Origin of the sequence: Alcanivorax hongdengensis A-11-3, from assembly GCF_000300995.1 — a bacterium.
In the GTDB taxonomy this organism is placed as follows: Bacteria; Pseudomonadota; Gammaproteobacteria; order Pseudomonadales; family Alcanivoracaceae; genus Alcanivorax; species Alcanivorax hongdengensis.
Genome location: NZ_AMRJ01000002.1, coordinates 1 through 56,656 on the forward strand (window position 1 = coordinate 1; position 56,656 = coordinate 56,656).

General features: G+C 61.6%; 57 protein-coding genes (1 of these 57 cut by a window edge). 38 read left to right on the plus strand and 19 right to left on the minus strand.

What is annotated here, in order from left to right:
* The 4 genes from A11A3_RS01630 to A11A3_RS01645 form a co-directional block, all read left to right on the plus strand.
* Positions 1-209, plus strand: a 209-nt coding sequence (locus A11A3_RS01630; protein ID WP_008927517.1) for a PepSY-associated TM helix domain-containing protein, incomplete at its 5' end; no start/stop codon positions are given.
* Positions 210-221: 12 nt separating this feature from the next.
* Positions 222-719 (plus strand): DUF2271 domain-containing protein, encoded by a 498-nt coding sequence (locus tag A11A3_RS01635; RefSeq protein ID WP_008927518.1) that lies wholly within the window; start codon positions 222-224, stop codon positions 717-719.
* An 11-nt stretch (positions 720-730) separates the two neighbouring features.
* Positions 731-1,543, plus strand: coding sequence for a DUF4198 domain-containing protein (locus tag A11A3_RS01640; protein ID WP_008927519.1), 813 nt, complete (start codon positions 731-733; stop codon positions 1,541-1,543).
* A 136-nt stretch (positions 1,544-1,679) separates the two neighbouring features.
* Positions 1,680-3,332, plus strand: coding sequence for a DEAD/DEAH box helicase (locus A11A3_RS01645; RefSeq protein WP_008927520.1), 1,653 nt, complete (start codon positions 1,680-1,682; stop codon positions 3,330-3,332).
* 36 nt (positions 3,333-3,368) lie between these two features.
* On the opposite strand, the gene A11A3_RS01650 is transcribed toward A11A3_RS01645, so the two are convergent.
* On the minus strand, positions 3,369-3,584 hold the full coding sequence (locus tag A11A3_RS01650) for a dodecin (protein ID WP_008927521.1): 216 nt from the start codon (positions 3,582-3,584) through the stop codon (positions 3,369-3,371).
* A 170-nt stretch (positions 3,585-3,754) separates the two neighbouring features.
* Here A11A3_RS01650 and A11A3_RS01655 point away from each other — a divergent pair, with 170 nt between their 5' ends.
* Complete coding sequence (locus A11A3_RS01655; RefSeq protein WP_008927522.1) at positions 3,755-4,270, plus strand: Hsp20/alpha crystallin family protein; 516 nt, start codon at positions 3,755-3,757, stop codon at positions 4,268-4,270.
* Positions 4,271-4,350: 80 nt separating this feature from the next.
* Entirely contained in the window at positions 4,351-5,115 is a 765-nt protein-coding gene (gene bla, locus A11A3_RS01660) for a subclass B1 metallo-beta-lactamase (RefSeq protein ID WP_008927523.1), read from the plus strand.
* Between the two features lie 3 nt (positions 5,116-5,118).
* On the opposite strand, the gene A11A3_RS01665 is transcribed toward bla, so the two are convergent.
* On the minus strand, positions 5,119-5,838 hold the full coding sequence (locus A11A3_RS01665; RefSeq protein WP_008927524.1) for a nitroreductase: 720 nt from the start codon (positions 5,836-5,838) through the stop codon (positions 5,119-5,121).
* A gap of 61 nt (positions 5,839-5,899) precedes the next feature.
* On the opposite strand from A11A3_RS01665, the gene A11A3_RS01670 reads away from it, so the two are divergent.
* The 4 genes from A11A3_RS01670 to A11A3_RS01685 all read left to right on the plus strand — a co-directional run bounded on the left by A11A3_RS01670 (position 5,900) and on the right by A11A3_RS01685 (position 10,858).
* Positions 5,900-6,451 carry a DUF1643 domain-containing protein gene (locus tag A11A3_RS01670; RefSeq protein WP_008927525.1) on the plus strand — a complete coding sequence of 184 codons (552 nt, stop codon included), beginning with the start codon at positions 5,900-5,902 and terminating at the stop codon, positions 6,449-6,451.
* Positions 6,452-6,488: 37 nt separating this feature from the next.
* Positions 6,489-6,944, plus strand: coding sequence for a DUF3429 domain-containing protein (locus tag A11A3_RS01675; RefSeq protein ID WP_008927526.1), 456 nt, complete (start codon positions 6,489-6,491; stop codon positions 6,942-6,944).
* A 102-nt stretch (positions 6,945-7,046) separates the two neighbouring features.
* Entirely contained in the window at positions 7,047-9,398 is a 2,352-nt protein-coding gene (locus A11A3_RS01680) for a fatty acid cis/trans isomerase (RefSeq protein ID WP_008927527.1), read from the plus strand.
* A gap of 119 nt (positions 9,399-9,517) precedes the next feature.
* Positions 9,518-10,858 carry an IS1182 family transposase gene (locus tag A11A3_RS01685; RefSeq protein ID WP_157375228.1) on the plus strand — a complete coding sequence of 447 codons (1,341 nt, stop codon included), beginning with the start codon at positions 9,518-9,520 and terminating at the stop codon, positions 10,856-10,858.
* Between the two features lie 292 nt (positions 10,859-11,150).
* Here A11A3_RS01685 and A11A3_RS01690 read toward each other — a convergent pair whose 3' ends face one another.
* Complete coding sequence (locus A11A3_RS01690; protein ID WP_008927529.1) at positions 11,151-12,941, minus strand: acyl-CoA dehydrogenase; 1,791 nt, start codon at positions 12,939-12,941, stop codon at positions 11,151-11,153.
* A gap of 77 nt (positions 12,942-13,018) precedes the next feature.
* Here A11A3_RS01690 and A11A3_RS01695 point away from each other — a divergent pair, with 77 nt between their 5' ends.
* From A11A3_RS01695 to A11A3_RS01705, 3 genes are all read left to right on the plus strand, one after another.
* Positions 13,019-14,032: a GlxA family transcriptional regulator gene (locus A11A3_RS01695; protein ID WP_237738808.1), complete on the plus strand. Its 1,014-nt coding sequence runs from the start codon at positions 13,019-13,021 to the stop codon at positions 14,030-14,032.
* A gap of 146 nt (positions 14,033-14,178) precedes the next feature.
* On the plus strand, positions 14,179-14,877 hold the full coding sequence (locus A11A3_RS01700; protein WP_008927531.1) for a response regulator transcription factor: 699 nt from the start codon (positions 14,179-14,181) through the stop codon (positions 14,875-14,877).
* 68 nt (positions 14,878-14,945) lie between these two features.
* Positions 14,946-15,806 (plus strand): GAF domain-containing protein, encoded by an 861-nt coding sequence (locus tag A11A3_RS01705; protein ID WP_083851649.1) that lies wholly within the window; start codon positions 14,946-14,948, stop codon positions 15,804-15,806.
* On the opposite strand, the gene A11A3_RS01710 is transcribed toward A11A3_RS01705, so the two are convergent.
* Genes A11A3_RS01710 through A11A3_RS01725 form a run of 4 tightly spaced genes read right to left on the minus strand, consistent with a single transcriptional unit; the run spans position 15,796 to position 19,361 of the window.
* A complete protein-coding gene (locus A11A3_RS01710) occupies positions 15,796-17,061 on the minus strand; it encodes a sensor histidine kinase (protein ID WP_008927533.1) in 1,266 nt (421 codons plus the stop codon). The genes A11A3_RS01705 and A11A3_RS01710 overlap by 11 nt on opposite strands.
* On the minus strand, positions 17,058-18,074 hold the full coding sequence (locus A11A3_RS01715) for an SAM-dependent methyltransferase (RefSeq protein WP_008927534.1): 1,017 nt from the start codon (positions 18,072-18,074) through the stop codon (positions 17,058-17,060). Before A11A3_RS01715 ends, A11A3_RS01710 begins: the two co-directional genes overlap by 4 nt.
* A complete protein-coding gene (locus A11A3_RS01720; protein ID WP_008927535.1) occupies positions 18,071-18,841 on the minus strand; it encodes a DUF1295 domain-containing protein in 771 nt (256 codons plus the stop codon). The genes A11A3_RS01715 and A11A3_RS01720 overlap by 4 nt, the downstream gene beginning before the upstream one ends.
* The gene (locus tag A11A3_RS01725) at positions 18,834-19,361 is read right to left on the minus strand and encodes a DUF2878 domain-containing protein (protein ID WP_008927536.1); all 528 of its coding nucleotides are present in this window, start codon (positions 19,359-19,361) and stop codon (positions 18,834-18,836) included. The genes A11A3_RS01720 and A11A3_RS01725 overlap by 8 nt, the downstream gene beginning before the upstream one ends.
* An 83-nt stretch (positions 19,362-19,444) precedes the next feature.
* Between A11A3_RS01725 and A11A3_RS01730 the strand changes: the two genes are divergently transcribed.
* The 7 genes from A11A3_RS01730 (at position 19,445) to A11A3_RS01760 (ending at position 26,299) form a co-directional block, all read left to right on the plus strand.
* On the plus strand, positions 19,445-20,005 hold the full coding sequence (locus tag A11A3_RS01730) for a nuclear transport factor 2 family protein (protein WP_008927537.1): 561 nt from the start codon (positions 19,445-19,447) through the stop codon (positions 20,003-20,005).
* A complete protein-coding gene (locus A11A3_RS01735; RefSeq protein WP_008927538.1) occupies positions 19,987-20,481 on the plus strand; it encodes a chalcone isomerase family protein in 495 nt (164 codons plus the stop codon). Before A11A3_RS01730 ends, A11A3_RS01735 begins: the two co-directional genes overlap by 19 nt.
* An 89-nt stretch (positions 20,482-20,570) precedes the next feature.
* Positions 20,571-21,362 carry a GGDEF domain-containing protein gene (locus A11A3_RS01740; protein ID WP_008927539.1) on the plus strand — a complete coding sequence of 264 codons (792 nt, stop codon included), beginning with the start codon at positions 20,571-20,573 and terminating at the stop codon, positions 21,360-21,362.
* A gap of 177 nt (positions 21,363-21,539) precedes the next feature.
* The gene (locus A11A3_RS01745) at positions 21,540-22,715 is read left to right on the plus strand and encodes an OmpA family protein (protein ID WP_040296599.1); all 1,176 of its coding nucleotides are present in this window, start codon (positions 21,540-21,542) and stop codon (positions 22,713-22,715) included.
* A 465-nt stretch (positions 22,716-23,180) separates the two neighbouring features.
* Positions 23,181-24,488 (plus strand): acyl-CoA dehydrogenase family protein, encoded by a 1,308-nt coding sequence (locus tag A11A3_RS01750; RefSeq protein WP_008927541.1) that lies wholly within the window; start codon positions 23,181-23,183, stop codon positions 24,486-24,488.
* A gap of 14 nt (positions 24,489-24,502) precedes the next feature.
* Entirely contained in the window at positions 24,503-25,708 is a 1,206-nt protein-coding gene (locus A11A3_RS01755; RefSeq protein ID WP_008927542.1) for an acyl-CoA dehydrogenase family protein, read from the plus strand.
* A 258-nt stretch (positions 25,709-25,966) separates the two neighbouring features.
* Entirely contained in the window at positions 25,967-26,299 is a 333-nt protein-coding gene (locus tag A11A3_RS01760; RefSeq protein WP_008927543.1) for a hypothetical protein, read from the plus strand.
* Here the strand turns inward: A11A3_RS01760 and A11A3_RS01765 are convergent, their stop codons facing one another.
* Entirely contained in the window at positions 26,300-26,611 is a 312-nt protein-coding gene (locus A11A3_RS01765; RefSeq protein ID WP_040296625.1) for an ArsR/SmtB family transcription factor, read from the minus strand.
* A 167-nt stretch (positions 26,612-26,778) separates the two neighbouring features.
* Here A11A3_RS01765 and A11A3_RS01770 point away from each other — a divergent pair, with 167 nt between their 5' ends.
* Complete coding sequence (locus tag A11A3_RS01770; RefSeq protein WP_008927545.1) at positions 26,779-28,032, plus strand: NADH:flavin oxidoreductase/NADH oxidase family protein; 1,254 nt, start codon at positions 26,779-26,781, stop codon at positions 28,030-28,032.
* 83 nt (positions 28,033-28,115) lie between these two features.
* Here A11A3_RS01770 and A11A3_RS01775 read toward each other — a convergent pair whose 3' ends face one another.
* Positions 28,116-30,134 carry an NADPH-dependent 2,4-dienoyl-CoA reductase gene (locus A11A3_RS01775; protein ID WP_008927546.1) on the minus strand — a complete coding sequence of 673 codons (2,019 nt, stop codon included), beginning with the start codon at positions 30,132-30,134 and terminating at the stop codon, positions 28,116-28,118.
* A 151-nt stretch (positions 30,135-30,285) separates the two neighbouring features.
* Here A11A3_RS01775 and A11A3_RS01780 point away from each other — a divergent pair, with 151 nt between their 5' ends.
* The 3 genes from A11A3_RS01780 to A11A3_RS18135 all read left to right on the plus strand — a co-directional run bounded on the left by A11A3_RS01780 (position 30,286) and on the right by A11A3_RS18135 (position 33,088).
* Positions 30,286-30,891: a TetR/AcrR family transcriptional regulator gene (locus tag A11A3_RS01780; RefSeq protein ID WP_008927547.1), complete on the plus strand. Its 606-nt coding sequence runs from the start codon at positions 30,286-30,288 to the stop codon at positions 30,889-30,891.
* An 86-nt stretch (positions 30,892-30,977) separates the two neighbouring features.
* Positions 30,978-31,490 carry a molybdopterin-dependent oxidoreductase gene (locus A11A3_RS18130; protein ID WP_051011727.1) on the plus strand — a complete coding sequence of 171 codons (513 nt, stop codon included), beginning with the start codon at positions 30,978-30,980 and terminating at the stop codon, positions 31,488-31,490.
* Complete coding sequence (locus A11A3_RS18135; RefSeq protein WP_272942970.1) at positions 31,490-33,088, plus strand: molybdopterin-containing oxidoreductase family protein; 1,599 nt, start codon at positions 31,490-31,492, stop codon at positions 33,086-33,088. The genes A11A3_RS18130 and A11A3_RS18135 overlap by 1 nt, the downstream gene beginning before the upstream one ends.
* A 20-nt stretch (positions 33,089-33,108) precedes the next feature.
* Here A11A3_RS18135 and A11A3_RS01790 read toward each other — a convergent pair whose 3' ends face one another.
* Both A11A3_RS01790 and A11A3_RS01795 read right to left on the minus strand, forming a co-directional pair.
* The gene (locus A11A3_RS01790; RefSeq protein ID WP_008927548.1) at positions 33,109-33,855 is read right to left on the minus strand and encodes a DUF4336 domain-containing protein; all 747 of its coding nucleotides are present in this window, start codon (positions 33,853-33,855) and stop codon (positions 33,109-33,111) included.
* Positions 33,856-34,017: 162 nt separating this feature from the next.
* Complete coding sequence (locus tag A11A3_RS01795) at positions 34,018-35,304, minus strand: acetyl-CoA C-acetyltransferase (protein ID WP_008927549.1); 1,287 nt, start codon at positions 35,302-35,304, stop codon at positions 34,018-34,020.
* Between the two features lie 303 nt (positions 35,305-35,607).
* On the opposite strand from A11A3_RS01795, the gene A11A3_RS01800 reads away from it, so the two are divergent.
* Positions 35,608-37,026, plus strand: a complete 1,419-nt coding sequence (locus tag A11A3_RS01800; protein ID WP_040296600.1) for a 3-oxoacyl-ACP reductase — start codon at positions 35,608-35,610, stop codon at positions 37,024-37,026.
* Between the two features lie 320 nt (positions 37,027-37,346).
* Here A11A3_RS01800 and A11A3_RS01805 read toward each other — a convergent pair whose 3' ends face one another.
* Positions 37,347-38,273, minus strand: a complete 927-nt coding sequence (locus A11A3_RS01805) for a sterol desaturase family protein (RefSeq protein ID WP_008927551.1) — start codon at positions 38,271-38,273, stop codon at positions 37,347-37,349.
* 99 nt (positions 38,274-38,372) lie between these two features.
* On the opposite strand from A11A3_RS01805, the gene A11A3_RS01810 reads away from it, so the two are divergent.
* Positions 38,373-39,281, plus strand: a complete 909-nt coding sequence (locus A11A3_RS01810) for a LysR substrate-binding domain-containing protein (RefSeq protein WP_008927552.1) — start codon at positions 38,373-38,375, stop codon at positions 39,279-39,281.
* 58 nt (positions 39,282-39,339) lie between these two features.
* Positions 39,340-39,846 (plus strand): FxsA family protein, encoded by a 507-nt coding sequence (locus A11A3_RS01815; protein ID WP_008927553.1) that lies wholly within the window; start codon positions 39,340-39,342, stop codon positions 39,844-39,846.
* Here the strand turns inward: A11A3_RS01815 and A11A3_RS01820 are convergent.
* Positions 39,843-40,412, minus strand: coding sequence for an RDD family protein (locus tag A11A3_RS01820; protein ID WP_008927554.1), 570 nt, complete (start codon positions 40,410-40,412; stop codon positions 39,843-39,845). The two genes, A11A3_RS01815 and A11A3_RS01820, sit on opposite strands and share 4 nt — an antisense overlap.
* A 126-nt stretch (positions 40,413-40,538) precedes the next feature.
* On the opposite strand from A11A3_RS01820, the gene A11A3_RS01825 reads away from it, so the two are divergent.
* Positions 40,539-41,864 (plus strand): Na+/H+ antiporter family protein, encoded by a 1,326-nt coding sequence (locus A11A3_RS01825; RefSeq protein WP_008927555.1) that lies wholly within the window; start codon positions 40,539-40,541, stop codon positions 41,862-41,864.
* On the opposite strand, the gene A11A3_RS01830 is transcribed toward A11A3_RS01825, so the two are convergent.
* From A11A3_RS01830 to A11A3_RS01855, 6 genes are all read right to left on the minus strand, one after another.
* Positions 41,861-42,205, minus strand: a complete 345-nt coding sequence (locus tag A11A3_RS01830) for a DUF2834 domain-containing protein (protein WP_008927556.1) — start codon at positions 42,203-42,205, stop codon at positions 41,861-41,863. The genes A11A3_RS01825 and A11A3_RS01830 overlap by 4 nt on opposite strands.
* A 137-nt stretch (positions 42,206-42,342) precedes the next feature.
* The gene (gene yecR / locus A11A3_RS01835) at positions 42,343-42,660 is read right to left on the minus strand and encodes a YecR family lipoprotein (RefSeq protein ID WP_008927557.1); all 318 of its coding nucleotides are present in this window, start codon (positions 42,658-42,660) and stop codon (positions 42,343-42,345) included.
* A gap of 94 nt (positions 42,661-42,754) precedes the next feature.
* Entirely contained in the window at positions 42,755-43,213 is a 459-nt protein-coding gene (locus A11A3_RS01840; RefSeq protein WP_008927558.1) for a hypothetical protein, read from the minus strand.
* Between the two features lie 227 nt (positions 43,214-43,440).
* The gene (locus A11A3_RS01845; RefSeq protein WP_008927559.1) at positions 43,441-44,457 is read right to left on the minus strand and encodes an AraC family transcriptional regulator; all 1,017 of its coding nucleotides are present in this window, start codon (positions 44,455-44,457) and stop codon (positions 43,441-43,443) included.
* 117 nt (positions 44,458-44,574) lie between these two features.
* The gene (locus tag A11A3_RS01850; RefSeq protein ID WP_008927560.1) at positions 44,575-45,729 is read right to left on the minus strand and encodes a fatty acid desaturase family protein; all 1,155 of its coding nucleotides are present in this window, start codon (positions 45,727-45,729) and stop codon (positions 44,575-44,577) included.
* Positions 45,730-45,755: 26 nt separating this feature from the next.
* Positions 45,756-46,877, minus strand: a complete 1,122-nt coding sequence (locus A11A3_RS01855; protein ID WP_008927561.1) for a ferredoxin reductase — start codon at positions 46,875-46,877, stop codon at positions 45,756-45,758.
* 188 nt (positions 46,878-47,065) lie between these two features.
* Here A11A3_RS01855 and A11A3_RS01860 point away from each other — a divergent pair, with 188 nt between their 5' ends.
* The 10 genes from A11A3_RS01860 to A11A3_RS01905 all read left to right on the plus strand — a co-directional run.
* Positions 47,066-47,716 (plus strand): TetR family transcriptional regulator, encoded by a 651-nt coding sequence (locus tag A11A3_RS01860; RefSeq protein ID WP_008927562.1) that lies wholly within the window; start codon positions 47,066-47,068, stop codon positions 47,714-47,716.
* 131 nt (positions 47,717-47,847) lie between these two features.
* Positions 47,848-48,720, plus strand: a complete 873-nt coding sequence (locus A11A3_RS01865; RefSeq protein WP_008927563.1) for a MaoC family dehydratase — start codon at positions 47,848-47,850, stop codon at positions 48,718-48,720.
* A gap of 109 nt (positions 48,721-48,829) precedes the next feature.
* Positions 48,830-49,933, plus strand: coding sequence for a tRNA 2-selenouridine(34) synthase MnmH (mnmH, locus tag A11A3_RS01870; protein ID WP_008927564.1), 1,104 nt, complete (start codon positions 48,830-48,832; stop codon positions 49,931-49,933).
* A gap of 95 nt (positions 49,934-50,028) precedes the next feature.
* Positions 50,029-50,895 carry a putative selenate ABC transporter substrate-binding protein gene (locus A11A3_RS01875; RefSeq protein WP_008927565.1) on the plus strand — a complete coding sequence of 289 codons (867 nt, stop codon included), beginning with the start codon at positions 50,029-50,031 and terminating at the stop codon, positions 50,893-50,895.
* A gap of 5 nt (positions 50,896-50,900) precedes the next feature.
* Positions 50,901-51,548: an ATP-binding cassette domain-containing protein gene (locus tag A11A3_RS01880; RefSeq protein WP_008927566.1), complete on the plus strand. Its 648-nt coding sequence runs from the start codon at positions 50,901-50,903 to the stop codon at positions 51,546-51,548.
* An 11-nt stretch (positions 51,549-51,559) separates the two neighbouring features.
* Positions 51,560-53,050 (plus strand): PhnE/PtxC family ABC transporter permease, encoded by a 1,491-nt coding sequence (locus A11A3_RS01885; protein ID WP_237738809.1) that lies wholly within the window; start codon positions 51,560-51,562, stop codon positions 53,048-53,050.
* Positions 53,051-53,082: 32 nt separating this feature from the next.
* Complete coding sequence (locus A11A3_RS01890; protein ID WP_008927568.1) at positions 53,083-53,856, plus strand: PhzF family phenazine biosynthesis protein; 774 nt, start codon at positions 53,083-53,085, stop codon at positions 53,854-53,856.
* Complete coding sequence (gene selD / locus A11A3_RS01895) at positions 53,853-56,045, plus strand: selenide, water dikinase SelD (protein WP_008927569.1); 2,193 nt, start codon at positions 53,853-53,855, stop codon at positions 56,043-56,045. Before A11A3_RS01890 ends, selD begins: the two co-directional genes overlap by 4 nt.
* 58 nt (positions 56,046-56,103) lie before the next feature.
* Complete coding sequence (locus A11A3_RS01900; protein ID WP_008927570.1) at positions 56,104-56,499, plus strand: PA2779 family protein; 396 nt, start codon at positions 56,104-56,106, stop codon at positions 56,497-56,499.
* Positions 56,496-56,656 carry the 5' end (the start) of a PA2778 family cysteine peptidase gene (locus tag A11A3_RS01905; RefSeq protein ID WP_237738810.1) on the plus strand. Its footprint extends 796 nt past the window's final position, so only the first 161 of its 957 coding nucleotides appear in the window; it begins with the start codon at positions 56,496-56,498; its stop codon lies off the right edge, out of view. Before A11A3_RS01900 ends, A11A3_RS01905 begins: the two co-directional genes overlap by 4 nt.

The window sequence follows — 56,656 nt, forward strand, 5'->3', positions numbered from 1 at the left end:
CCCCCTTTTTCAATGACCTGCACAAGGGCCGCCATACCGGCACCGTGTGGGCCTGGTTCATCGATATTTTTGCCGCGGCCTGCCTGCTGTTCGCGCTCACCGGCCTGGGCTTGATGACGCTGCATGCCAAACGCCGCCCGGCCACCTGGCCGGTAACCCTGAGTGGTTTGCTGCTGCCGTGGCTGCTGATTGTTCTGTTCATGCACTGAAGGAAGATTGTTATGCGCCTGATCACACTGATTGTGCTGTTGCTGCTGGCGCCGCTGGCACTGGCCGACCGTTTCCAGCTCGTGCTGGAGGTGCCGCGGATGCACGTGGCCGAATACCACGCTCCCTACCTGGCGTTCTGGGTGGAAAGCCCGGATCACAGCACCATTGTGCCGCTGGGCCTGTGGTATGACGGCCGTGACAAGTGGCTCAAGGACCTGCGCCAGTGGTGGCGCCGCACCGGCCGTAGCCAGCAAGCCCCCTACGACGGCCTGACCGGCGCCACCCGCGCCCCGGGCCTGCATGAGCTGGATTTCAGTGACGTCAAGGCACTGCAGGCCCTGCCCACCGGCCATTATGCCCTGGTGGTGGAAGCCGCTCGGGAAGTGGGTGGCCGCGAGGTGGTACGCATTCCGTTTGACTGGCCACCCCAGTCCATTCAGAAGCACAGCGCCAATGGCAGCCAGGAACTGGGCGCCATGCAACTGACCCTGACACCGGATCAACCCTGAAGGAGATTGCGATGATGATGCCGACCCTGAAAAAGGCCGGGCTACTGGCTCTGCTACTGGCCGTGGCACTGCCCGCCCAGGCCCACAAACGCTGGCTGCTGCCCAGCAATACCGTGCTCTCCCAGCCGCAATGGATCACCGTGGATGCCAGTGTCTCCAACGACATCTTTTTCCCGGAACGTCCCTTCCCCCTGAAGGGTCTCACCGCCACCGGCCCCGATGGCAAACCGGCAGAGGTAGACAACACCCTGGAAGGTCACCGTCGCAGTGTCTTTGATGTCAATCTCACCCAGGCCGGCACCTACCGCCTTGCCATTGCCGGCCAGTTCTTCTTTGCCAGCTACCAGCTGGGCGGCGAGCGCAAGCGGGCCCGTGGCCGCAGCGTCAAAGAGATTCGCGCGGCCATTCCCAAAGGCGCAACCCAGGTCAAGCTGAGCGAGACGGTCAGCCGCATGGAAACCTTCGTGACCGTGGGCGCCCCGAACCGCACCGCCCTCAAACCCACCGGCCAGGGCCTGGAACTGGACCCGATCACCCACCCCAATGACCTCTACACCGGGGAACAGGCCCGCTGGCGCCTGCTGGTGGATGGCAAGCCCGCCGCTGGCGTGCAGGTAGAGGTGGTCCCTGCCGGCACCCGCTACCGGGACCAGCAGAATGACTGGCAGCTGACCAGCGACGCCAATGGCGTGGTCACCATCGACTGGCACGCCGCCGGCCGCTACTTCGTGGAAGCCAGCACCGCTGACGACAACGCCAGCGCTTTCGGGGCCACCGAGCGCCGCCTGCAATACCTGACCACGGTGGAAGTGCTGCCGCTGTAACCCGCCCGGGCCGGCCCCGGCGCCGGCCCGACCGCCACCCCGGCGGCGAAAAAACGTGCAATTATGACAGCACAGGCGTATAGTGCGCGGTCCTCGCCGGTGATCCCGGCACCTGCCCCCGATCATAGGTTCTCAAATGTCAGATTCCCGTACCGGGTTCGCCACCCTTGGCCTGCCCGAGGCCCTGCTTACCGCCATTGCCCGCCAGGGGTTTGAGCAACCCTCCCCGATCCAGGCCCAGGCGATCCCCCTGTTGCTGGAAGGACATGATCTGCTGGGGCAGGCCCAAACGGGAACCGGCAAGACCGCCGCTTTTGCCCTGCCGCTACTGGCGCGTCTGGATGTCTCCCTGCGCCAGCCGCAGATGCTGATTCTGGCGCCCACCCGGGAACTGGCCATCCAGGTGGCCAAGGCCTGCGAGGAGTTCGCCGCCAACATGCCCGGGCTGCAGGTGCTGCCGATTTACGGCGGCGGGGAATATCGCACCCAGCTCAAGGGGCTGCGTGCCGGCGCCCAGGTGATTGTCGGCACCCCCGGTCGGGTCATGGATCATATGGAGCGCGGCGCCCTCAAGCTGGATCAGCTCAAGGCGCTGGTGCTGGACGAAGCCGATGAAATGCTGCGCATGGGCTTCATCGACGACGTCAAATGGGTACTGGAACGCACGCCGGCGGACTGCCAGCTGGCCCTGTTCTCCGCCACCATGCCGCCGGTGATCCGCAAGGTGGCCGACCAGCACCTGAAGAACCCGAAGCAGGTGCAGATCGACAACGGTGGCGCCACCACCTCTACCCAGGTGCGTCAGCGTTTCTGGGCGGTGGCCGGGCTCAACAAGCTGGATGCCCTGTGCCGCATGCTGGAAGCGGAAGACCACGATGCCGTGATCGTCTTCGTGCGCACCAAGCAGGCTACCCTGGAGCTGGCCGAGCAGCTCAATCGCCGCAATCTGCGCGCGGAAGCCCTGAACGGGGACATTCCCCAGCAGCAGCGGGAAAAGACGGTTCAGCGTCTCAAGGACAAGCGTTTCGACCTGCTGGTGGCCACCGATGTGGTCGCCCGGGGTCTGGATGTGCCGCGTATCACCCATGTGATCAATTACGACATGCCCGGTGATCCGGAGGCCTATGTGCACCGCATCGGGCGTACCGGTCGTGCCGGTCGCAACGGCGATGCCATTCTGTTTGTCTCTCGCCGGGAGCAGGGGCTGCTGCGTCAGATCGAGCGCATCACCCGCCAGCGCATCGAGAAAATGGATCTGCCCTCGGTGGATGATCTCAATGCCAAGCGTATTGCCCGCTTCCAGGAACAACTGGCCCAGGCCATGGCCGGTGCTGATTTTGTCGACACCCGTGCCCTGGTGGAAAAGCTGCGCACGGAAATGCAGATCAGCGCCGAAGACATGGCCGCCGCCCTGGCATCACTGCTGTTTGCCCGTGAGCCGCTGATTCTCAAGGAACCGAAGATGGTGCCCCGCGAGGCTCGGCCGCCCCGTGAGCGCGGCCCGCGCCGCGACCGCGATGATCGCGCTCCGCGCGGCAAGCGCCGGGCGGTGGATGCCGCCATGCGTCGCTACCGTATCCAGGTGGGCCATGACCACGGCGTCAAGCCGGGCAATATCGTTGGCGCCATTGCCAACGAAGCGAAACTGCCCAGCCGCCTGATCGGCCCGATCCGGATTCACCAGGATCACAGCGTGGTGGAGCTGCCGGAAGACCTGTCTCCGCGCCAGCTGCACGTGATTCGCACCGCACGGGTCTGCCAGCGCTCCCTGGACCTGGAAGCGATATAAGGCCCGGCAACGCCTCTCCTGGCCGGCGCCCGCCGGTCAGGATCCCTGTATGCGGAACCCTACCTTCAGTGTCACCTGGTAGTGGCCTACCCGGCCATCCTCGATGTGACCACGGGTTTCCGTCACTTCGAACCATTCCATCAGATCCAGACTGTCGCTGGCCGTGGCCAGAGCCTGCTCGATGGCATCCTCGATGCCGGTACGCGATGAACCGACCAGCTCTACCTTCTTGTAGACGTGATGGTCTGACATGAGATGTCCTCCCTTTCGTCCTCAGTCCCCTCAGGTGTGACAGCCCGTCAGACAGAATTCAAGCACCGCGAAAGTGGCAATGATCAAAATTTCATCAAAAAACCGTTGAAAGCCACTGCCAGCAGCCCTAGAAATGGGAATGGGTACTGACGCATCAAGGAGGTACTGCGATGGACTTGCACAAGATTACCCCGTGGAACTGGCTACGCCGGGAAGGTAGCCGCGAACGCCCCCTGCCCCAGCGCAGCCCCGGCCACCCGCTGCTGCGCTGGGACCGGGAGTTCGACAACTGGTTCGAACAGATGCTGGGCGACATGGCCTGGACAACCCCGGCGCCCCGTGCCCAACCGTCGATTCCGTTCCGCCCCAACCTGGATATTCTCGAACGGCCGGAACATTACCTGATCACCGCGGAATTGCCGAGTATGGAAAAGCGCGACCTGAGCGTGACGCTGGATGGCGACAGCCTGACCATCGCCGGTGAAAAACAGGATGTGATGGAAAGCGAGAAAGACGGCTACCACTACAGCGAGCGGCGTTTCGGCCAATTCCAGCGGTTGCTGACGCTACCGGCGGATGCGGATGGCGAGCAGATGAATGCCACCTTCCATAACGGCGTACTGAGCCTGACCATCCCGCGCCACGAGCCGCACAACCAGACCCGCAAGGCAATCGAGATCCACTGACCCGCGGGCATTTGCCAACTGGGTCGCACGGCCGTCCGGGGTCACGGTTATCATGGCGGCTCCGCCATTGAGGAGCCGCCATGAGACTGTTTGCGCTTGTCATCACTCTGCTGATCCCCCTCGCTGTGTTGGCCGTGGAGCCAGTCGGCAAACCAATTCGCCTCAGCAACGACCTGGTGGTGCAACCGCTTACCGAACATGTGTGGCTACATCGCTCCTGGACCGAGTACAACGGTCAGCGGGTTTCTTCCAATGGCGTGATCATTGATGACGGCAAGACGCTGACACTGATCGACACCGCCTGGGGTGAAGCCCCCACGGCAACCCTGCTCAGCTGGATCGAACAGCACTTCGGCAAGGACCCCGACCAGGCCATTCTCACCCACTCCCACGATGACCGCATGGGCGGCTCACGGCTGCTGGCCGAAAAACACATCCGCGCCTATGTGCACCCCAAGACCCTGAGCATCGTCAAAGCCGAGCCGGGCAAGTATTACGACCCGGCCAGCCACTTCCCCCAGGCCCTCGCCTTTCATGACCGCCGGGCCCGACTGGGTGATATCGAACTCTACTATCCGGGCGCCGCCCACAGCCCGGACAATATCGTTATCTGGTACGGCAGGGATCACTTGCTGGTGGGCGGCTGCGCGGTGAAGGGCCGCGAGTCCACCAACATCGGCTATGTGGCCGGCTCCGCCCCGGACCACTGGGCCGCCGCCATGGACAACCTGATACAGGCCTTCCCGCAGGCGGCCATGGTAGTACCCGGCCATGGCCAGCTTGGTGATGAACAACTGCTGTTCCATACCCGGGCACTGGCCACGCAGGCACTTGAAAGACGCTGACCCTCAGCGTGGTGCAATCAGCAGATCAGCCAGCGGCAGTTTTTCCGGCTGAAAACGGTTGATGGTCTTGTCAGCCTCATACCCCAGGGAAATACCACACAGCAGCTTGTAGTGCCCCGGCAACTGAAAATGCTGCTCCAGCGGTGAGCGCCACAGGGCCAGGGCGCCCTGGGCGCAACTGCCCAGGCCTGCATCGGTGGCCGCCAGCATCAGTGATTGCAGAAAAATACCCGCATCCAGGGCGCTGTATACGCCCAGCCCCTCGTGGATAAAAATGAACAGCGCCACCGGCGCATTGAAAAACCGGAAGTTGTCGCTCATCTGTTCATGGCGTGCCTGACGGTCTTCACGGCCGATACCCAAGAGACGGTAAAGCTCACGGCCGGTGGCCACACGCCGGGGCTGCAGGTCCGCCGGGTAGTCCACCACCGGGCGAAAATCCCCATCGGGCACGCCGTCCTTGCGCAACCAGGCCATCACTTTGCTGAGCATGGGGGCCCGCTGTAACGCCACCAGCTTGTCAAACCGGGGCGGCAGTTCCTCTCGCAAACTTTCCAGCACCGGTCCACGGGCGATGGCAATCTGATAGGGCTGGGTATTGGACCAGCTGGGCGCGCCACGGGTGGCCTGTTCAAGCAGCTCGGTCAGCAGCGCCTCACTGACCGGTTTGTCGCTGAAGGCGCGCACGCTGTGGCGCTGTTGCAACACATCGCGAAATTCCATGGTGTCTTCCTGTCCCCGTTGAAACTGGCACAACTATGGCAGATGACTACAATAGCCGGCCATGACAGTCTCCGCCGCCAACCTGCAACGAAGTGCCAATTTTTCCCGCTGCCGCCGCTACCGCTATGCGCTCTGGCGCCGCTGGGGAGAAGGCGACGACTTCATACTGCTAGTGGGGCTCAACCCGTCCACCGCCGATCATCGCCAGGACGATCCCACCATCCGTCGCTGTATGGGCTTTGCCCGCGACTGGGGCTACTCCGGCCTGTGCGTGGCCAACCTGTTTGCCTGGCGAGCCACCTACCCGCGTGATCTGCTGGCCGCCGATGACCCGGTGGGCCCGCACAATGATCGCTGGTTGCGGCGTCTGGGCCGCGAGGCCTCGCTGGTGGTGGCTGCCTGGGGCAATCATGGCCATCACCTGAACCGGGCGCGACGAGTCAGTCGCTGGCTGCCGGACATGCACGCCATTCGCGTCAACCGGTCCGGTGACCCGGCCCACCCGCTCTATTTACCCCGCCACCTGAACGCCCATCCCTGGGACGGTTATACTGAGCATAGTGAGACAGAACCGGACCAGGCCTTGTCCCGGCCTTCACCCCGCCGGGGCTAGACTTTCCAGCAGGAAAACCTGACGGGCAGGCTGCGCTTTGAAATCGACACGACTGGAAAAAAACATCCGCATTGCCCGCTGGTTCGGCATTGCCAGCATCGTGTTCTATTACCTGCTGGCCCTGCTGGCCTGGTTCGATCCACTTCGCGATTGTGCCCTGCAGGGCCTCACCGCCCTGGCGGCCATCACCCTGACTTTTGTCGGTGCCGTCCACTGGGGCCGCGCCCTGGCCGGCTTTGCCGACAGTAACCAGTTCCCGACCCTGCTGTTCGCGGTGATGCCTGCCGTGTTGGGCTGGTTTGCCCTGATCCTGCCCCGCGAGCTGGCTCTGCCCATGGTGGCTGCGGGGCTGGTTTTCGCCTGGGGCACCGAACAGATGGTATTCATCGATATTCTGCCCGACTGGTATCGCCACCTGCGCCATGGTCTGACTGCCACCAGCGTATTCGCCCTGCTGATCGGCTGGGCGGCGGCCATGATGCCCCTGCTCTGATCTTTCGCTTTTTTACAGCGACAGCACACATCCTGATACAGCGTTGATAGAGACCTGCCGCCCGGACCGGTAGACTCTCTGTTTCTACCGGGAGATGACTGCATGCAAAACACCGCGCGATACCCATGGCTGATGGCGGCGTTCGCCCTCTGGTTACTGCCGCTACTGGGCGGCTGTGATGAACAACCGGACAGCCAGGGCAAAAGCCAGGTACTGACCTACCAGCACGACGTGCAGCCTATCTTCGAACACAAGTGCCTGGCCTGCCACGCCTGCTACGACGCGCCCTGCCAGCTGAAACTGGGCAGCGCCGAAGGGCTCGATCGCGGTGCCAGCAAACGCAAGGTCTACGATGGCGGCCGCACCGAATCGGTACCGCCCACCCGGCTTTTCGTTGATGCGCAGACTACCTCCGGCTGGCGTGACATGGGCTTTTACTCGGTGATCGACAGCACCGAAGGCATGCAGAAATCCCTGCTGTTTCGCATGCTGCAACTGGGCCGCCAGCAACAATTCGGCAATAACCAGAAACTGCCCGATGACATCAAACTGGGGCTGAGCCGCCAGAATACCTGCCCGGCCCGGGACGAATTTGACGATTATGCCGATGATCACCCCATGGGTGGCATGCCGCTGGCGGTAACCGGACTCACCGACAGTGAATTCGACACCCTGCAGACATGGCTCAAACAGGGCGCCCATATCGACCCGCAGTCCATTACCCTCAGCGATGCAGAAAAAGCCCAGATAACGCACTGGCAGAAACTGCTCAACACCGGTGACAAGCGTCACCAGCTGGTGGGCCGCTGGCTGTTCGAGCACCTTTACCTGGCGCACCTGTATTTCGATGACGGCAGTGGCCAGCGCCCGGACCATTTCTTCAAACTGGTACGTTCCAGCACGCCCCCCGGGCAGCCGGTAACACCGCTGACTACGGTACGCCCCAATGACCCGCCGCAGGGCAAATTCTGGTACCGCCTGACACCGGTACGCGGCGTTATCGTGCACAAGACGCATATCACCTTTGCCCTCAGCGACAAAAAACTGGCACGGGTGCAGTCGCTGTTTTTCGACGCGGACTGGGACGTGGACAGCCTGCCCGGCTACGACTACGAACAGCGTGCCAACCCCTTCGTGACCTTCTCGGCCATCCCCGCCCGCGCCCGCTACCAGTTCATGCTGGATGATGCGGAGTATTTCGTGCGGACCTTTATCCGCGGCCCGGTATGTCGCGGCCAGGTGGCCACCGATGTGATTCGTGATCAGTTCTGGGCCGTGTTCCAGGACCCACAGCACGATCTCTACATCACCGACAGTGATTACCGCGCACAGGTCAACGGCCTGCTTGGGCTGCCCGGCCAGGATGACGATCTGCTGGCCCTGGGACCGCAATGGCTGAAGTACAGTGGCAAGCGCAACGATTACCTGAAAGCCCGCAAGGACGCCTACGGCAAGGCGGAACCGCAAGGCCCGGGCTGGCAAAGCCTGTGGGACGGCGATGGCCACAATACCAATGCCCTGCTGACCATTTTCCGGCATCACGACAATGCCTCGGTGCGTCGCGGTCTGATCGGCGATCTGCCGCTGACCACCTGGGTGATGGACTATCCGCTGTTCGAACGCACCTATTACAACCTGGTGGTCAACTTCAATGTCTTCGGTTCCGTGTCTCACCAGGCCCAGACCCGCCTCTACTTCGACCTGATCCGCAACGGCGCCGAGCAGAACACCCTGCGCTATCTGCCAGCCAGCCAGCGCCAGCAGGTGCTGGACGGCTGGTACCAGAAAACCGGCAAGCTGAAACTGATGGTCAGCTACGAAGAGGTGGACACCAGCATCCCCACCGCCATCCCCTTCAAGACCACCACGCCCATGAACGAATTCAATGGCGACCTGCTCAGCCGCTATGCGGACATTGATGCCCGGCCGGATCCGATCAACCGCTGTGGCGGTGAGCATTGCGCCCGCGCCGACGGCAGCGCACTGCAAAAGCAAAGCGATAACGCCTTGTCGGCGCTGGCCTCGCGCAAGGCCGGTGACCTGAAGGTGATTGATTTCCTGCCGGAGGTCACCTTCCTGCGGGTGGAAGGAAGCAATGATCAACGGGAAATCTACAGTCTGCTTCGCGACCGGGCCCACACCAACGTGGCCTTCATGATGGGCGAATCCCTGCGCTACCAGCCCGAGCTGGACACGCTGACGGTTTACCCGGGCATCCTCGGCAGCTACCCGAACTTCATGTTCAAGGTGAATGCCTCGCAGCTTGATACATTCGTGCAGGCCATGAATGCGGTGAAAACCGAGAAGGATTTCACCGCCCTGGTGGATCGCTACGGCATTCGTCGCACCCATCCGGAGTTTTGGTTCTACTTCAATGACCTGACCACCTACCAGCTGGATACCACGCCGGTGGAAGCGGGTCTGCTGGATATGAACCGCTACAAAAACCTGTAACCCTCATCCATTACAAGGTGGGGCGGCCAGGATACGACAAACAAAAAAAGGCCCCAGAGGGGCCTCAGGTTGCTGACAAAGCCCTGGCCATTTGGCCGGGGCTTTGTTGTTATTGGGGGATGCTAAAAGAACCCGGTCCGACCCAACACGAGTTGGAGATGGTGACACTGGAAGAGCTGGTGCCTTGCGATCACCTGCTTCGGCGCATTGATGCGGTTGTGGATTTCGCCTTCATCCGCGACGAAGTCCGCCACTTGTACTGCGACGACAACGGCCGCCCGGCGCTGGACCCGGTGGTGTTGTTCAAGGCGTTGTTCATCGGCTATCTGTTCGGCATTCGCAGTGAACGGCAGTTGGTGCGCGAGCTGCAGGTGAACGTGGCGTATCGCTGGTTCCTGGGGTTGCGGCTGACCGACAAGGTGCCAGACGCCTCGACCTTCAGCCAGAACCGACGCCGCCGGTTCCGCGACAGCGACATCGCCCAGCGTCTGTTCGACCGTATCGTGGAGCAGGCCATGGAACGTGGCCTGGTGGGCGGACGCATCCTGTACACCGACAGCACGCACATCAAAGCCAACGCCAACCGGCATCACTATACGGTTGAGGACGTGGAGGTGACGCCGCAAGCCTATCTGGCGGAGCTGGAGGAGGCGATCACCGCAGACCGGGAGGCGCACGGAAAAAAGCCGCTGCCGCCTCGCAAGGAGGCGGCGGAGACGGCGCGCAAGAAGATCAGTAAGACGGACCCGGACAGCGGCTACATGGTGCGCGAAGGCAAGCCAAAGGGGTTCTTCTACCTGGACCACCGTACGGTGGACGCCAAGCACACGATCATCACGGACGTTCACGTGACGCCGGCGAGCGTGCACGACAGCGTGCCGTATCTGGAACGACTGGATCGCCAAAGCGAACGGTTCGGGTTCGAGGTGGAAGCGGTGGGCCTGGACGCAGGGTACTTCACGGCAGCAATCTGCCAGGGTCTGGACAAGCGGGAGCTGTATGGGGTGATCGGTTACCGTCGCCCGAACAAGCCGAAAGGGATGATGGCCAAGCGGTTGTTCGTTTACGACGAGACGGCCGATGTCTACCGCTGTCCGGAGGGACAAGCGCTGCGCTACGCGACCACCAACCGGCAGGGATACCGTCATTACCAATCGGACCCGGCCTGGTGCCGGCGTTGCCCGAGGCTGGCTGAGTGCACGCGCAACGACAAGCAGCAGAAGACGGTGACGCGTCATGTCTGGGACGCGGCGAAGGAACGGGTCAATCGACACCGTCTGGAGCCAAAAGGGCAGCAGGTCTACGAGCGACGCAAGGAGACGGTGGAACGCAGCTTCGCGGACGCCAAACAACTGCATGGGTACCGTTATGCGCGAATGCGGGGACTGGCGGGGATGCGTGAGCAGGCGCTGCTGTCGGCGGCGGCGCAGAATCTGAAAAAGATGGCGCTGGCCGCCTGAGGGACGGTCTCAAGGCATTTTAGCGGTCAGATAAACGCCTCAGGCCGCTTGTTCGCCCCCTAACAATGACGCGTCCTTCTGGTCCGACCCTGACTCCTCGAACCGGTCCAGCCCAAGAATCCACTCTCCTGACCCACGGATCACCGCCCAGAAACGACGAACCCCGCTCAAGGCAGGGTTCGTCAGCAACCTGAGGCCCCAGAGGGGCCTTATCAAGATATCGTCAGAGACACATCCGCATAGCGGACTCCCGAGCCTTTAGACGATAGGTGCCGGAGATCAACTCGGCCTTTCAGAACCAACGCGGTTCCATCTGCGTAAAGGTGTCGTCGCCCTCGCACAGGCGCTCGAAATCCAGCTCCACCCGGGACAGCTCCCAGCGGAAGAAATAGCGCGCCGCCTGCAACTTGCCGGCGGCAAAGTCGGCGTCCTCGGCGGCCTCCAGCTTGAGAGCCGCATTGGCCTGGCGCAACCACATCCAGGCGGCGACCACATGGCCGACCAGCCGCAGGTAGGCGTAGGCATTGGACAACGCCCTGCCCGGTCCTTCGCTCTGCATCTGCCGGCCAACGACGTCTGTGGCCTGCTGCACTTTCGGCAGCATGGCTTGCAGGGCACTGGCAAAGGGCTGACAACGCGGGTCGGTGGTGGCGGCGATGTCAGCGCTGATGCGCTCGGCCAGCAATTGCAGCCCGCGCCCCCCGGCCAGCCACACCTTGCGGCCCAACAGGTCCAGGCCGTGGATACCGGTGGTCCCTTCATGAATCGGGTTGAGGCGGTTATCACGCCAGTACTGCTCCACCGGATACTCCCGCGTGTAGCCGGCGCCACCAAACACCTGAATGGCCAGATCGTTGGCCATGACGCCATATTCCGATGGCCAGGTCTTCAGTACCGGTGTCAGCAAATCCAGCAACAGGTCCGCATCCTGGCGGGCCTGTTGGTCTTCCGCCGTGTCCTTTTCGTCCACCAGCCGGTAGCCGTAAAGGCACATGGCGATGGCCGCCTCGGTGTAGGCCTTCTGGGTCAGCAGCAGGCGACGCACGTCGGCGTGCTCGATGATCGGCACCTGCGGGGTGCTGAAGTCGGTGGTGCCCAGCGGGCGGCCCTGCAGACGGTCGCGGGCATAATCCAGCGCAAAACGGTAACCCCGATACCCCAATACTGCGGCACCAAAGCCCACGCCCACCCGGGCTTCGTTCATCATCTGGAACATGTAGCGCAGGCCCTGATGGGGCTCGCCGATCAGATAGCCGTGGCAGTCGTCATTGTCACCGAATGTCAGGGCAGTGCTGGTGGTACCGCGATAGCCCATCTTGTGAATCAGACCGGCCAGAATCACGTCATTGCGATCCGCCGGGTTGCCCTGCCCATCAAGGCGGTACTTGGGCACCACGAACAGGGATATGCCCTTGACCCCATCGGGGCCGCCGGGAATCTTGGCCAGCACCAGATGGACGATATTCTCGGCCAATTCGTTGTCGCCGCCGGAAATGAAGATCTTGTTGCCCTTCAGGCGATAGCTGCCGTCTTCCTGTGGCAGGGCCCGGGTGCGAATGTCTGCCAGGTTGGAGCCGGCGTGGGGTTCGGTCAGGGCCATGGTGCCGGTAAAGCGCCCGGCCATCATGGCGGGCAGAAACTGCTCGCGCAGGGTCTCGCTGGCAAAATTGCGGATCACGTTGGCCGCCGCGGCGGTCAGAAACGGATAGGACGTGGAGCTACAGTTGGCGGCGGTAAACATCCCCTTGCAGGCTGCGGCGGCAATGGCCGGCAGCTGCATGCCGCCCTCCTCGAAACTGGCCATGGAGGACAAGAAGCCCGCCTCGATGTAAGCGTCGTAGGCCTCTTTCACTTCCGGGCGCATGACAACCTTGCCGTTTTCAAAGCGCGGCTCGTCGCCGTCGGCCAGGCTGTTATGGGAGGCGAACTTTTCCCGCGCCAGCTTTTCCGCCGTATCCAGCGCCGCTTCCACGGTTTCGCGGCTGTGCTCGCGAAAGCGCTCACGGTCAAACAGCGCCCCGGTGTCCAGTACATCAAACAGCTGAAACCGCAGATCGCGGCGGTCGAGAATGGTATCGCTCACAGTTCAGATCCTCTTGCCAACGGTGACAAGCTTGCCAGCCGGGCCTCTTGTCTGGCATTGTCGCCTATGACTTAAACATGGTGAAATACGACACGATGTATCAGGTAGCCGTTCTTGCCTTCGATGGCGTCTTCGCCTCCGCGCTCACCGGCGTGGTGGATCTGCTCAATCTCACCGGGGTCACCTGGAACCGCATCCACGACCAGCCGCTGGATCGCCAGTTCAAGGTTCAGGTGGTGTCGCGGGGCGGGCAGCCGGTGCGTTGTACCAATGGTATTCGCATGGCTGTGGATGCGCCCATGGAACAGATCGACAGCGCCGATCTGGTGGTGGTCCCCACCATTGGCGGCGAGCTGGAAACGGTGCTACGCAATGAGCAAGAGGTGCTACCCTGGCTGCGTTTTCTCTATCAGGGCGGCGCGGACCTGGCCAGCAACTGCACCGGCGCCTTCCTGCTCGCCGAGGCAGGCCTGCTCGACGGGCGCACCGCCACCACACACTGGGGATTCAGCCAGCAATTTCGTCAGCGCTACCCACAGGTGAACCTGACCGAACGGGAGCTGATTACCCGTGACGACAATATCTTCTGTGCCGGCGGTGGCACCGCCTGGCGGGACCTGACCATCCTGCTGGTGGAACGTTTCTGCGGGGCCGATCTGGCCCGTGAACTGGCCCGTGCCTTTGTCATTGATGTGCGCAACGACCTGCAGAGTATCTATGCCGGCCTGCCCACCCGTACCTATCACCAGGATGATCAGGTGCAGGCGATTCAGTCCTGGATTCACGAGCACTACCGCAATAGCACCAGCCTGGCATCACTGGCGGAACGGGTTCATCTGAGCCCCCGTCAGTTGCAGAGACGCTTCACCACCGCCCTGGGAGAACCGCCACTGCAATATCTGCAACGGGTACGTATCGAGGCGGCTCGCAAGATGCTCGAACGCGGCGCCACCAACCTGGCAAAACTGTCCGAACAGGTGGGCTATCAGGATGTGAGCAGCTTTTCGCGGCTGTTCAAGCGCCATACCGGCCTGTCACCCAGCCACTACCGGCAACGCTTTGCCCGCACCGGCACCCTGCAGGACAGCTAACCCGCTCGTCTCGTCCGGCGGAAAAACGTGGCGAGTCGTCCCGGGGCCTGTTAACACTACCGAGATGGCGCTGGTCAGTGTGATGATTTTGACAGGATATTGACGTGACAACCGCCACGCTTGCCTGAACACAGGGAGGATAAACCATGAAAAACCTTTCGGTACTACTGGTGGAAGATCACCGCCAACTGGCCCAGACCGTGGTCGAATACCTGGAACTGGAAGGGGCCATGGTGGACTACGCCGGCGACACCAGTCTGGCCCGGTCTCTGGTGCAGGAACATCACTACGATGTGCTGCTACTGGATATCATGCTGCCCGGTGAAGACGGCTACAGTTTTTGTCAGTACCTGCGCCAGGACCTGGCTGTGGATACGCCGATCATTTTCATGACCGCCCGGGATCAGCTGGATGACAAGCTGGAAGGTTTCGACCGGGGCGGTGACGACTATATCGTCAAACCCTTTGCCCTGCCGGAACTGGCCGCGCGAGTCACCGCCCTGGTTCGCCGCCAACGGCGGGAGGTGGCGGCCAACCATCTGCAGGTCGGTGACCTGGAACTGGACCCGGCCCGCCAGGAAGTACGCCGCGATGGCCAGCTGCTGAAGCTTTCACCCACGGCTTTTCGCATTCTGCGCATTCTCATGCGTGAGTCTCCGAAGGTGGTTAGCCGTGAGCAGCTGGAACAGGAACTGTGGGGAGACCTGGTACCTGATTCCGATGCCCTGCGCAGTCACCTGTACAACCTTCGCAAGGCGGTGGACAAACCCTTCGAGGATGCCTTGCTCAACACCCTGCCCGGCGTTGGTTTCAGCATTCGCGATGCGAGACAGAGCGCACAATAAAACCGTAATACTTGCACTGTGGCGTGCGGCAAACGCAGAATTGGGCCAAAACACAATAACCGCCCGCTATGACTGAACCGCACGCAATATCAAAAAGCCATTACACATCTTTTCAGGAACTGCTTGATGCACACCTTGCCGACCTGCAAATGCGGTTCGGCATGGCCCTGTGGATGGTAGCCCGGCGCCATGGTGATGAATTGATTCTGCTGCGCCTGCGCGATGGTCATTACGGGCTGCAGCGCGGCGAGCGTCTGTGCTGGCAACATACCTACTGCTGCCGGATGATGGAAAACGGCGCGCCCACGGTGGTGGCGGACACCCGGGATGAACCGGCCTATCAAAGCGCTCCGATCAATCAGCAACTGGATATCGGTGCCTATATCGGCTTGCCCCTCACCGACCACAAGCAACGTTTCTTCGGTACCCTGTGCGCCCTCAATCCGAGTCCGGTTGAACCGACCTTGCTGGAACAACACAGCGCCCTGGAGCATCAGGCACGGCTGATCAGTTTTCTGCTCGGTAATGCGCTTTCCGATCTGAAACACCAGCGCATCACTGACTTCATTGAACAACCCCATCGCTGTGAACAGACCGGTCTGCTTAATGAAACCGGCTGGCAGGAAGTGATTCGTCAGGAGCGCCGCCGTTGCCGGGATTTTGGCCTGGCTGCCGTGGTCATGCGCCTGCAGGGCCCTACAGATGGCGACCCCGTCGTGATCGCCGACTCGTTGGCGGCGCTGCTGCGCGAGCAGGACAGCATTTGCCACCACGGAGGCAACGGCTTTTCGGTATTGCTGTGCGAAACCGATGCCGACCAGGCACCGCCCATTGCCAACCGTATTCGCGATGCGCTTAACGCCAAACAATTACTGGTAAGGGTCAGCACCAGCGCCCTGGATCAGGGCGCTCCACCGCTTAACGAATAAAACGCACCCTTACATCCGTGCCCTTGCCGCGCTCACTGGCCACATCGAGTTGCCAGTGGTAGCGCTCGCATAACCGTTGCACGATCGCCAGGCCCAGGCCGTGGCCACCCTCCTTGCTGTTACCGCGCTCGAAGGGCTTGAGCAGGCGCTCCAGTTCATCGGCTTCCATGCCCGAACCCGTGTCGCGAACATGTACTGCGGACTCGGCCAGCACAATGGCCACCTCCCCGGAGCCACTGTAGTTGATGGCATTTCGCAGCAGGTTGGTCAGCACGATGGAAAGCACCGCTTCCGGGGCCTTGACCGTTACCAGGGCGGTCTGGCGCACCTGGATGCGAATCTGCTTGCGATCGGCCAGGGGTTTGAGCCGCTCCATCAGGTTGACTGCCATGTCGTTGACGATCACCGGTTCTTCCTGTTGGTCGCGCTGCTCCGTGCGCGCCAGGGTCAGCAGCGTTTCCAGCACCGCTTCCATGTCATCCACAGTATCGCTCATGCGGCTGATCTGCGGGCGATCGCCCACCTGCCCGGCCAGTAACTCCAGATTGGCACGGAAGACCGCCAGCGGCGTGCGCAGCTCGTGGCTGGCATCGCGGGTGAACTGTCGCTCGCGCTCAACGAAATTGACCAGACGATCCGCGTAGGCTTCCAGGGCGGATACCAGCACCGCCACCTCACTATCGGCCTCCGCATCGATATGCGACAGATCCGGGCGTGCCTGGCGAGGACCATCCACGGAAGTATCGCGCAGGGTATCCGCCAGCTGCACCAGTGGCGACACCAGTTGACGGGATTTGCGCCAGCCCATGAACGAGGTGATGTAAATCACCAGCAACACACCGGTGAGCGGCAGGATACCGAACAGGAAAGCCAGCACCGTGACACGCTGCTCGTCGAAGATCAGGTAAAGCCGTTTGCTGCCGTTGTGCTCGATATAGACGATCGGGTTCTGGCCATTGAGCTTGACCCGCTGATAGCCATCGGGCATTGCCTGCAGGGTGTCAGGCACGTCGTCATGCACCTGGTCGCTTTGCAGCAACCCCAATAGATGCCGGGTGTTGGGCCGGGGTTGCTGCGGGTTTTCCGACTGCAGTTTCCAGTAGTGCTCGGCTTCCTTGATCAGGGCTTCCTTGACCAGCACGTGCTCGATGATATTGGCCGTCGCCCATACCCCGAGCACCGTGGCCAGACTGATCAATAGCAGCTGTAACAGATAAACCCGTGTCAGCCGGTACTGGACACCGCCTCGCTTCATTGCATCTCCCGTGTGAAAAGATAATGGGCCACAAACCATTCCTTTCCATCACGATAATTAAACAATTCCGCGCAGGCCATGAAAAACATGCGCCAACGTTGCAACCAGACCTTGCCCTGCCCCTGGCCGTAGCACTCATTGAGCAGCGGGATCAGCGCATCGCGTTTGTCATCCGCCTCCTCCAGCCAGGCTTCCAGGGTGCGGCCATAGTGGGTGCCGTTCACTTCCCAGCGCTGCTGCTCACGCAGGCTGCCGGCGGCGCACTCGGGCAGCCAGTCCCAGGCGGGCATCATGCCACCGGTAAAGAAGTAGCGGCCCATCCAGTTGTCTTCCCCTTCTGTCTCGAACAGATAGGTCAGAGTCCGGTGGCAGAAGACATGCACGAACAGTTTGCCGTCCGGTCGCAGCCAGCCGGCAATGCGGCGCATCAGCTCCCGGTGATTACGCATGTGTTCGAACATCTCCACCGACACCACCCGGTCAAACTGCTGGTCCGGCTCATAGACGGCGGCATCCGCGGTGACTACCTGCAGGTTGTCCAGGCCCCGCTCCGCGGCCCGTGCCATGATGTACTCACGCTGGGAGTGGGAGTTGGAAATCGCGGTCACCCGACTGCCCGGATAATGCTCGGCCATCCACAGGGTCAGTGAGCCCCAGCCGCAGCCCATCTCCAGAATGTCCTGGCCATCTGCCAGTTCGGCACGCTCACAGGTGAGCGCCAGCATGGCAGCCTCGGCCTCAGCCAGGGTACTGCCCGTGTCGGGCCAGTAGCCACTGGAATACTTCAGGTGCGGGCCCAGTACCTGACGGTAAAAACGGGCATCCACTTCATAGTGCTGCTCGTTGGCCGCATCCTGCTCCACGGCCACAGGCCCGGATTGCAACTGCGATTGAAGATCCGCCGGGTTGTCTCGCTGCTGCTCCTGCTGCAGACGCTGCCCCAGCAGACGGCGGATGCCAAAGCGCACCAGCGCATCGGGTAACAGGCCGGACTCGGCCATCTGAATCATCATGATTTGGGTCTCCAGGGAAAGAACGCAGACGTGGTTTGCTGGTAATGGCGATAATCATCACCACGGGATTTGAGTGCCTGCTTCTCGGTGTAGGGAATGCCGGTGACAAACCACAGGAACAGCCACATCACCACCGGCAACAACCACAACCAGGCACCACCGGCGGCGCCGACGGCAATCAGCGGGTAGCTGAACCAGTGCAGCCACTCGAAAAAGTAGTTGGGATGACGGGAGTAACGCCAGAGCCCCTCACGGCAGGTTTTGCCGGCGCTGTCGCGTCGGGCCTTGAAAGCCGCCAGTTGGCGGTCGGCCAGGGATTCCCCGGCAATGGCCAAGAGCCCCACCAGCAACCCGGCAATCAGCAGAGGCCAGCTGAAGGTAGTGTGATCGGCGAGCACGCGAAACGGCAGGGAAAACAACCAGGCCAGCAACGCCTGGGCCCAGAAAAACAGCAGGAAGACCGGCTGCACCATGGCGCCCAGGGATGCCCGCATAGCCGCATAACGCCCGTCCTCGGCCTGATCAGAAGCCACCCGTTTGAAAATATGGGAGGCCAGTCGCCAGGACCAGATTGTCACCAGCAAGGCACTGATCACGCGCACTGGCAAAGCCCCGTCACCACTGGCCAGGTAAACCAGCGCTGTCACACCGACCGCGGCACTCCAGAACACATCCACCCAGCCGGCATTACCGCTGCGCCATTGATAAAGCCATAGCAGGGTCGCCAGCGCGGTCTGCGCCAGCAGCACCGAAAGCATGTCAGGCATAATGTTCCTCCCGGTGATCCTGACGCCCGGCCACCCAGGCCATGAAAGGGACGGCCAGCGCCCAGGCACCACCATAAACCATAGCAAAGGGCAGCCAGCCCTGGGGAGTGACCGCCGCGCCCAGACGCAGGCCGGCGGTCACCGACACCACCCCGCCGATGGCCCCGATCAGTGCCGCCAGCCAGGGACGCCCCTGCAGCCAGTAAAGGCTATAGTGGAAACTGACCGCAAACCCCAACCACAACGCCCAGATCCAGGGCGGGGCCAGCCACTGGCTGTGCCATTGCTGATAAACCAGCAGAGACGATGCCAGCCAAAGCGGCTCCAGCGCCAGGCAAAGCCCACCGCCGATCAACAGCATGCGCCCGTCACGGCGCCAGTGTCCGCCTGCCAGGCACTGTATCAATACCATCGGCGCCAGCACGCTCCATGCCCAACCGGAACCGCCCAGCACAGCGGCAAACCAGAGCAGCTGGAAGGCCAGGGCATTACCGATGATCAGTAGGGAATCCTTTTTCATTGCGCAAGCTTGCTCCGGCCCTCGTCAAAAGGCTGTGAAACAGCTTCACAACCGGTTCACCAGTGACGGCGGACAGTAGCGCCATGAAACCCATATCCCTGCTCTGGCTGCTAATGTCGTTTTGCCTGCTGGGTGGCTGCAGCAGTGCACCACGCGGCCCCTACGGCTATACCGATCAGTATCTTCAGGCCGACCAGTCAGCCAAGGGCGCGGTACAGCCCGACGATGCCACGGTGCAGGCCTATCTGGCGCTGTTCAGCCCTCTGAACGAGGCCTACATCAAGGCACACATCAAGCAGGTATTTGCCCCTGCCCTGTATTTCAACGACACCCTGAGCACCCTGCGGGACCGGGATGCGCTTGAACAGTATCTGATCAAAACCAGCCAGCAACTGGACGAAATGTCACTGACACCACTGCGCATCCTGCGCGACGGTGACAGCGTCTTCATTATGTGGAAGATGGAGGCACGCTTTACCCTGCTGGGTACCCAGCGTCTGTCGCGCACCATCGGCATCAGCCAGTTGCGCTTCAATGATCAGGGGCAGGTCATTTTTCAGCAGGACTTCTGGGACAGCAGCCAGGGGCTGGATCAACACCTTCCCGTCATAGGACCGATGACACGATGGTTACGCGAGCACTGACACTGTTTTTCACACTGATGCTGATTCCCGCAGCCCATGCCTGGCAGAGCTGCCACAGCGCCGACGTGAAGGCGCTGAAGTTTTTCACCGTCGGCAAGGCGCAGCTGCTGCGCCAGGACTGCCGCAGCCAGGATTTGCTCAACGCGCCGGTCAGGCTGAGTTTCAGCTACTTCCGGGATGTTCCCGGCAGCGCCTTCGCCAAGGCCGCCGAACACTTTATCGAACTGAACACCAGCGATAGCCAGTTCCAGAAGCTCAAGGCGCGCGTGGAGGCCTTCAACAGCCACTATCGGGACATCGGTGACGGCGACACCTACACGCTGACCTATGACACCGATGGTAGCCTGGTGCTGGCACTCAACGGTGAGCCGCTGGCCCGGGAGAAAGGGGATGATTTCGCCCGCGCCTACCTGGCCATCTGGTTTGGTGACGACCCCTATTCCGATTCGCTCAAGGAAAATCTGCTCGGCAGATAACCGCCGCATATTGCACCCACCCGGGCCAGACGGGATACTGTTGGCCAACAACAACAGATCAACAATCGAATCAGGGTGGGGAAGGCCGCATGAGGCTGTTTCAGATCGTCGCGGGCACGGCACATCAGGTGATCAGACGTGACCGCCTGAGCGCGGCGCGCTCAACCGCATTGATGACACTGTCGGCGGTGATTCTCTGTGTCATCCTCACCAGCGTAGCCATTCTGGTTGTCGGCGAGCGGGACTGGCTCTCTGCCCTGACCTTGGCCATCGTCATCCCCCTGCTGGTGCTCCCCGCGCCATTTTACCTGGTCAGCACCCGGCTTCTGGCCCTGGACCGACATAATCGCCTGCTGCAGCAGCAGGCCCGGGAGGATCATCTCACCGGCCTGTTCAACCGCCCTCACCTGCTGGGCATGCTGGAGCGCGAACTGGCCCTCAGCCAGCGCCACGACTACCCGGTTTCCATTCTGTTGCTGGAGATCAACGACTTCGGCCAGTTGCAGGACACCCATGGCCGCCATGCCGGTGAACAGCTGCTGCGCCAGTTTGCCGACTGCATTCGTGAAAAGATCCGTGAGAGTGACCTGTTCGGTCGCTTTGATGGGGCCCAGTTTCTGCTGGTGCTGCCGCATACCAGTTACGACGACTCCCAGCGCATGGGCGAAGGGCTGCGCCAGTTGACCTCGCGCATCAGTCAACACCACGAGAGCGGTGACATTACGGTCAATGCCCGCATCGGCGTGGCCAGTACCGAAAACAGCGGTCGCAATCTCAACCAGTTGCTCAATGAAGCCGATTATGCGCTTTACCAGAATCGCAACGACCACCGCGAAATACCATCACTCTCGACTAATGACAAAGCATTAACCGATAGGTAGTAAATGGTTCCTTCTTACCGTTCTGTTACAAAAAAATGAGAAGGTTCTACCAATAGAATTCCATATTTGTAAATTTTTTTATTAATCTTCCCTAGAGGATTTACAGGAACTTGTCCTCGGGTGAACACTAAGCCCGTGTTTGTTCTGCCAAAAATTGATAACACAAGGAAGGAGTTTATGGACGCCAAACGTTTACTTGCTGCTAGCATTGCTTGCGCGTCAGTGTCTGTTGCGACTGTTGCAACGGCTGATGAAATGCCCGATCGCTATTTCTACTTTGGTGGTCACATCAGCGAGAACTGGCTGGATGTGGGTGGCCACATTGACCAAAATACCAGCGAAAATGAAATTACCCTCCCCGGTGCCCAGCTGGGTTATCGCTTTAGCAAAGACTGGTCCGTGCAAGGCTGGTGGGAACGCAACAACACCTCCGCCGAACTTTTCGGTGACAGAGATGTAGATACCAACATTGCCTCCCTGGCAGTGCGCAAGCACTTCTACGGCAACTCTGCCTTCGAACCGTACGTGGGCATCGGCGCCGGTGAGTACCGCACCGAGTTCTCTCGTGCCGACGGCGGTAACGACTTCAAGGAAACCATTGGTACCCTTGAAGGCGGCTTCCAGACCCTGCTGCATCCGCATTTCCTGCTGGATGTGGGCGCGCGCCCCTATTACAGCTTCCGCACTGAGCGTTGGGATGCAGAAATCTACGCAGGCCTGAATTTCCTGATTGGTGCCAGCACCAAGGAAGAGCCCGCGCCGATGCCGGTAGAGAACGTGGTGACCGACACCGACGGTGACGGCGTGCCGGATGACCAGGATCAGTGCGCCAGCACCGCCGCCGGCGCCCAGGTGGATGCCAACGGCTGTGAGCTGGACGACGACGCCGATGGCGTGGTCAACAGCATGGATGACTGCCCCAACACCCCGGCCGGTGCGCTGGTGGATGATCAGGGCTGTCAGCAGTACCTGAGCAAGGACATCAAGGAAACCCTGTACGTGGAGTTTGGCCTGGACAAGGCCGAGGTTCGTCAGACCTCCTATCCGGAACTGGAAGACCTGGCCAACAAGATGACCCAGTACCCGTCCGCGGATCTGGTTCTGGCCGGCTACACTGACAGCACCGGCTCGGCTGCCTACAACAAGAAGTTGTCCAAGCAGCGTGCCGACGCTGTGAAGAAAGTGCTGGTTGACCAGTTCAACATCAGTGCTGACCGCATCTCCACCGAAGGTCATGGCGAGGAAAGCCCGATTGCTGACAACAGCACCCGGGATGGCCGCGCCCAGAACCGTCGCGTGGAAGCGACCATGAAAGCCACCACCAAGGAAGCCCAGTTCGAAGGTCAGCAGTAACCCTTCCCTGTACTTCCTGAAAAGGGCCGGCTATGCCGGCCCTTTTTTATGCCTGAATTGCTGACTTGTCCTGCCTCCCGCCAAAGTTATCCCTACACGCCAACCGGGCGGACCATTGCCACGCCCCGCGGACGGAATGCCCTGCCCAAATGCCGCCTCTGCCCTATACTGATCCTGACAATTAGCCAAGTGTCATTCAGCTCAAGTCGGAGCTCCTGCAGACCAGGTTCCATGTCGCCATCATCATGGAGTGATCCTTGCGGCACATGCTCAGGAGTTCGTTATACCCCGCCCATGCGGGGTATTTTTTTATCTGCCCACTACTCTCTTGTGATCCGTTTGACTAGGTCTACAGCGCCAGTCGGTTGCCTGCCCGCCGGCCAGAACAGGCAGGCCGGTCAATGAGAGTCCCCCTCACTGCGCCATAATCAAGGTCAATCAGATAAACAACAATGAGGTTTCAGCATGGCAAAAGATGCAGTGGGTTATGCGCTGACTGCGCTCAATCGCCTGGCCAGCTCCGAAGTGCTGGACAAGATGGGCATGCGCAAAACCGTCGAGCGACTGGCCTACACGCTCACTCGCAGCGGTTTCCAGGTACTGACCACCACGGCGCGGGCCTTCAAGTCCAGCAACCCGGGCAGCAAGCCCACCCGACTGACCGCACCGGGCCACACCCGCGACATGTTCGATCTTGGCGTCACCGACGAACAGCAGATGATCCGCGACAGTGTCCAGGCCTTCGCCCGCGAAGTGCTGCTGGCCCAGGGCGAAAGCGCCGATGACGCCCAACGCACCAGTGACGACGTGCTGGCCCAGGCCCAGGAACTGGGGCTCAACTTCTTCGCTGTGCCGGAAGCCCTGGGCGGCGCGGCCAGCGAGCGCTCCACCGTCACCAGCATGCTGGTGGCCGAAGACCTTGCCAACGGTGACATGGGCCAGGCGGTGGCGATTCTCGCGCCGATGAGTGTGGCCAATGCCCTGACCCAGTGGGGCACCGCCCAGCAGCAGGACAAATACCTGACCACCTTCGCCGAGGAAAACCCGCCCAAGGCCACCATTGCCGTGTGCGAACCGCGTCCGCTGTTCGACCCCATGGCCCTGCAGACCACCGCCCGCAAGGACGGCAACCACTATGTGCTCAACGGCGAGAAATCCCTGGTGCCGTTGGCCGCAGAAGCCGAAATTTTCCTGGTGGCGGCACAGACCGACAACGGTCCGGCGGTATTCATCATCGAAGGCGGCACCGAAGGCCTGACCGCCGGCGACGATCCGTCCATGGGTATCCGCGCCAGCGCCCAGCGCCCGCTCAAACTGGATAACGTACGCATCCCGGCAGAAAACCGCCTGGGCAATGACGACTTCGATTACCGCGCCTTTGTGGACCTGGGCACCCTCGGCTGGTGCGCGTTGGCCATCGGCACCTGCCAGGCGGTACTGGATTACGTGGTCAGCTACTGTAACGAGCGAGTTGCCTTTGGTGAGCCGATCAGCCATCGTCAGGCGGTAGCCTTCATGATCGCTGACATGGCCATCGAGCTGGACTCCATGCGCATGCTCACCTACCGCGCCGTGTGCCGGGCGGAGCAGAACAAATCCTTCCAGCGTGAAGCGCACCTGGCCCGGACTCTGGTCAAGGAAAAGGCCATGAAGATCGGCACCGACGGCGTTCAGCTGCTGGGCGGCCATGGCTTCACCAAGGAATATCCTGTCGAGCGCTGGTACCGCGACCTGCGTGCCATCGGTGTCGCCTTCGGCGGCCTGCACCTGTAAGGAGGGACACAACAATGAATCTCGAAATTCCCAAGAAGTTCAAACCCCTGATCAACAACGCCTATCAGGTGGCCCAGAGCACCCTCCGCCCGCTGTCCCGCAAGTACGACCGGGGCGAGCATGAATATCCCAAGGAACTGGATATGCTGGCTGCGGTGCTGGATGGCTTCAACGAAGGTGACCCGGCCAACTCCGCCGGCGCGGCCACCACCGGCAAAGGCAAGGTGGAAGACGACGGTGGCGTCAAGAACGGCGCCAACATGGGCGTTTGCCTGGGCGCCATGGAAATGTGCTACGGCGATACCGGCTTCCTGCTGGCCATGCCCCGCCAGGGGCTGGGCAACGCCGCCATTGCCGCGGTAGCCAACGATGAGCAACTGGAGCGGTTCAAGGGCAAGTGGGCGGCCATGGCCATCACCGAGCCCAGCTGCGGCTCGGACTCCGCCGCTATCCGCACTACGGCCAAAAAGGATGGTGACCACTACATCCTTAATGGCGAGAAGATCTATGTGACCTCCGGCTCCCGGGCCGACTGCGTCGTGGTCTGGGCATCACTGGATCCGAAACTGGGCCGTGCCGCCATCAAATCCTTTGTGGTGGACTGGGGCACCCCGGGCATGGAGCTGGCTCGTCTGGAAAAGAAACTGGGCATCCGCGCTTCCGACACCGCCGCCATCAACTTCGTGGACTGCCGGGTACCGGCGGAAAACCTGCTGGGCAGTGAAGAAATCGACACCAAGAAAGGTTTCGCCGGTGTCATGGAAACCTTCGACAATACCCGCCCGCTGGTGGCCGCCATGGCCATCGGTTGCGCCAAGGCCTCACTGGAGCGCATCAAGGAGCTGCTCAAGGACCACATGAGCTATGACTACGGCAAGCCGGTGGACAACTGCTCGGCGGTGGAAGCGGAGATCTACCGCATGGAAGCCGACTGGGAAGCCGCCTACTGGCTGGCGGTGAAAGCCGCCTGGATGGCCGACAACAAGAAGGCCAATTCCCTGGAGGCGTCCATTTCCAAGGCCAAGGCCGGGCGCGTGGGTAACCAGATCACCCTGCGCTGTGTGGAGCTGGCCGGCAGCCTGGGTTACACCGAGGACGAACTGCTGGAAAAATGGGCCCGCGATTCAAAAATTCTCGATATTTTTGAAGGCACTCAGCAAATCCAGCAGCTGATCATTGCCCGTCGCGTACTGGGACTTTCGTCCAAGGAACTGAAGTAATCCCCTCCTCCCGGGCCGGGTATCCATGCGATACCCGGCTTTTTCTACCACTAAATCCCTAGCGCAAAATCCCCCCTAACGATGATGTTCGTCACGCCAACGTTGTGACACCATCCAGTCAGTGACATTTACAGTTGTACACCGATAGAGCAACACAGGGATGCCCTGAACTTTGCCATCATGGCAGGTAGCAGGGCCGGACATCCCCACAGGGGATCGAAGGGAAAGAACAACAACAGGAAAAAGGGGGGCCAGCCAATGTCCGCCAAAACCGTCTTTGCCATAACCGTTCTTGCCGCCGCCTTGACCAGCCAGACCGCCCTGGCCGCCAGTTCACAACTGGCCACCGTGGTCCTCAGTCAGAGCTGCGACTACATTCTTCTCAACAGCAGCCACGGCATGGTGCTGGTCAAGCAACTCAAGGGCCAGTCACCCCACGCCGGGGATACGCTTTCCGGCGATCTCAGCGCCGGAGACTTCAGCCAGCTGCAGAACACTCGCAACAAGGCCGCGTTAAGCGTATGGGTGGACCTGGTGGACCCGCACAGCAACAAGGCCATCAGCGAATACAGCCGCCACTGCCAGAGCTGATCAGCCCACGCGCGCCAGAAACCCGGACAACAGCCGGTACATGTCCGGGTTGATGCGGCAGTAACGTCGCCGCCCCTGCCGGGTAACGGTAATCAGGCCGGCCTCCACCAGTTCACGCACATGGTGGGAAATCGTGGGAGCGCCCACGTTCAGACGCTGAATGAAATCGCCAAAGGCACAACCGGCGGGTACCCGCGCCAGGTCTACCTGGTCCTGCTCGCGGCTGTGCTCGAGAATAACCTGATAAATCCGCAAGCGGTTGGCATTGGCCAACGCCTTGAAGGCCCGCGCCAGTCGCTCCTCACGACTCACTGATGCCTCCTCGTCTACCTTGGCGTTTTTCTGTGATTCCTTATGGGCCAATTGCCGTGCCTCCGGTGAAAACAGTTTGACGACTATCGAAGTGTTTTATAGTTTGACAGCCATCGAACTATTAAGCTACCGGCTTTTGCCCACCGCTTCCAGCAGGAGATATTCGCGTGAGCCATGCACAAACCCTGGGCCAGTCACTGGCCCTGCCCTGCGGTGCCACCCTTGGCAACCGCTTCGCCAAGTCAGCCATGAGCGAGGCCCTGGGAACCATTGATAACCATGCCACCGAGGAGCTGGTGCGTCTCTATCAGCGCTGGGCCGAGGGTGGCACCGGCCTGCTGATCACCGGCAACATCATGGTCGACCGTCACCATACTGGCGAGCCCAACAACGTGGTGCTCGAGGACGAAACAGACATGGCCCTGCTACAGCGCTGGGCAGAAGCCGGCAAGAGCCAGAGCGGCCACATCTGGGTACAGCTCAACCACCCCGGCAAGCAAATCCCGCGCATGCTTGCCAGTGGCGATACCCTGGCGCCATCCGCCGTCCCCTTCGGCAAGGAGCTGAAAAGCGCCTTCAAAACACCCCGGGCGCTCACCGAAGCGGAAATCCGGGACATCATTCAGCGCTTTGCCACCAGCGCCGCCATTGCCAAAAAAGCCGGTTTCACCGGCGTGCAGATCCATGGAGCCCACGGCTATCTGGTCAGCCAGTTCCTGTCCGGCCACCACAACCGCCGTGAGGATCAATGGGGCGGCTCCCTGGAAAACCGCATGCGCTTCCCGCTGGAGATCTACCGGGCCATCCGCAAGGCGGTGGGCGATGCCTATCCGGTGAGCATCAAACTCAACTCCGCGGACTTCCAGCGCGGCGGCTTCACGGAAGAAGAATCCATGACCGTGGCCGAAACCCTGGCCGCCGAAGGGCTCGATCTGCTGGAGATCTCCGGTGGCAATTACGAAAATCCGGCCATGGCCGGGGCCAAGGGAGTGCGCGAAAGCACCGTGGCCCGGGAAGCCTACTTTCTGGATTACGCCAATGAAATCCGCAAACGGGTATCCATTCCGCTGATGGTTACCGGCGGCTTCCGTTCCGCCAAGGCCATGGCCGATGCCATCGACAGCGGCGCCACCGATCTGGTCGGCATTGCCCGCCCCCTGGCCGTGGAGCCGGACCTGCCCAATCGCATCCTGGCCGGGCAAAACGGCGTGGTCAGCCGGGTAACCCCGCGCAAGACCGGCATCAAGGCCATTGATGAAATGGCCATGATGGAGGTGTCCTGGTTTTCCCGTCAGCTGCATCGCATGGGCAAGGGCAAAGACCCGCGCCCGGATGAAAGCGTGCTGTTCTCGCTGTTCAAGGTAGCTGCAGGCATGGGCATGGGTAGCTTGCGGACCCGGCGCATGCGGGCCAACAGCTGAGGTCGGATAACCCCGTCAACCGCCAACAAAAAGCCCCGCGAATGCGGGGCTTTTTGTTGTTGCCAATGACAGCAGCGGGCAGCTTACAGTGACGCGGCCAGCTCCGCGCCCTGCTTGATGGCACGCTTGGCATCCAGCTCTGCGGCCAGATCCGCCCCGCCGATCAGGTGGAAGTTTTTCGCCTCTTCCTTGTAAAGCTCGCGCAGGGATTCCTGGCCGGCACAGATCACCACGTTGTCCACCTCCAACACCCGCGTCTTGTCACCGATCTTGATATGCAGACCGGCATCGTCGATTTTCTCGTAGCTGCACCCGGGCAGCATTTCCACATTGCGGGACTTCAATGTGGCACGATGCACCCAGCCGGAGGTCTTGCCCAGGTCCTTGCCCAGGGTGGTCGTCTTGCGTTGCAGCAGGGTGATCTGGCGTACCGGTTTCTCCACCTGCGTTTCCACCAGACCGCCACGACTATCGCCATCCATGTCCACGCCCCATTCCTTCATCCATTCCGGCAACGGTTGTTCGCCATCACGGGGATGCTCGGCAAGAAACTCGGACACGTCAAAACCGATACCGCCGGCGCCGATCACCGCCACCTTCTCGCCCACCTGGACCTTGCTGCGCAGCACGTCCACATAGGACAGCACCTTGGGATGATCAATACCGGGAATGCCGGGATGGCGGGGCAATACGCCAGTGGCGACCACCACTTCATCAAAGCCCATCGCTTCCAGCTCCGCCAGCTCCACCCGGGTGTTGAGTTTCAGCGTCACACCGGTGTTCTCGATACGTTTGCTGAAATAGCGGATGGTGTTGTGGAATTCTTCCTTGCCCGGTATCACCTTGGCCATGTTGAACTGGCCACCAATTTCACCGGCCTGGTCAAACAGTGTGACCTGGTGGCCACGCTCGGCGGCCACGGTGGCGCAGGACAGCCCTGCCGGGCCGGCACCGATCACCGCCACCTTCTTGGGTTTGGCGGTCTTCAGATAACGCAGCTCGGTCTCGTGGCAGGCCCGGGGATTGACCAGGCAGGATGCCCGCTTGAGCTGGAAGGTGTGATCCAGACAGGCCTGGTTACAGGCGATGCAGGTGTTGATCTCATCGGCCTTACCCTGCTCGGTCTTCTTGACGAAGTCCGGGTCCGCCAACAGCGGCCGCGCCATGGACACCGCATCGGCCTTGCCGGCCTTGAGAATGTCCTCGGCCACATCCGGATCGTTGATGCGGTTGGACGCCACCACCGGCACGGACACCACCTCCTTCACCTGACGGGTCGCTTCCACGAACGCCGCCCGCGGTACCGAGGTCACGATGGTGGGCACCCGGGCTTCGTGCCAGCCAATACCGGAATTGATCAGGGATACACCGGCTTGCTCCAGCTCTCTGGCCAGGGCCAGCACTTCTTCGCGGGTGGAGCCTTCCGGCACCAGGTCGATCACCGACATACGGAACATGATGATGAAATCATCGCCGCAGCGCTTGCGGGTCTCACGCACGATCTCCACCGGGAACCGGCGACGGTTCTCGGCGCTGCCGCCATACTTGTCCTTGCGCTTGTTGGTACGCAGTGCGGTGAACTGGTTAACCAGGTAACCCTCGGACCCCATGATTTCGACACCGTCATAGCCGGCTTTCTTGGCCAACCAGGCAGTATGGGCAAAATCCTTGACCGTCTGCTCCACTTCTTTGGTGGACATGGCCTTGGGTTTGAATGGGTTGATCGGACTCTTGATGGCCGAGGCCGAACGGGAAAAGGGATGGTAGCTGTAACGGCCAGCGTGCAGCACCTGCAGGGCAATCTTGCCACCTTCACGGTGTACCGCTTCGGTGACCTTGCGGTGGTTCATCACATCCAGACGACTGTTGAACAGCCCGGAGAACGGATAGAACCAGCCCTTCTTGTTGGGGTTGAACCCCCCGGTGACAATCAGGCCAACGCCGCCACGGGCACGCTCGGCAAAGTAGGCCGCCAACTTGGGAAACTGCCAGAAGCGGTCTTCCAGACCAGTGTGCATGGACCCCATGATCACCCGGTTCTTGAGCTGGGTATGCCCCAGATCCAGGGGGGATAGCAGGTGGGAATAGCGGTCGGCTGTCATGGTGTTCTCTCCACGTGTCGTTTCACCCTCGCGGGCACCGTTTATGGCTACGGGATCAATCTGGACGGCGTCAAGTTAGTATCTAATTTTGACACTGTCAAGATCAATCCTGCACTATTGTCACAGTCTGAATTGCCAGGATGTCAGCCCCATGGCCAGTACCGCCCGCTATCACCACGGTGACCTGCACGCCACCCTGCTGCAGGAAGCCAACCGCCTGCTCAACGAACAGGGTATCGAAGGCCTGTCGCTGCGCAAGCTGGCCGAGCGGGCCGGCGTCTCACGCACGGCGCCCTACCACCACTTCAAGGACAAGAACGCCCTGCTCTGCGCCCTGGCCACCCAGGCCTTCGGCCAGCTCGACGAGATGATACAACGGCAGCTGGAACGTGGCGCGAAGGAAAACATTCAGGACTTTGTCCGCGAATACCTGCGCTATGCCACCGAGCACCCGGAGCAATACGAGCTGATGTTCGGCCGCACCCTGTGGAAGAGCGGCCAGCCCAGTGACGAGCTCAAGGCCGTCGCCTACCGCAGTTTTCGGCACTATGCCGAGGGGCTGGGCCGGCTGTTGCAGGGCCGCCTGCCCGCCAATACCGATCCGCTGCGCGTCGCCCAGGCCAGCTGGGCGACCATTCACGGTCTGTGCCGCCTGGTGATTGACGGCATCTACGTCAACCGCGTGGACATGGAAGCAGTTAGCGAGCAGGCCGTTGCCCTGATCATGGCGGCGCTCAAGCCGGCGAAAAACGACTGATACACCGTCAATAACGACCGGGTGAGCACTCTGGTCATTCTCCCTTTGCCAGCTTGTCGATAGCCTGATGAAAAAGGGAGGCTGCCATGAAATCCGTACCCACCTTCTGCCGTGTCTGTGAACCCTCCTGTGCCCTGGTGGCCCAGGTGGATGACGGCAAGGTTCAACGTCTGCAACCGGACAGGGACCACCCGGTGACCCGGGGCTTTGCCTGCCACAAGGGCATCAACTATCTGGCCATTCACCAGGACCCGGACCGGTTGGACACGCCGCTGGCTCGTCAGGGCGACCGGCGCCCCGGCCAGGGGCAATGGCAACCGCGCAGCTGGGAAAGCGTCACTGACGACATCGCCGGCGCACTCAAACAGATCATCGAAACCCATGGCCCGGATGCGGTGGCTGGTTATATCGGCAACCCCACCGCCTTCAACGCCCTTGGCAGCCAGGCCATTGGCGAGTTTTTCATGGGTCTGGGCAGCCGACGGATTTTCAATCCGGCACCCAAGACTGCGCCAACAAGTTTGCCGCCGGGGAGGCGGTATTCGGCACCAGCACCCTGCATCCACTGCCGGATTTCGACCACACCGACTGCCTGCTGATCTTTGGCGAGAACCCGAAAGTCTCGCACATGAGCTTTATCTCCATTGCCGACCCGATGGCCAAAATCCGCGCGGCCTGTCAGCGAGGCGCCAGCGTCTATTACATCAATCCACGCCGCATCGAATCCGCCAGCCCCAAAACCGGCGAGGTCATCCAGATTTTGCCGGACACGGATCTCTACCTGATGGCCGCCCTGCTCCATGAAATCGATGCCCTGGGCCGCTTTGATGAGGCCGTACTGCGCGATCACGGCAAGCATGTCCGGGAGCTGCGTGACTGTATCGCGCCCTACTCCGCCGAGGCCGTGGCCGAGGTGGTGGGCCTGCGCGCCGACCATATTCGTTCTCTGGCGGATGAATTCAGCGCGGCCAAGCGGGCGGCGGTGCATATGTCCACCGGCGTCAACATGGGCCGCCATGGCACCCTGTGCTACTGGTTGCTGCAGATGCTCAGTTTCGTCACCGGCAACCTGGACAAGCCGGGCGGCAATTTTTACAGCGAGGGCTTTTACCCCGCCGCCAAGGCCGGCAGGGTCCGCCATGACCCGGTGTTCTTTTCCACCCGCCACGGCGAAATGCGCCATGTTCGCGGTGCCCTGGCCGGCAACCTGTTGCCGGACATGATTCTGGAGGAGGACAATCCCATTCGCGCTCTGGTGGTCATCGCCGGCAACCCGCTGCTTAGCGTCGGTGGCGAGGCACGCTGGCGTGACGCACTGGAAACACTGGACCTGCTGGTAGTCATCGATCTGTTCCGCAACGCCACCGGCGAATATGCCCATTACCTGCTACCCGCGGCGGATATGCTGGAACGCCCGGACATCAATATCTGCGGCCTGGGCATGCAGTATCAGCCCTATGTGCAATATACCGATGCGGTGGTGCCGCCGGCGCAAGATCGCAAGGAAGAGTGGTGGATTCTGTCCCGGCTGCTGCAGAAAATGGACCTGCCCGCCTCACTGCTGGATCAGCCAGGCCATCCCTTTGGCCGACTGGAACACATGATGTCCCGGCACAACCTGACCGTGGACAGCCTCAAGGCCTCGCCGTCCGGCACCGCCGTTCTGGATACCCGGCCCATTGGTCGTTTCTATACGGACTTTTTGCAAACCGACGATAAACGGGTGGACTGCTGCCCGCCGCTGTTTGCCGAGGCCATGACCCTGGCCAATCAGCAGTTCCAGGCCCTCAGACAGGCCCGCCCCGACTTCCGTCTGATCAACCTGCGTACCCACTATATGCACAACAGCTGGTACCAGAACGTAGCGACACTCAAACGCGGCAAACACGCCGATAACCCGCTACACATGAATCCGGAGGACATGTCGGCTCTGGGGGTGCAGGAAGGTAGCAACCTGATAGTCAGCAATGCGTATGGCCAGATCACAGCCCGGGCCCATGCCGACGACAGCCTGCGAACCGGTGTGGTGGCCATGACCCACGGCTGGGGCAACGCCCAAACACCCGGTCTGCGAGTCGCCAACGAGTATCCCGGCGTGAATATCAATGCCCTGCTGCCCCATGGCCCCGGCAGCTATGAAAAGCTGAGCAACCAGGCCTTCATGAGTGGCGTGCCGGTGGCCATCCAGAAAGGTTAGGGCCTGTTAACAGGCCCGGGTCAGCTCAACCAGCGAAAGGCGTGGCGCAGGGCCTGCGGATCACAAGGCTCGATCCAGTCACCGTGAGCCAGAAGGATACGCCGTGGCTGCCAGGCCAGCAGTTGCGCCAGGCTGGCCCGGGCTTCGGCCTTGCCGCCCAGAAAGGTATAACGGAAATCCCGCGGCGCCTGACCATGGGGCGCCACCACGCCGGCCAGACGCAACAGCCAGCGCAGTGACCAGTGCACCTTTTTCGGTGAAAAATTCTCGATCAGATCCGCCACAATCAGCGTGCGGCTTTGATGGTGGAAGAACACCACCTCGTCCATGAAACGGCTGCCACGAAAGATGTGCTGGCCCAGTTCCTGGTGCCAGGCCGCCTCCGGCTGCTCGCCCAGATCATCGGTGAAGCGCACGGCAATGCCCTGCTCGCGGGCCCGCTCGCGCACACCCGGTGACGCCCATACCCGGGCATCCGGAAAGTGGTCCGCCCAGCCCTGCAGATGGGCATAGTGAATCTTGTTGGGCGACACCAGGTGACAGATCGTTCCCAACCGGCTCAGCTGCTGAGCCAGCTGGGCATCATAGGCGATGGGTGAATGCAGCCACAGGCGGTCACCGCCCAGCCGCACCACCGTCATGCGCGTGGTAAAGGGGATCCGGGCGCCATACATGGCCATATAGGTGAGCGGCCCGTCGGCGATCCACAGATCGTCGGCCAGGCCCTTGAGCTGGTTGATCGGCTCATAGAGAGAAAGGACTGCCATGACTCACGCCTCCCTGCGCTACCTCTCCAGTGTCACCGCCAGCACACCGGCCGGCAAGTGCTATCTTTGGCATGACAAAAAAAGACACAGCCGGCTTTTTTCAGACATAAAAAAACGCCCCTCAGCGAGGGGCGTTTTTTATCGGTGCCGTGGAGACCGGGATTACTTTTCCAGAATCGCCACCACACCCTGACCACCGGCGGCACACACGGAGATCAGGCAACGGCCGGAGCCTTTTTCGTTCAGCAGTTTCGCGGCGTTGGCAATGATGCGGCCACCGGTGGCAGCGAACGGGTGGCCGGCTGCCAGGGAGGAGCCTTTCACGTTCAGCTTGCTGCGGTCGATGCTGCCCAGTGCCTTCTTGCGGCCCAGACGCTCTTTACAGAACTTGTCGTCTTCCCAGGCTTTCAGGGTAGACAGTACCTGGGACGCAAAGGCTTCGTGGATTTCGTAGAAATCGAAGTCCTGCAGGGTAATGCCCGCCTTGTCGAGCATGCTCGGCACGGCATAGGCCGGCGCCATCAGCAGGCCTTCTTTCTTGCCGATGAAATCCACGGCCGCCGCTTCGCCCAGGGTCAGGTAGGCCAGTACCGGCAGACCACGCTCCTTGGCCCACTCTTCAGACGCCAGCAGCACGGCGGACGCGCCGTCGGTCAGCGGTGTGGAGTTGGCCGGGGTCATGGTGCCGTTCGGGCCGCCAAAGCAGGGCTTCAGGGTGGCCAGTTTTTCCAGGGTGGAATCGCCACGCATGTTGTTGTCGCGCTCCAGGCCCTTGAACGGGGTGATCAGGTCGTCCTGCCAGCCCTCTTCATAGGACTTGGCCAGGTTCTGGTGGGATTTCCACGCCAGCTCGTCCTGGTCTTCACGGGCAATGCCCCATTCGGCAGCGGTGATGGCCTGGTGCTCACCCATGGACAGGCCAGTGCGCGGCTCGCCGTTCTTGGGGATGTCGGGCATCAGGGATTTCGGGTTCAGCAGTTTCAGGCCCAGCTTGGCACGCTCGCCATTGGTCTTGGCACGGTTAAGTGCCATGAACACCTTTCGGGCGTCTTCGTTAACACCCAGCGGCGCATCGGAGGTGGTATCCACACCGCCGGCGATGGCGCAGTCGATCTGACCCAGGGCGATCTTGTTGGCCACCAGAATGGCGGCTTCCAGGCCGGTACCACAGGCTTGCTGCAGATCGTAGGCCGGGGTTTCCGGAGCCAGCTTGGAACCCAGCACGCATTCACGCACCAGGTTGAAGTCGCGGGCGTGCTTCATCACGGCACCGGCGGCCACTTCACCGACCTTCTCGCCGTGCAGCTTGTAACGGTCCACCAGACCGTCGATGGCTGCGGTGAGCATGTCCTGGTTACTGGTGTCGACGTACGCGGTGTTGGAACGCGCGAACGGAATGCGGTTGCCGCCAATAATGGCAACCTTACGTACAGACTTACCTGCCAGCATAATCGTTTCCTCCAGGGTGGCGTTGTGACGCCAAGGTATTCATCAGGATGAGCGCAGTCTACCTTTCCCGGGGCCGGCCTCATTGGCTACGGCGCCCTTCACGCAGCCGGTACCGGTCAATACACCGGCCACACGGCAGTGATTCAATACGCAGCCTGACAGTTTGCGCTGTGCCGTGGTCCTTGGCCCTACGAAGGAAGTATTAAATGTCGGCGGCCATGCCGGCTACGGCTTAAATCGACCACCGGATACGTTAAGGTAGCCGGGAATTTCACTCATCACTGGATGACGAAGGACAGCATCATGAGCGATACCTATCAGGCAATTGCCAACTCGCCCGTCGGCAAGGCACTTTTCGGCGCCATTAACCTGCCCATCCCGGTTATTCTGGAGCGCTGGCAGCCCGGCCAGGCTTCCTTTGTATCCGGCCGTGTACTGGTCGGTGCGGCAACCGGCTCCACCGGCGTGGACACCATTTTCAACACGCTGAAAGGCGCACCGGAAGCCAAACTGGCGGTACTGGCCAACACCGCCAGCGCCACCGAGCTGCAGAAGAAAGCCGGCAAGCTGGGCATCGACGCGGACAACTACACCGCCACCCGTGAAGACGAAACCAAATTCAAGGCACTGGTATTCGATGCCACCGGCATCAGCAACACCGAAGAGCTGAAAGCCCTGTGGGACTTCTTCCACCCGGTGATCAAGAAGCTCGACAAGTGTGCCCGGGTGGTGGTTATTGGCCGCACCCCGGAAAAGCAGAGCGGTGCCACCCGTGTCGCCCAGCGCGCCCTGGAAGGCTTCACCCGTTCCGTGGGCAAGGAAATCAAGAAAGGCGCCACCGTGCAGCTGGTGTATGTAGATGAAGGTGCCGAGAAGCAGCTGGCCTCTCCCCTGCACTTCTTCCTGTCGCCCAAGTCCGCCTATGTGTCCGCCCAGATCGTGCGCGTAACCGAAGCCGGTTTCGACGCCAAGAAGTTTGACTGGAACCAGCCGCTGGCCGGCAAAAAAGCTCTGGTCACCGGTGGCTCCCGCGGCATCGGCGCTGCCATCGCCGAAGTCCTGGCCCGTGACGGCGCCACCGTTACCGTGCTGGACATCCCGCCCATGGCCGACGACCTGAACAAGGTCGCCGAGCAGATCGGTGGCGATACCTTGGAGCTGGACATCACCGCCGACGACGCGCCGGAAAAGATCACCGCCAAGGCCAAGGAAATCGGTGGCTATGACGTGGTGGTCCACAACGCCGGTGTCACCCGTGACAAGATGCTGGGCAACATGCCGGAAAAATTCTGGGACATGGTGCTGAACATCAACATCTCCAGCCAGCTGCGTATCAACGAGAAGCTGCTGGCCGAAGGTGGCATGGGTGAAGGTGGCCGCATCATCTCCATCAGCTCCATCGCCGGCATCGCCGGTAACCTGGGCCAGACCAACTACGGCTGCTCCAAGGCCGCCGTGATCGGCATGATCGATGCGTTCAAGGACGAGTACGCCGAGAAAGGCATCACCATCAACGCCGTGGCACCGGGCTTTATCGAGACCCAGATGACCGCTGCCATCCCCTTCACCATCCGTGAAGCGGGCCGCCGCATGAACGCCATGAACCAGGGCGGTCAGCCGGTGGACGTGGCCGAAACCATCGCCTTCTTTGCCAGCCCGGCCTCCCAGGGCCTGACCGGCAACGTGGTGCGCGTGTGTGGTCAGATGCTGCTGGGCGCGTAACACTCGCAGCCTTAAGCCACAAAAAAGCCCCGCCGGGAAACCGGTGGGGCTTTTTTGTGGGCAGCGTTTAACACCGAAGCCGCAGAGCACGGAGGCAATACCGCGCGCAACCCCGGGTGCCCAATCCTCTTGGTGGCTCGCTGTTTCCTGTGTAGAGGTGCGCTTACAAGCAAGGCCCCATCGCCAGCAGGCTGGCTCCTACAGAAAAGAAAGCCACGCCTCCCTCATGGAGAGACCAGAACAAAAAAAGGCCCCGCCAGAGACCTGGCGGGGCCTGTGAATATCCGTCTGCTCTCCCGAGACGGTTTACGTTGTGCTCGTTAAGCCGCTTCCGCCTGCTTGTCGGCTTTTGCCTGTGCTTTCGCCTTGGCCTTGGCGGCGCCGCCCGGCATGTACTGGCGTACATCCCAGAAGAAGTAACGCTTGAGCACACTGGCCGCTTCCTCATCGTTCTGGCGCCAGCCGTACACTTCCGGGCGTTTGGTTTCGATAGCCAAGGTGCCGAATACCAGCCAGTCGTAGATCGCCAGCGTGGACGTCACATTCTTGGCCGAGTTGGGGCCACGGGAATGGTGATGATGGTGCTGGGTCGGGAAAGTCAGCACATGGGCCAGCGCCCACATGGTTTTGCGCACCCAGGCCCACTTGTGGTTATGGAAGTACAGATCCCAGTTCCAGTTCACATGGGTCTGCGCCGCCCAGAAGCCCTTGATCGCGGTGCCCAGCAGGAACACATCCACCAGGCCCAGGTACAGGCACAGCAGCTGGAAGGTGTAGTTGGGCATGATGAACCACCAGGCCCAGCCGTTCACAAAGGTCTGGGTGACAGACAATTCGCCCTTGTTGTCCTGGCCACCGACGATGTGGTGGGGACGATGGCTCATCTTGTACAACGCCTGCACCCACTGCAGTACCCGGCTTTTAGGCCGGCGGGCATGGGCAAATAGATGGAAAGAGCCGTGAATGAACTCTTCAATGCAGAAGTACACGATCAGCGTGGGGATAAAGTAGTCCTTTTCCAGCCAGGCCAGCGAACCGGCACTGCCCGGGAACAGGTGACTGAGACCGAAGGTCAGGGCCAGCAGTACCAGCGGGCGCTGAATGGCGATCATCACGAAAGTGGCCAGGAAAGCCACTTTCCAGTCCTGTTTGGTCTTGCGACCGTTTTTTGTCCGGCCAACGATCAGTTCCCAGATGGCACTGATGATCACGAAGGCCGTGACAAGAAAGGTGAGTTTCTGATCCATTGTTATTCTCCCGAGGGGTTGTTGCTGCTGTAACGCACCCCTCGACCATAAACAGGCCGTATTCCCATGCCCAATTGATATTTGATATAACTAATATCCATGAAGCTGAATTTACGAAGTGTCGATCTCAACCTGCTACCGGTGTTCAACGCCATCATGGAGGCCGGCCAGCTGTCCCGGGCCGCCGAGGCCCTGGGCATGAGTCAGCCGGCCATCAGCGCCGCCCTGCAACGGCTGCGCCATACCCTGGGGGATGAACTGTTCGTGCGGACCCGGCAAGGCATGCAGCCCACCCCCAGAGCCCTGGAGCTGCACCCACTGATCCGCGAGCACCTGGACGGCCTGCGCGATGTGCTCGACCCGGGCAACCGTTTCAACCCGGCCACCAGCGAGCGGCACTTCCGCCTGCTGAGCGTGGATTACTTCGAGATGGTAGTGCTGCCCGGCCTGCTTAAACGGCTGCGCGAGCGGGCCCCCCACATCGTGCTGGAAGTGACGGTGGCCGACGACCGCATGGGCGATGCCCTGCACAAGGCCGAGGCGGATCTGGCCATCGACGCTTTTATACCCGAGGATCCCAAGCTCGCCCGCCAGGTACTGCTGGCGGAGCCGCTGGTGGTGATCGCCCGACAGGGCCACCCGGTACTGCGTGGCAAATGCAGCAAACAGGCCTTTCTGGAGGCCGAACATGTGGTGCTGCCGGATCGTAACCGGCGCCTGCCGCTGGATCAGATCCTGCAGGAACCGGGCTGGCAACGGCGCACCGGGGTGCGCGTGACGCAGTTCTCCAGCATGCTGGCTGCCTGCAGCCACTCGGACATGATCGCCACGGTGCCGCGCCGCCTGGCACAACAATACGGCCCGGCCATGGGCCTGCAGATTCTGCCGTTTCCGGCGGATCTGCCGCCGGTCCCCATCTTCATGCTCTGGTCACCGGCCCAGGAACGGGACCCGGCCCACCAGTGGCTGCGCGAACTGCTGATGGAAGAGGCGGCCCAACACCCTTGAAACCTTTGTGCGCCATCGCCATCTAACTCTTACACGCATGCAACGACAGGTTACCCCCATGGGTTTTGGTCGTATTTTCTTCTTCATCTTCGGATTTGCCCTGCTGGAAGTGCTGGTACTGGCCAAGGTGGCCGGCCTGATTGGCTGGCCGATCACCATTGTGCTGGTGGTCACTACCGCCTTGCTGGGCAGCTTTCTGTTTCGTCGCCAGGGGCTGGACACCTGGATGCGCCTCAATCAGCGCCTGCAACAGGGTGAAATGCCGGGACGGGAAATGGTGGAAGGCATGATGCTGCTGCTTGGCGGCGCCTTGCTGATTACCCCGGGCTTCATCACCGACGCGGTGGGTTTCAGCCTGCTGCTGCCCGGCTCACGCCGCTGGCTGGCCAACAAGGTGATCGAACGCGGCACCCTGCAGGCCATGGCCGGTAACGGCAATGTCTTTGTCTATCGTCAACAATGGAGCGCCGGCCACGCCGAGCCGGGCCGCCCGGGCGGCACAGCCCGCCCCAACCGGGATGGCGGCATCACCATTGACGGCAACGCCACCCGCACCGACCGCTAGGCGGATTCCGGCAACGCATCGTCCAGGCTGTCATCCTCGATGACTTCGCCGGCCTGCCAGCGACGCAGCACGGATAGCTCCACCACCCGGGTGCCGGGGATCTGGTCATGCCAGCAGATACGGCCACGGGTGAAAATGGAAAATGCCTCGAATGGAATCAGCCGGCACAGGGTACGGGCCAGCACCTTGCCAGGCCCGACCCGCTGCCCCTGGGCATCAGTCACCAGGGTGCCAGTCACCAGCTTGCCCAGGGTGCGACCGAACAGGGATTCCAGCACCAGGTAATAGACCAGCAGGCTGGCCAGCCCCAGCAGAAAATCCGGGACACCGAGCAGACTCTGCATCAGCCCCTCGGCTTCCAGCATGCTGAGGACGAAAAATACCGCCATCACCAGTCCGATCTGGGCCACGTAATCGATCAGATAGTTGAAAAGCCGGCGCCAGCGCCCTGCCGCCGGCAAGGGCCCCTGTTCTTCATGGGCCCGGTGGTCGATCAGCACCGCCGACTGGGGCGCCCTGTAAATCGCATCGGATGAGGGGGTGTTTTCGGGCTTGTCCTGTTCCATGGTCCGCTCCTTGTGCCAGTCCCTGGCCACTGCAAAAACCTGAGTATAGCAACCGGCCCATTCGCTGCCAGACCGTTCACGCTGTTAAACTGCGCGTCCGTTTTTTTGTCGCCCCCGGAGCCCACCGTGTCCACGTTTCTCAATCCGGTGGTCCTGTCAGTGCTGGTGCTGATGGGCCTGTCCCTGGCACGCCTGAATGTGGTACTCGCTCTGCTCTGCGCTGCCCTGGTGGCCGGCCTGGCCAGCCATCTGACTCTGGCCCAGACCCTGGATGCCTTTAGCGGCGGCCTGGGCGACGGCGCCAACATTGCTCTCAGCTATGCCCTGCTGGGCGCCTTTGCCGTGGCCATTGCCCGCTCCGGCATGACCGAATGGCTGGCCGGACGCATCATCCGCCGACTGGGCGGCCACCCGGCCCCCGGGCAGCTGCGCCGGGTCCGCAACCTGATCATTATCGTGTTGCTGGTGGCGGCCATCAGCAGCCAGAATATCGTGCCCATCCACATCGCTTTTATCCCGATTCTGGTGCCGCCATTGCTCGGCGTCATGAGCCGTTTGCGACTGGACCGCCGGCTGGCCGCCTGTGTGCTGACCTTCGGGCTGATTACCCCCTATATGGTGCTGCCGGTAGGTTTTGGCGGCATATTCCTGCATATCCAGCTGGGCCCCAGCCTGGAACGCGCCGGCCTCAGTCTGCCGGCCGATCAACTGCCCATCGCCATGCTGATTCCCGGTGCCGGCATGGTGCTGGGACTGCTGCTGGCCCTGCTGCGCTACCGCAAGCCCCGCGACTATCGCCCGGTGGAATTACCCGGTGAAGAACAGCACGCCAGGCTGTCCAGGCGTAACGTGATCGTTGCCGTGGTCGCCCTGGCCTCGGCGCTGGCGTTACAGCTCTATGCCGACTCCATGATTCTCGGCGCGCTGGCCGGGTTTCTGATCTTTACCGCCGGCGGTGTGGTGCCATGGAAAGAATCCCAGGATGCCTTTACCCAGGGGGTCAAGATGATGTCGCTGATCGGCTTCATCATGATCGCCGCCAACGGCTATGCCGCCGTGGTGGAAGCCGGCCATCAGGTACCCGCCCTGGTGGCGGCGGTCACCGGCAACCTGCACAGCGGGCCACTGGCCGCTGCCGTGTTGCTGCTGCTGGGCCTGTTCGTGACACTGGGAATTGGCTCTTCCTTCTCCACCATCCCCATCATCACCACCCTCTATGTGCCACTGTGCGTGGCGCTGGGCTTTTCACCGCTGGCCACCGCCGCCCTGGTGGGTAGTGCCGCGGCGCTCGGTGATGCCGGCTCGCCGGCCTCCGACTCCACCCTGGGCCCCACCGCCGGACTCAACGCGGACGGCCAGCACGACCATATTCGCGATACCGTGATTCCCACCTTCCTTCACTACAATCTGCCCCTGCTGGCCGCCGGCTGGCTGGCGGCCATGGTGCTTTAGCGCTGCCGGGCCAGTGCCACTTGCCGGGCAATCAGAAACAGCGGGAACATGACGCTCACCGCAATGCCCATGGACAGCACGATATAAAGCCAGACAAAACGGATGCCCAGCCGCCGGGCTTCATGAACCATGAAGATAAAGCCGGCCAGGCAGTAAAGCAGGATATCGTTGGCAATGGAGGCCGACGCGTGGTTCACATAAAGCGCCAGAATGAAGCTGGTGGCCCCGCGGTTTTCCGGCTGGGCCATGAAGGCCAGGTTATGGGTCCAGGTTGCCACCAGCGCAATGGCCGCGATGGCCCCGTAGACCCCGCAGAGAATCTTTTCGTTCCGTGTCATCATTGTTGCTCTCCCGACAGGCAATCACCGGCCCGGACAAAAAACGCCCGGGCCTGTGATTGAAAGAGAAAACGCCGATGACGGCAAATGAGGAAAGGTCCTTCCCTGATTGATAAGGTCAAGAGAGGCCCTGTGCCCGGTTACTTCTGGGCGACCCCGGTACACTGAAAGTGGGTGTTGACCTGCCAGCTGATGCAATCGCCGCCTTCCGTCTTGCTGGTGCAAACTGTTTCCGGTTTACCGGACGGCACCGCCCCTGTATATCCCCAGCTCTGGCATTTGCCCGCGGCGGTCTGCAAGCCCTGCTGCACGTCCAGCGTCGGCTTCTGCATCACGTTGTAGTTGAACGACAGCACCACATCACCGTTCTTCTGGTTACCATCGGAAACCTGCATGGGGCCGGCGGCCATGCAACCGGACAGCAACGTAACGGCCATAATGGCGAGATATTTTTTCATAACCAACTCCAAGGCTTGGGCAAAAGGTCTACTCTAGAGAAACCGTAGCAATGCTCAAGGCTGATATGCAGGAACCCATTGTTCCCTGAAATGATTACTGCAGAAAAATTGGCGAGTTGACATAAAAGTACAGTATTTTCCACTGCCCCTCTCTCTTGATAAGCCGGGTGGTAATCTTGGCGTGGCCATGTTCAAACTCTGCGTCAGAGACATACTGTGCGGTAACCGTATTGGGCCCGCCCAGGTTGAGTGAAATATGCGCTTCGCCCTGGCCTGGTGAATATTCTTGCAAGCCCCCCAAGGCGGACAGCTTATCCATTAGCCTGTGAATCTGCTCTTTGTTCGCGGCAGCAAGCAACTCAGGTGACGCCCTTGTTATCAAGGCATCGGAAGACCATGAAGAGAGGATCGCCGGGATATTATTATCCACATAGGTTTCGCTTTCACTGTCCAGCGGTGGGCCCACAAAGAAAGCCATATAGGCAATGATGACGCCGACAACAAGAATGAAGGCAACAAAAAGACCACCAACCCACATCAATATTTTTTTCATCGCACCCCCCGGTACCCCGCCTTTTTTTGCTGACGAAAACCGCGCTGGCCATACATCAGCGTGACTGAATTGACGGTACCGGAAGCGGCCACACTTTTCTGTAAGCCATCGCCCACATGTTGAATATCGATTCAGACGGACAACCGAAACAGGAGGGTGTCAGCGGGATTCTGCGCACAAAAAAGGCGCCATAGGCGCCTTTTCTTTCCCTGGAGGCGTTAGCGCCCTCAGTCACTCATGGCATCTTCTTCGGCTTTCAGTTTGCGGTATTCGATCGGCGTCATGCCCACCCAGCGCTTGAAGGCACGGTAGAAGGTGGAGGGTTCGGAGAACCCGGTGAGATAAACGATTTCGTCGATGGACTCTTCGGTGCCGGCCAGCAGGCGTTTGGCCAGTCGACAGCGGTAGTCGGCCACCAGCTGGTTGAAGTTGGTACCGGCATCGGCCAGACGGGTGCGCAGCTGGCGGGCCTTGATGCCCAGGCGCTCGGCCACTTCCTCCAGGTTGGCATGGCCGGATTCCAGCAGTTCGCCGATCAGGCGGTTGACCTGGGCGACCAGATCCTGCTTCTCCAGGCGGGCAACCTGCTCGCTGGCCAGCTGTTCGTGCAGGCGCAGCAACTCCGGCTCGTGGTGGGCGGAGGACAGGTTCATGACGCTGGCATCGAAGTACATGCCCACGGACGGCATGTCGAACTTCACCGGGCAGTCAAACAGGCGCTGGTATTCTTCCTGGTCCGCATGGCGGCTGTGGCCAAAGTGCACTTCCAGCGGCTCGAAGGCGCCGTCGGTGACGAAGCGGAAGAATTTGATGACGCCCATCATCATGCATTCGTTGAGATGGTTGAGCCGCGGGCTCCAGATCATCTGCTTGAGGAAGACACGATCGCCCTCTTCGAACAGTTCGCCCTGGGCGGCATCGGAAAGCAGGCGCTGGTAATCCAGGGCTCGCTTGAGGCCTTCACCGAAGGTGGGACTGGAAAGGAACAGGTATTCCAGCACCTGGCCCTTGTAGACCGGCATATGGCTGCCCAGATGCAGGCCGATATGATCATCCCCGGAGACTTTCTCCAGTGCCTGCCAGAACCATTCCTGAGCGTCGTGGGGGGTGCGCAGGTCCTGTACCTGCAATATGGATTTATCCAGCCCGACTTCCGCCAACACGGCATCGGCATCAATACCGGCGCTTAACATGGCCTTGTAGGCCATCCGCAACATCACGCCGGAATCTGTCATTTCTGCCATGCTTTCGCCTTGCCCCTCAATGCATCCAGTGCAAATGTACAATCCGCTGAGAGTAGCACAAGGCTGGCGGTGCCGGAACCTGAGAAGGGCCCGTTAACGGGCCCTTGTGTTGAGGTATCAGGCGGCTTTGCGGCTGATCGGGACCTGCTCACCGGTAGGTGCCGGTTTTTTGTTCAACACGGTGGCCAGGGTGCCCTTGCCACCGCCCTTGCGTTTGCCCGGCAGGGCCAGCTTGAAGATCCGCTTCCAGACGCTGAACGACTGCTTGAAGAACGGGCCGGTGTTATACGGCAGGCCGTATTTCTCGCAGATGGCACGGACTTCCGGGGAGATTTTGGCGTAGCGGTGAGCCGGCAGATCAGGGAACAGATGGTGCTCGATCTGGAAGCTCAGGTTGCCGCTCATCAGGTGCATCAGCGGGCCACCCTCGAAGTTGGCGGAGCCGAGCATCTGGCGCACGTACCACTGGCCACGGGTCTCGTTCTCGATCACCGATTCGGGGAACTGCTCCACCTCTTCCGGGAAGTGACCATTGTAGATCACCTGGGAAGACCACAGGTTGCGGGCCAGGTTGGCGGTCACGTTACCGGCAAACACGAACGGGAAGAACGGGCCGGCCAGGGCCGGGAACAGCAGGTAGTCCTTGAACAGCTGCTTGCGCATCTTCTTCCAGGTCGGCTTGAACTCGGCCTTCACCTCTTCCTTGGTCTTGGTCTTGTAGATCAGGTAGTCCTCGAGCTTGAGGCTCTGAACCGCCACGAAGTGCTGGAAGAAGGTGGCCAGCACACCGGCCAGAATCGGGTTGAGCAAAAAGCGCGGCTCCCATTCCTGGTCTTCGGACATGCGCAGGATGCCGTAACCAATGTCATGGTCCTTGTCGAGCACGTTGGTAAAGGTGTGATGTTCGTAGTTGTGGGTGTGCTTCCAGGCCTTGCTGGTACAGGTATTGTCCCAGTCAAAGGTCTGGGAGTTGATGGCCGGATCACCCATCCAGTCGTACTGGCCGTGCATGACGTTGTGACCGATCTCCATGTTGTCGATGATCTTGGAGGCGGACAGACAGGCCACACCGGCCAGCCAGGCCGGCGGCAGGAAGCCGGCCATCAGCAGGCCACGACCGGCCACTTCCAGCTGACGCTGACGTTTGATCAGGGTGCGGATGTACTTGGCATCTTTCTCGCCAAGATCAGCAATTTCACGGTTACGGATGGCATCCAGCTCACGGCCGATGCTGTCAAACTGTTCTGCGGTAAGGCTGTTGAAAATGCTCATGATTGTCTCTCCTTGGCCTTCCTGATTCAGATATCCAGCGTCACGGTACCCACGGGCACGCTGACGCAGAGTTGAATGTCCTGTTCGTCGCCACTGCTGACCTTGCCGGTGCGCAGGTCACGGACCTGGCCACTGGTCTTGCGGCAGGTGCAGCTGTAGCAAATGCCCATGCGACAGCCGGATTCCGGCTTGAGGCCGGCAGCTTCCGCCTGCTCCAGCAGGTTGGCGCCATTGTTGGTCACCAGCGTCTCGCTGCGTGCGAAGCGCACCTCGCCTTCGGCGCTGTCGCTGTCCACCTGGGGGGCGGCCAGGGTGAAGTGTTCCTTGTTGAGCCGGTGGTCGAGCCCCTCTTCATCCCACAGGGCTTCCACGGCGGCCATCATCGGCGGCGGACCACACAGGAAGGTGTCCGCGTCAGCGTAGTCAGGCACGGCCTCAAGCAGGTGCTCGCGGCAGAAAAGCCCGGACAGTTCGCCGGCGGTGTCACCACCGTTGAAGCAGCGCACCAGCTCCACGTTGTCGTGACGGGCAGCGATCTCGGCCAGCTCGTCGGCATAGATCATGTCTTCGGCACGGTTGGCATAGTGCAGAAAGGTGATCTTGCCACTGTGGCCCTCGTCACAGAGGGTGCGCAGCATGGCCATCACCGGGGTGATGCCGCTGCCGCCACTGATCAGCAGTACCCGCTCCGGACGGTTGGCCGGCAGGGCAAATTCGCCCCCGGACTGGGACAGACTCACCACCTGGCCGGCCTGCATCTGCTCACGCAGGTAGCGGGAAACAAAGCCGTTGGCATGGGCCTTGGCGGTCAGCTCGATGGTGCCGTCGCCGTTATGTACGGAGTTGGCCGGGGAGTAACAACGGGTATGACGCACGCCGTCGATTTCCACGGTCAGCTGGACAAACTGGCCGGGGATAAAACCCTGCCAGTGCTGATTGGGCCGCAGGGTCAGAGTGACGCTGTCGGCGGTCAGGTGTTGTACCTGCTCCACCCGGGCACGGACTTCCCCGGTGGACCACATCGGGTTCATCACTTCCAGATAGCGGTCGACGCCATGGGGGTAGCTCAGTACCTGGGCGACCCGCGAGCGCAGTACGCGCTGAACGCCGGAGTGAAAACGGGATGCTTGTGTTTGTGTCTGCTGCATGGGAGTCTCTCCCCTGATGTGAACAGTTGTACGCATTATTCATAGCCACCCATTCCCAGTCAACACCTGTTCACAAAAATATTTATTGGCCTTTTATATCAATAAGTTATATATCCAGATAGCGGTGCATTTGCATCACAAGCCCAAGACAAGGAGAATTTGCAGCGTCATTTGGAAGAAGCCCGCCCATGAGCAAAGACACCGCCAGCAAATCGCGTCGCCCAAAACGCGGCCAGACCCGTGAGGCCCTGATGGAGGCCGCGCTGGATCTGGTGATAAAGAAAGGCCCGTTTTCGTCGTTGAGTCTGCGTGAGGTCACCAAGAAGGCCGGCGTCGTGCCCACGGCCTTTTACCGGCACTTCCCGGACATGAGTGCTCTGGGCCTGACACTGCTGGATGAGTCATTCCGATCCCTGCGCCAGATGATGCGCCAGGTCCGTCAGGAAGAGCTGCCCACCGAGCGCATGATCCGTGGTTCCATGGAGATCTACTTCAACTATGTGCGCGACAACCGTGCCCACTTCCTGTTTGTGGCCAAGGAACTGTACGGTGGCACGCCCACCATGCGCAGTGCCATCCGCCGTGAGATCCGCCTGTTCACCAGTGAGCTGGCCATGGACATGGCGCGCTTCCCGTTTCTCAACCAGATCAATGCCGAAGACCTGCAGATGATGGCCGCTCTGGTGGTCAACAATGTCACCGCCCTCACCCAGGAAATGCTGGAACTGGAAGAAGAAGACCTGACCGGCCAGCGTGACGTGCTGATCACCGCCGAAAAGCAACTGCGCCTGATCTACTTCGGGGTCGGCATGTGGCGCTCCAACAAGGCCAGTCGCTAGCCTTCCACGCCTTTGTTTAAAGGCAACACCTTCCCGTCGGTACGGCCAATAGCGCGGCTGTACCGCTGCTCTATACTGCCTGCACAAACGGTTTCCCAACCGCAGAATTCCGGACGGACAAGGATCGAGTAATGAGTGAGGTGAAATTCCGCGAGCTGCGCAATGCCCCGCCGATGGTAGTGAACTTTGCCAAGGCCGTGCTGCGTGCCAACGTCAAACCCGGCAACAACCCGACCCTGCCGGAAGTGGGCCTGCGCCTGAACGATGTGGGCCTGGACGCCAAGCATCTGGCGGCCTACCGCAAGGTGTGCGGCTTCGCCGCTGATGGCAAACTGCCGGTGACCTACCCGCACATGCATGCCTTCCCGCTGCATATGGCGCTGATCCTGGAAAACGATTTCCCGTTCCCGGCCATGGGCCTGGTGCATGTGCGCAACAGCATCACCCAGTATCGCCCCATCGCCGAGCGCGAACAGCTCAACATCAAGTGCTACCTGGGCAACCTGACCAAGGTGGACAAGGGCTACGAGTTCTCCATTTTCACCAGCATCAGCACCGGCGGCGAGCGCGTCTGGGAAAGCGAATCGGTGAACTTCTTCCGCAGCGGTGGTGGCAGCAAGGGCAAGAAGAAGGAAGCGCCCAAGCCCGAGCCGGCCACCGATACCGTAGAATGGAAGGTTCCCGGCGATATCGGCCGTCGCTACGGCGCCGTATCCGGTGACCGTAACCCGATTCACCTGTATCCGCTGTCCGCCAAACTGTTCGGCTTCAAGCGCCAGATCGCCCATGGCATGTGGTCCAAGGCCCGCTGCCTGGCCGAGCTGCAAAGCCAGCTGCCTGCGGAAGCCTTCAGCGTGGATGTGCAGTTCAAGCTGCCCATGTTCGTGCCCGCCACCGTCAAGTTCGAGAACAAGCCGACCGACGGCGGCAGCGACTTCCGCCTGCTGGCCAAGGACGGCATCAAGCCGCACCTGGCCGGCCAGATCCGGACCCTGGGCGAATAACGCCGGGGATCACCAGGGCGGCAGCGGCCAACCGGTCTCTGCCGCCCTGGCGCTTTGCCCACTGCCCGCCTGTAGCACCACCACCGCCGCTGAATTACACTCGCTTCCCATGCGAGACGATAGCCGGCATTACCTTTCCCTGTTCCTGGACGACACGCCCCTGATGGACGTGCGTGCCCCGGTGGAATTCACCAAGGGCGCCTTCCCCAACGCCACCAACCTGCCCCTGATCAACGACGACGAACGCCACCGTATCGGCATCTGCTACAAGCAGCACGGCCAACAAGCGGCCATTGATCTGGGTAATGCCCTGGTGTGCGGCGAGGTCCGCGAACAACGCATGCAAGCCTGGCAGGCATGGTGGCAGGCCAACCCTCACGGCTACCTGTACTGCTTCCGCGGTGGCCTGCGCAGCCAGACCACCCAGGCCTGGTTGCGCGAAAGCGGTGTGGATGCCCCCCTGGTGCAGGGCGGCTACAAGGCCATGCGCCGCTTTCTGCTGGAAAGCCTTGAGCAGAGCATCGCTGCCCTGCCCTGGCAGGTGCTGTGTGGGCGTACCGGCTGCGCCAAGACCCGCGTCATTGAGCAGCTGGATAACAGCGTGGACCTGGAGGGCCTGGCCCACCACCGTGGTTCCGCCTTTGGCCGGCGACCGGGCGGCCAGCCGGGCCAGATCGATTTCGAGAATGCCCTGTCCGTGGCCTTGCTCAAACTCCGCCAGCACACGCCCTCGGCGGTGATTGTGGAAGACGAGAGCAAACTGATCGGCCGCTGCCATGTGCCCTTCCCGTTACAGGACAAGATCAAACAATCCCCCCGGGTGATCATCGAGGAAACCCTGGATGCCCGGGTGCAGACCACACTGGAAGACTATGTCATCGGCCCGCGCCAGGAATATGCAGCGGTCTACGGCGAGCAACAGGCTCAGCAGCGGCTCGGGGACGCCTTGCTCGATGCCCTCGACCGTATACGCCGCCGGCTGGGCGGTGCCCGCCATCAGGCACTGCGCGCCCGGTTGGAACAGGCCCTGGCCGAGCAACAACGCAGCGGCCAGGTGGATGGCCACCGCCAGTGGATCCTGCCATTGCTGCGCGATTACTACGATCCCATGTACGACTACATGCTGCAGCATCGCCAGGGCACGGTGCTGTTCCAGGGTAACCGTGATGACGTGCTGGCCTGGTTGCGTGACAACAGGGCAATCGAACACTGAACCTCTTATAATTACCCCGTTTCCGCATCTGGCCGGGCCTGCGGAAGCCGGCATCAAACAAGCCCGGTATGACTCCCCATTGAACGGAGACAACAATGCGTCTGAAAACCTTGCTGACAGCGGCGGCGGCCCTGTTGCTGGTGGCCTGCGGCCAGCAGAAAACCGACACCTTCACCTTCACCGCCATCCCCGATCAGGATGAAACCCAGTTGGTCAAACGTTTTGGCGGCATTGCTGATTACCTGGAAGAAAAGCTGGGCGTGCCGGTGAAATACGTACCGGTGAAATCCTATGCCGCCGCCATCACCGCCTTCCGCAACAATGAAGTGCAGATGGCCTGGTTCGGCGGCCTGTCCGGCGTTCAGGCCCGTCGTCTGGTGCCCGGCTCCCAGGCCATCGCCCAGGGCCAGGAAGATACGGCCTTCAAGAGCTATTTCATTGCCAACACCAGCACCGGCCTCACCCGCAGCGATACCCTGCCGGATGCCTTTGTCGAGCAACCTTCGTTTACCTTCGGGTCCAAGGGCAGCACCTCCGGGCGCCTGATGCCGGAATTCTACCTGCGTCAGCGTTTCGGCCAGGCCCCCGACGCCCTGTTCGACAAGGTCGGCTTCAGTGGTGACCACAGCCGTACCATTGCGCTGGTGCAAAGCGGTGCCTACGCCACTGGCGCGGTCAACTATGCGGTCTGGGACCGGGAACTGAAGGAAGGCAAGATCGACACCAGCAAGGTACGCGTGATCTGGGAAACACCCACCTACCCGGATTACCACTGGACACTGCGTGGCGACGTGGACAAGCGCTTTGGCAAAGGATTCAGTGCCCAGGTCACCGATGCCCTGATCAACCTGCATGACCGGAAACTGCTGGATGTGTTCCCGCGCAGTCAGTTCGTACCGGCCAGCAACGATGACTACCAACCGATCGAGAAAACCGCCACCGCCATCGGCCTGCTGGACTGACAGCCATGTTCGTGTTCGAGAACGCCCGCCTGGCCCACCAGGGGCCGGCGGTGTTCGAGCGCCTGAGTCTGCGCATCGACGACGGTGAGCAGGTGGCCCTGCTGGGCCCGTCCGGGGCCGGCAAGTCCACCCTGCTGGCGGCCCTGCGTCGCCAGCAACCGGGCCTGTGCGCCTGGTGTCCGCAACAGGGGGCACTGGTGCCCATGCTCAGTGTCTTTCACAACATCTACATGGGCTCACTGGCACGTCATTCACGCTGGACCAACCTGCGTAACCTGATACACCCCAGCCGGGCACAGCGCCATGCGGTAGGCCTGGTGGCGGAGCAGCTGGGCCTGACCGACAAACTGTTCACCAGCATCGATCAACTGTCCGGCGGCCAGGCCCAGCGCACCGCCCTGGGTCGGGCGATCTACTGCCAGCGCCCCGTGTTGCTGGCTGATGAACCGGTCTCCAACGTGGACGAGCACCAGGCACTGGCGCTCACCCGCCAGGTGCTGGATCAACACCCCACGGCGGTCATCGCCATGCACGACCGGGCCCTGGCCCTGCAATGCTGCCAACGCCTTATCGGCATCCGCGAGGGCCGCATCGTGCTGGACGCCCGCGCCGCCGAGCTGACCCTGGGCGACCTGGACGCGCTCTATCAATGACAGGCCGGGCCGTGAACACCACCGCCGCCCGCTGGCGACGGACCACCGGTTTCCTGGCCCTGCTCGGCCTGATCGCCTGGTTATGCGCGGATCTGGATATCGCCCGCGCTTCGCCGGGGGCGGAACTGTTACGGGTCGCCAAGGGCTTTCTGGCACCGGACTTTTTTGCCACCGAACAGCTGGGCCAGGCACTGGCCAATACCCTGGCCTTTGCCCTGCAGGGCACCGCGCTGGGGGCCGTGGGAGGCTTTGTGCTGGCCATGCTCTGGCAACACCGTGCCATACGCGGCTTTGCCGCCGCCATCCGGGCGGTGCACGAGCTGTTCTGGGGCCTGCTACTCTTGCAGCTGGCGGGTCTTAGCACCGTCACCGGCGTGCTGGCCATTGCCATTCCCTACACCGGTATCTTTGCCAAGGTCTTCGGCGAATTTCTCGAAGAAGCGGACCCGCAACCGGAACGGGCACTGCCCGCCGGCAGTGACAGCCTGAGCCGCTTTTTCTTTGCCCGATTGCCGCTGATCTGGGCCAGCTGCAAGGCCTACGCCAGCTACCGGCTGGAATGCGCCCTGCGTGCCTCGGCCATCCTTGGCTTCATCGGCCTGCCGACCATTGGCTTCCACCTGGAAAGCGCCTTCAACGAGGGCTATTACGACCAGGGCGCCGCCCTGCTGTACGTGTTTTTCATCCTCATTTTCACCCTGCGCGGGTGGCTGCGCCCGGTAGTGTTACCGCTTTATCTGCTGGCGGCCGTACTCTGGGCACCGCCGGTCTACTCCGGCAACTGGCAGACCCTGGTGCGTTTTGTCAGCCATGATCTGGTGCCCGCGCCGCTGCGCGAAGGCCACGGACTGGCCGGGCTGTGGGACTGGTTCGGCATGCTTGCCCAACAGCAACTCTGGCCGGGCATCTGGCAGACACTGGTACTGGGCATGGCCGCCCTGCTACTCACCGGTGTGCTGGCCCTGCTACTGTTTCCACTGCACTCACCGCTGTTCGGCAACCGGGCCAGTCGACTGGCCGGCCACGGCTTGCTGGTGGTGCTGCGCACCACACCGGAGTTTTTCCTGGCGTTCTTTTTCCTGATCGTGCTGGGGCCGTCCATGCTGCCGGGCATTCTGGCGCTCAGTCTGCATACCGGCGCCATCGTCGCCCACCTCACCGGGCGCTTCAGCGAACAGCTGACCCTGCGCGACGACGCCCCCACCGGGCTCGACCGTTACAGCTATGAGGTGCTGCCACGCATCAGCCCCAACCTGCTGGCCTTTCTGCTCTATCGCTGGGAAATCATCATGCGCGAAACTGCCGTGCTGGGGATTCTGGGCATTCATACGCTGGGCTTTTATATTGATTCCAGCGTGGCGGAATTCCGCTTTGATCGCACCCTGGTATTGATCATCGCCACGGTAGCGTTGAATCTGGCGGTGGATGCCCTGTCGCGGCATCTGCGCCAGCGCCTGCGCGGTGACGGGGCAGTCCCGTTGCCGGCGGGCAGCGGCGGTTAGCGAAATTCACTGGCAAACAGGCACAGCGAATCATGAAACTCTATCAGGTCGATGCCTTTACCGACCGCCTGTTCGGCGGCAACCCGGCCGCCGTGGTCCCTCTGGATCACTGGCTCGATGACCGTCTGCTGCAACAGATCGCCGGGGAGAACAACCTGTCGGAAACCGCCTTTCTGGTGCCCGACGAACAGGGCTTCGCGCTGCGCTGGTTCACCCCCACAGTGGAAGTGGATCTGTGTGGCCATGCCACCCTGGCCGCCGCCTGGGTGGTCTTTCATGAACTGGGTTTTGCCGGCGAGCGCATCCGTTTCCAGACCGCCTCCGGCGCGCTATACGTTCAACGCTCCGCCCGTGGGCTGGCCATGGACTTCCCCGCCCGTCCCGGCCACCCGGAAAATGACGTGGATCGCTACGAACAGGCGCTGGGTATTGCCATACGCGAAGTGCGCCAGGCCCGCGACACCCTGGTGGTAGTGGACGATGAAGACGTGGTGCGAGACTTCCAGCCCGACTTCGACGCCATCGCGGCACTGGACACCTTCGCGGTGATGTTGTCCGCGCCGGGCAGTGACTGCGACTTTGTCAGCCGCTTCTTTGCCCCCGCCAAGGGCGTGCCGGAAGACCCGGTCACCGGTTCCGCCCACTGCACCCTGGTGCCCTACTGGGCCGAACGACTGGACAAGACCCGTCTGCACGCCCGCCAGGTATCGGCCCGCGGCGGGGAGCTGTTCTGCGCCCTGGAAGGCGACCGTGTGCAGCTGGAAGGTCAGGCACGCTGTTATCTGCGCGGTGACCTGCTGCTGTGAAGAATCCCGACAACGGTGCCGAGCGCGACCTGCTGCTGGTCGGTGGCGGCCACAGCCACGCCCTGATCCTGCGCATGCTGGCCATGAAGCCGATTGCCGGTGTGCGCCTGACACTGATCTCACCGGACAGCCTGACCGCCTACTCAGGCATGCTGCCGGGCCTGGTGGCCGGGCACTACTCCCTGGAAGACACCCACATCGACCTGCGCCGCCTGTGCCAGACCTGTGGGTGCCGCTTTGTCCGCGCCAGCGTTACTGCCCTGGACCCGACCCGCCACCGGGTGACCCTCGATGACGGCACCACGCTGGACTATGACTGGATGAGCCTGGACGTGGGCGCCATCCCGGATGCCCCGCACGGTGGGCCGTCATCACTGATTCCGGTGAAACCCGTAGCCAGTTTTTATCAACGCTGGCAACAGCTGCTGAAAGACATGAGCGCGCGCCCCGGCCCCTCCCGCCTGGCGGTGGTCGGTGGCGGCGCCGGCGGCACCGAAATGGTGTTGGCCATGGCCACCGCCCTGGCCCACCGCCAGCAGGAGGCACAACTGAGTCTCTACACCGGCGCCGGGCTACTGCCCGGCTACCCGGCACGGGCCCGCCGGCACATGGCCGCCCACCTGCAACGCCACCGGGTCAGCCTGCATGAGGGGGTGCGCGTCACCACCGACGAGCAAGGGCAGCTACGGGCGGACGGTCAGCCAGTGCCAACGGATTTCGTGCTCTGGTGCACCGGCGTTCGGGGTCTGCCCTGGCTGGCAGCCAGTGGCCTGCCCTGCGATGAGCGAGGCTTTCTGCGAGTCCATGACACCCTGCAGAGCGTCGGCGATGAGCATATCTTTGCCGCCGGTGACTGCGCGGCCTTTCCTGCACCACTGCCCAAGGCCGGCGTCTTCGCGGTACGCCAGGCCGCCACTCTGGCCGCCAATCTGCGCGCGGCGATTGGCGGCCGGCCACTGCGCCGCTACCGCCCCCAGCGGCGCTTCCTGTCATTGCTGTCTGCCGGCGACAAGGTGGCCGTGGCCAGTCGGGGCACCGCGCTGGTGGCCAACGGCGGCTGGGTGTGGCGCTGGAAAGATCGCATCGACCGGGCCTTCATGGATAAATTCCACCGACAGCTGCCCCGCATGGCCATGCCGGCACCCTCTGCGACGGCAGCACCGGCCACCATGCATTGCGCCGGCTGCGGCGCCAAGGTCGGCAGTGAGGCCCTGAGCGAGGCCCTGGCGGACCTGCAACCGCAAATCAACGAAGGCATCGAAGCCGGCGTGGCGCAGGCAGAGGACGCCGCGGTGATACGCTGGCCCGCCGGGCAGACACTGGTGCAGAGCCTGGATTACTTTCCCGCCTTCATCGACGAGCCCCACCTGTTCGGCCGACTGGCGGTACTGCACAGCCTCAGTGATCTCTATGCCATGAATGCCAGCCCGCACTCCGCCCTGGCCAATGTCTGCCTGCCCTGGCTGCACCCACGCCTGCAACGGCGAGACCTGCAACGCCTGATGGCCGGCGCCGTGTTCGAGCTGAACCGGGCCGGCTGCACCCTGGTGGGCGGACATACCATTGAAGGCCCGCAGCTGGCCGCCGGTTTCACCGTCAATGGCCGCGCCGCTGACGGCACGCTCTGGCAAAAAACCGGTGCCCGCCCCGGTGATGTACTGATCCTTACCAAGCCACTGGGCACCGGTATTCAGCTGGCCAGCCTGATGCATGGCCTGGCTCGCGGCCCCTGGTTGGATGCCACCCTCGACAGCATGCTGCAAAGCAACGCCCTGGCCCGCGATGCCCTGATCCCTTTCCAGCCTTCCGCCTGCACCGATGTGACCGGCTTCGGCCTGTTTGGACACTTGCACGAAATCTGTCAGCAGAGCGGTGTCATTGCCGAGCTGAACCTGCAGGACCTGCCCTTGCTGCCGGGCACCGAGGCCCTGCTGGCAAAGGGAGTGCGTAGCACCTTGCATCCGGCCAATGCCGCGCTGCTGACCCACTACGATTACCCGGGCACCGACGACACGCCGACACTGTTGGCCGGCTGTGATCCGCAAACCTGTGGCGGGCTGCTTGCCGCCCTGGCTGCGGAACAGGCGGATCAGGCACTGCAAGTGCTTGCACAAAAAGGGGTTTTTGCCAAGAAAGTGGGTAAAGTTGTTGTAAAAAACAGGCCGGATTCACCGATTCTTCTGCGTTAAGCGCTTAAGGTAATTGCGATTCCTTCCATCGCCCTTTTATCGATAAGGAGACCCAACCATGAAAAAGTCGCTCACGGCACTGCTGACCACCGCCGCCCTGATGCTTTCCCAGCTGATAATGGTGCCGGCCGCCCAGGCCGCCATGATCCAGAATGACACGGTACTGGCCCAGCAACAGCGGGCGGACATGGAAGCCAGAGTCATGCGCCTGATGGATCAGAAAGCCGCCGCCAGCGTGCTCAGCGACTATGGTGTCAGCAAGGATCAGGTGCAATCGCGTCTGAGCCACCTGTCCGACCAGGAACTTCAGCAGCTGGCAGACAAGGCCGATGACCTGCCCGCCGGCCAGGGCGTGGTAGGTGTGATCCTCGCCGTGATTCTGATTCTGGTACTGCTGGATCTGCTCGGTGCCACCAACGTCTTCCCGGCCATTCATTCACTGGGCAGTCAGTGATCACAACCTTGCACGGGCCCGCCAACCGGTGGGCCCGCCTGCTGGCCACGCTGGGCGGCATCCTGCTGCTCAGCGCCTGCCAGAGTTTCCCGCCCCCGGATCGCGCCAACGCCCGTCCCGAACAGCAACTCAAGGTACCCTTTGTGGCCCAGGAGAA

Coding starts and splice junctions, on each gene's coding strand:
- A11A3_RS01715 (WP_008927534.1), bottom strand. CDS start 18,074: ATGATGATTCAGATGGCCGAGTCCGGCCTGTTACCCGATGCGCTGGTG.
- A11A3_RS01750 (WP_008927541.1), top strand. CDS start 23,181: ATGGCAAAAGATGCAGTGGGTTATGCGCTGACTGCGCTCAATCGCCTG.
- A11A3_RS01775 (WP_008927546.1), bottom strand. CDS start 30,134: ATGACAGCCGACCGCTATTCCCACCTGCTATCCCCCCTGGATCTGGGG.
- A11A3_RS01680 (WP_008927527.1), top strand. CDS start 7,047: ATGCAAAACACCGCGCGATACCCATGGCTGATGGCGGCGTTCGCCCTC.
- A11A3_RS01850 (WP_008927560.1), bottom strand. CDS start 45,729: ATGAGCATTTTCAACAGCCTTACCGCAGAACAGTTTGACAGCATCGGC.
- A11A3_RS01670 (WP_008927525.1), top strand. CDS start 5,900: ATGACAGTCTCCGCCGCCAACCTGCAACGAAGTGCCAATTTTTCCCGC.
- A11A3_RS01890 (WP_008927568.1), top strand. CDS start 53,083: ATGAAACTCTATCAGGTCGATGCCTTTACCGACCGCCTGTTCGGCGGC.
- A11A3_RS01720 (WP_008927535.1), bottom strand. CDS start 18,841: ATGCCTGACATGCTTTCGGTGCTGCTGGCGCAGACCGCGCTGGCGACC.
- A11A3_RS01740 (WP_008927539.1), top strand. CDS start 20,571: ATGAGGCTGTTTCAGATCGTCGCGGGCACGGCACATCAGGTGATCAGA.
- A11A3_RS01645 (WP_008927520.1), top strand. CDS start 1,680: ATGTCAGATTCCCGTACCGGGTTCGCCACCCTTGGCCTGCCCGAGGCC.
- A11A3_RS01875 (WP_008927565.1), top strand. CDS start 50,029: ATGCGTCTGAAAACCTTGCTGACAGCGGCGGCGGCCCTGTTGCTGGTG.
- bla (WP_008927523.1), top strand. CDS start 4,351: ATGAGACTGTTTGCGCTTGTCATCACTCTGCTGATCCCCCTCGCTGTG.
- A11A3_RS01755 (WP_008927542.1), top strand. CDS start 24,503: ATGAATCTCGAAATTCCCAAGAAGTTCAAACCCCTGATCAACAACGCC.
- A11A3_RS01795 (WP_008927549.1), bottom strand. CDS start 35,304: ATGCTGGCAGGTAAGTCTGTACGTAAGGTTGCCATTATTGGCGGCAAC.
- A11A3_RS01815 (WP_008927553.1), top strand. CDS start 39,340: ATGGGTTTTGGTCGTATTTTCTTCTTCATCTTCGGATTTGCCCTGCTG.
- A11A3_RS01650 (WP_008927521.1), bottom strand. CDS start 3,584: ATGTCAGACCATCACGTCTACAAGAAGGTAGAGCTGGTCGGTTCATCG.
- A11A3_RS01780 (WP_008927547.1), top strand. CDS start 30,286: ATGGCCAGTACCGCCCGCTATCACCACGGTGACCTGCACGCCACCCTG.
- A11A3_RS01635 (WP_008927518.1), top strand. CDS start 222: ATGCGCCTGATCACACTGATTGTGCTGTTGCTGCTGGCGCCGCTGGCA.
- A11A3_RS01805 (WP_008927551.1), bottom strand. CDS start 38,273: ATGGATCAGAAACTCACCTTTCTTGTCACGGCCTTCGTGATCATCAGT.
- A11A3_RS01725 (WP_008927536.1), bottom strand. CDS start 19,361: ATGAAAAAGGATTCCCTACTGATCATCGGTAATGCCCTGGCCTTCCAG.
- A11A3_RS01820 (WP_008927554.1), bottom strand. CDS start 40,412: ATGGAACAGGACAAGCCCGAAAACACCCCCTCATCCGATGCGATTTAC.
- A11A3_RS01860 (WP_008927562.1), top strand. CDS start 47,066: ATGAGCAAAGACACCGCCAGCAAATCGCGTCGCCCAAAACGCGGCCAG.
- A11A3_RS18130 (WP_051011727.1), top strand. CDS start 30,978: ATGAAATCCGTACCCACCTTCTGCCGTGTCTGTGAACCCTCCTGTGCC.
- A11A3_RS01855 (WP_008927561.1), bottom strand. CDS start 46,877: ATGCAGCAGACACAAACACAAGCATCCCGTTTTCACTCCGGCGTTCAG.
- A11A3_RS01705 (WP_083851649.1), top strand. CDS start 14,946: ATGACTGAACCGCACGCAATATCAAAAAGCCATTACACATCTTTTCAG.
- A11A3_RS01710 (WP_008927533.1), bottom strand. CDS start 17,061: ATGAAGCGAGGCGGTGTCCAGTACCGGCTGACACGGGTTTATCTGTTA.
- A11A3_RS01640 (WP_008927519.1), top strand. CDS start 731: ATGATGATGCCGACCCTGAAAAAGGCCGGGCTACTGGCTCTGCTACTG.
- A11A3_RS01735 (WP_008927538.1), top strand. CDS start 19,987: ATGGTTACGCGAGCACTGACACTGTTTTTCACACTGATGCTGATTCCC.
- A11A3_RS01685 (WP_157375228.1), top strand. CDS start 9,518: ATGCTAAAAGAACCCGGTCCGACCCAACACGAGTTGGAGATGGTGACA.
- A11A3_RS01810 (WP_008927552.1), top strand. CDS start 38,373: ATGAAGCTGAATTTACGAAGTGTCGATCTCAACCTGCTACCGGTGTTC.
- mnmH (WP_008927564.1), top strand. CDS start 48,830: ATGCGAGACGATAGCCGGCATTACCTTTCCCTGTTCCTGGACGACACG.
- A11A3_RS01790 (WP_008927548.1), bottom strand. CDS start 33,855: ATGGCAGTCCTTTCTCTCTATGAGCCGATCAACCAGCTCAAGGGCCTG.
- A11A3_RS01830 (WP_008927556.1), bottom strand. CDS start 42,205: ATGATGACACGGAACGAAAAGATTCTCTGCGGGGTCTACGGGGCCATC.
- A11A3_RS01745 (WP_040296599.1), top strand. CDS start 21,540: ATGGACGCCAAACGTTTACTTGCTGCTAGCATTGCTTGCGCGTCAGTG.
- A11A3_RS01655 (WP_008927522.1), top strand. CDS start 3,755: ATGGACTTGCACAAGATTACCCCGTGGAACTGGCTACGCCGGGAAGGT.
- A11A3_RS01730 (WP_008927537.1), top strand. CDS start 19,445: ATGAAACCCATATCCCTGCTCTGGCTGCTAATGTCGTTTTGCCTGCTG.
- A11A3_RS01865 (WP_008927563.1), top strand. CDS start 47,848: ATGAGTGAGGTGAAATTCCGCGAGCTGCGCAATGCCCCGCCGATGGTA.
- yecR (WP_008927557.1), bottom strand. CDS start 42,660: ATGAAAAAATATCTCGCCATTATGGCCGTTACGTTGCTGTCCGGTTGC.
- A11A3_RS01840 (WP_008927558.1), bottom strand. CDS start 43,213: ATGAAAAAAATATTGATGTGGGTTGGTGGTCTTTTTGTTGCCTTCATT.
- A11A3_RS01665 (WP_008927524.1), bottom strand. CDS start 5,838: ATGGAATTTCGCGATGTGTTGCAACAGCGCCACAGCGTGCGCGCCTTC.
- A11A3_RS01900 (WP_008927570.1), top strand. CDS start 56,104: ATGAAAAAGTCGCTCACGGCACTGCTGACCACCGCCGCCCTGATGCTT.
- A11A3_RS01845 (WP_008927559.1), bottom strand. CDS start 44,457: ATGGCAGAAATGACAGATTCCGGCGTGATGTTGCGGATGGCCTACAAG.
- A11A3_RS01880 (WP_008927566.1), top strand. CDS start 50,901: ATGTTCGTGTTCGAGAACGCCCGCCTGGCCCACCAGGGGCCGGCGGTG.
- A11A3_RS01800 (WP_040296600.1), top strand. CDS start 35,608: ATGAGCGATACCTATCAGGCAATTGCCAACTCGCCCGTCGGCAAGGCA.
- A11A3_RS01695 (WP_237738808.1), top strand. CDS start 13,019: ATGGTGAAATACGACACGATGTATCAGGTAGCCGTTCTTGCCTTCGAT.
- A11A3_RS01700 (WP_008927531.1), top strand. CDS start 14,179: ATGAAAAACCTTTCGGTACTACTGGTGGAAGATCACCGCCAACTGGCC.
- A11A3_RS01760 (WP_008927543.1), top strand. CDS start 25,967: ATGTCCGCCAAAACCGTCTTTGCCATAACCGTTCTTGCCGCCGCCTTG.